The organism is Staphylococcus sp. HMSC072H03 (genome assembly GCF_001809305.1).
Taxonomy (GTDB): domain Bacteria; phylum Bacillota; class Bacilli; order Staphylococcales; family Staphylococcaceae; genus Staphylococcus; species Staphylococcus hominis.
The window spans coordinates 1-49,050 of record NZ_KV796875.1 but is presented as its reverse complement, the minus strand read 5'-3'; the positions used below and the strand labels follow the sequence as shown (position 1 = coordinate 49,050).

The 49,050-nt window shown below is 33.3% G+C and carries 47 protein-coding genes, 1 pseudogene and 1 other annotated feature; of the genes and pseudogenes, 6 read left to right on the top strand and 42 right to left on the bottom strand.

The genetic code is table 11. The features are described from left to right. The 5 genes from HMPREF2578_RS02195 to tadA all read right to left on the bottom strand — a co-directional run. The coding region (locus tag HMPREF2578_RS02195; RefSeq protein ID WP_070508229.1) for a YSIRK-type signal peptide-containing protein at positions 1 to 333 on the bottom strand (333 nt) is incomplete at its 3' end. Between the two features lie 454 nt (positions 334 to 787). Beyond that, positions 788 to 1,057, bottom strand: coding sequence for a hypothetical protein (locus HMPREF2578_RS02190; RefSeq protein WP_070508228.1), 270 nt, complete (start codon positions 1,055 to 1,057; stop codon positions 788 to 790). Positions 1,058 to 1,172: 115 nt separating this feature from the next. Further along, the gene (locus tag HMPREF2578_RS02185; protein ID WP_070508227.1) at positions 1,173 to 1,739 is read right to left on the bottom strand and encodes an NADPH-dependent FMN reductase; all 567 of its coding nucleotides are present in this window, start codon (positions 1,737 to 1,739) and stop codon (positions 1,173 to 1,175) included. A 27-nt stretch (positions 1,740 to 1,766) separates the two neighbouring features. Then, complete coding sequence (locus HMPREF2578_RS02180; RefSeq protein WP_017175353.1) at positions 1,767 to 2,633, bottom strand: HAD family hydrolase; 867 nt, start codon at positions 2,631 to 2,633, stop codon at positions 1,767 to 1,769. A 117-nt stretch (positions 2,634 to 2,750) separates the two neighbouring features. Continuing rightward, entirely contained in the window at positions 2,751 to 3,239 is a 489-nt protein-coding gene (gene tadA, locus HMPREF2578_RS02175; RefSeq protein ID WP_049382356.1) for a tRNA adenosine(34) deaminase TadA, read from the bottom strand. 63 nt (positions 3,240 to 3,302) lie between these two features. On the opposite strand from tadA, the gene HMPREF2578_RS02170 reads away from it, so the two are divergent. Together HMPREF2578_RS02170 and HMPREF2578_RS02165 are read left to right on the top strand one after the other, a co-directional pair. Beyond that, positions 3,303 to 3,920 (top strand): deoxynucleoside kinase, encoded by a 618-nt coding sequence (locus tag HMPREF2578_RS02170; RefSeq protein ID WP_049382355.1) that lies wholly within the window; start codon positions 3,303 to 3,305, stop codon positions 3,918 to 3,920. After that, positions 3,913 to 4,575 carry a deoxynucleoside kinase gene (locus HMPREF2578_RS02165; protein WP_002449060.1) on the top strand — a complete coding sequence of 221 codons (663 nt, stop codon included), beginning with the start codon at positions 3,913 to 3,915 and terminating at the stop codon, positions 4,573 to 4,575. Before HMPREF2578_RS02170 ends, HMPREF2578_RS02165 begins: the two co-directional genes overlap by 8 nt. A gap of 146 nt (positions 4,576 to 4,721) precedes the next feature. On the opposite strand, the gene HMPREF2578_RS02160 is transcribed toward HMPREF2578_RS02165, so the two are convergent. Continuing rightward, positions 4,722 to 5,423, bottom strand: coding sequence for an HAD family hydrolase (locus tag HMPREF2578_RS02160; RefSeq protein WP_049382354.1), 702 nt, complete (start codon positions 5,421 to 5,423; stop codon positions 4,722 to 4,724). A 987-nt stretch (positions 5,424 to 6,410) separates the two neighbouring features. Between HMPREF2578_RS02160 and HMPREF2578_RS02155 the strand changes: the two genes are divergently transcribed. Further along, positions 6,411 to 6,605: a hypothetical protein gene (locus HMPREF2578_RS02155; protein ID WP_002449037.1), complete on the top strand. Its 195-nt coding sequence runs from the start codon at positions 6,411 to 6,413 to the stop codon at positions 6,603 to 6,605. A gap of 736 nt (positions 6,606 to 7,341) precedes the next feature. Here the strand turns inward: HMPREF2578_RS02155 and HMPREF2578_RS02150 are convergent. From HMPREF2578_RS02150 to HMPREF2578_RS02125, 6 genes and pseudogenes are all read right to left on the bottom strand, one after another. Next, entirely contained in the window at positions 7,342 to 8,421 is a 1,080-nt protein-coding gene (locus HMPREF2578_RS02150) for a branched-chain amino acid aminotransferase (protein ID WP_070508226.1), read from the bottom strand. Between the two features lie 171 nt (positions 8,422 to 8,592). Then, positions 8,593 to 9,549: an NAD-dependent epimerase/dehydratase family protein gene (locus HMPREF2578_RS02145; RefSeq protein ID WP_070508225.1), complete on the bottom strand. Its 957-nt coding sequence runs from the start codon at positions 9,547 to 9,549 to the stop codon at positions 8,593 to 8,595. Positions 9,550 to 9,807: 258 nt separating this feature from the next. After that, positions 9,808 to 10,761 (bottom strand): ornithine cyclodeaminase family protein, encoded by a 954-nt coding sequence (locus HMPREF2578_RS02140; protein WP_070508224.1) that lies wholly within the window; start codon positions 10,759 to 10,761, stop codon positions 9,808 to 9,810. Positions 10,762 to 11,070: 309 nt separating this feature from the next. After that, positions 11,071 to 11,490: an NUDIX hydrolase gene (locus HMPREF2578_RS02135; RefSeq protein WP_002455746.1), complete on the bottom strand. Its 420-nt coding sequence runs from the start codon at positions 11,488 to 11,490 to the stop codon at positions 11,071 to 11,073. 4 nt (positions 11,491 to 11,494) lie between these two features. Further along, entirely contained in the window at positions 11,495 to 12,007 is a 513-nt protein-coding gene (locus HMPREF2578_RS02130; protein ID WP_070508223.1) for a GNAT family N-acetyltransferase, read from the bottom strand. Positions 12,008 to 12,164: 157 nt separating this feature from the next. Next, a pseudogene (locus HMPREF2578_RS02125) lies at positions 12,165 to 12,305 on the bottom strand (8-amino-7-oxononanoate synthase); the annotation flags it as partial. A gap of 163 nt (positions 12,306 to 12,468) precedes the next feature. On the opposite strand from HMPREF2578_RS02125, the gene HMPREF2578_RS02120 reads away from it, so the two are divergent. Beyond that, the gene (locus HMPREF2578_RS02120; RefSeq protein WP_070508222.1) at positions 12,469 to 13,635 is read left to right on the top strand and encodes a M20 family metallopeptidase; all 1,167 of its coding nucleotides are present in this window, start codon (positions 12,469 to 12,471) and stop codon (positions 13,633 to 13,635) included. A gap of 182 nt (positions 13,636 to 13,817) precedes the next feature. On the opposite strand, the gene tuf is transcribed toward HMPREF2578_RS02120, so the two are convergent. The 28 genes from tuf to HMPREF2578_RS01985 form a co-directional block, all read right to left on the bottom strand. Further along, complete coding sequence (tuf, locus tag HMPREF2578_RS02115; protein WP_017175321.1) at positions 13,818 to 15,002, bottom strand: elongation factor Tu; 1,185 nt, start codon at positions 15,000 to 15,002, stop codon at positions 13,818 to 13,820. Positions 15,003 to 15,212: 210 nt separating this feature from the next. Further along, complete coding sequence (gene fusA, locus HMPREF2578_RS02110) at positions 15,213 to 17,294, bottom strand: elongation factor G (RefSeq protein WP_017175320.1); 2,082 nt, start codon at positions 17,292 to 17,294, stop codon at positions 15,213 to 15,215. 121 nt (positions 17,295 to 17,415) lie between these two features. Beyond that, on the bottom strand, positions 17,416 to 17,886 hold the full coding sequence (gene rpsG, locus HMPREF2578_RS02105) for a 30S ribosomal protein S7 (RefSeq protein ID WP_001137495.1): 471 nt from the start codon (positions 17,884 to 17,886) through the stop codon (positions 17,416 to 17,418). A 69-nt stretch (positions 17,887 to 17,955) separates the two neighbouring features. Further along, positions 17,956 to 18,369, bottom strand: coding sequence for a 30S ribosomal protein S12 (gene rpsL, locus HMPREF2578_RS02100; protein WP_016931318.1), 414 nt, complete (start codon positions 18,367 to 18,369; stop codon positions 17,956 to 17,958). A gap of 88 nt (positions 18,370 to 18,457) precedes the next feature. Continuing rightward, positions 18,458 to 18,718, bottom strand: coding sequence for a ribosomal L7Ae/L30e/S12e/Gadd45 family protein (locus HMPREF2578_RS02095; protein WP_017175319.1), 261 nt, complete (start codon positions 18,716 to 18,718; stop codon positions 18,458 to 18,460). A gap of 147 nt (positions 18,719 to 18,865) precedes the next feature. After that, positions 18,866 to 22,459: a DNA-directed RNA polymerase subunit beta' gene (gene rpoC, locus HMPREF2578_RS02090; RefSeq protein WP_161795359.1), complete on the bottom strand. Its 3,594-nt coding sequence runs from the start codon at positions 22,457 to 22,459 to the stop codon at positions 18,866 to 18,868. Between the two features lie 189 nt (positions 22,460 to 22,648). Beyond that, positions 22,649 to 26,200 carry a DNA-directed RNA polymerase subunit beta gene (rpoB, locus tag HMPREF2578_RS02085; protein WP_002449020.1) on the bottom strand — a complete coding sequence of 1,184 codons (3,552 nt, stop codon included), beginning with the start codon at positions 26,198 to 26,200 and terminating at the stop codon, positions 22,649 to 22,651. A gap of 203 nt (positions 26,201 to 26,403) precedes the next feature. Further along, on the bottom strand, positions 26,404 to 27,012 hold the full coding sequence (locus HMPREF2578_RS02080) for a class I SAM-dependent methyltransferase (protein ID WP_017175316.1): 609 nt from the start codon (positions 27,010 to 27,012) through the stop codon (positions 26,404 to 26,406). A 171-nt stretch (positions 27,013 to 27,183) separates the two neighbouring features. Continuing rightward, complete coding sequence (rplL, locus tag HMPREF2578_RS02075) at positions 27,184 to 27,552, bottom strand: 50S ribosomal protein L7/L12 (RefSeq protein ID WP_002488409.1); 369 nt, start codon at positions 27,550 to 27,552, stop codon at positions 27,184 to 27,186. 39 nt (positions 27,553 to 27,591) lie between these two features. Continuing rightward, positions 27,592 to 28,092: a 50S ribosomal protein L10 gene (rplJ, locus tag HMPREF2578_RS02070; RefSeq protein ID WP_002449049.1), complete on the bottom strand. Its 501-nt coding sequence runs from the start codon at positions 28,090 to 28,092 to the stop codon at positions 27,592 to 27,594. A 30-nt stretch (positions 28,093 to 28,122) separates the two neighbouring features. After that, positions 28,123 to 28,276, bottom strand: a sequence feature (ribosomal protein L10 leader region). A 128-nt stretch (positions 28,277 to 28,404) separates the two neighbouring features. Next, entirely contained in the window at positions 28,405 to 29,100 is a 696-nt protein-coding gene (gene rplA, locus HMPREF2578_RS02065) for a 50S ribosomal protein L1 (RefSeq protein ID WP_017175315.1), read from the bottom strand. A 206-nt stretch (positions 29,101 to 29,306) separates the two neighbouring features. Continuing rightward, positions 29,307 to 29,729: a 50S ribosomal protein L11 gene (gene rplK, locus HMPREF2578_RS02060; protein ID WP_001832298.1), complete on the bottom strand. Its 423-nt coding sequence runs from the start codon at positions 29,727 to 29,729 to the stop codon at positions 29,307 to 29,309. A gap of 186 nt (positions 29,730 to 29,915) precedes the next feature. Then, positions 29,916 to 30,464 (bottom strand): transcription termination/antitermination protein NusG, encoded by a 549-nt coding sequence (nusG, locus tag HMPREF2578_RS02055; protein ID WP_017175314.1) that lies wholly within the window; start codon positions 30,462 to 30,464, stop codon positions 29,916 to 29,918. 17 nt (positions 30,465 to 30,481) lie between these two features. Continuing rightward, a complete protein-coding gene (gene secE / locus HMPREF2578_RS02050) occupies positions 30,482 to 30,682 on the bottom strand; it encodes a preprotein translocase subunit SecE (protein WP_017175313.1) in 201 nt (66 codons plus the stop codon). A 43-nt stretch (positions 30,683 to 30,725) separates the two neighbouring features. Further along, positions 30,726 to 30,869 carry a 50S ribosomal protein L33 gene (gene rpmG / locus HMPREF2578_RS10805; RefSeq protein WP_049336738.1) on the bottom strand — a complete coding sequence of 48 codons (144 nt, stop codon included), beginning with the start codon at positions 30,867 to 30,869 and terminating at the stop codon, positions 30,726 to 30,728. Positions 30,870 to 30,949: 80 nt separating this feature from the next. Next, a complete protein-coding gene (locus HMPREF2578_RS02045; RefSeq protein WP_017175312.1) occupies positions 30,950 to 31,540 on the bottom strand; it encodes a sigma-70 family RNA polymerase sigma factor in 591 nt (196 codons plus the stop codon). Between the two features lie 67 nt (positions 31,541 to 31,607). After that, entirely contained in the window at positions 31,608 to 32,138 is a 531-nt protein-coding gene (locus HMPREF2578_RS02040; protein ID WP_017175311.1) for an NYN domain-containing protein, read from the bottom strand. Then, positions 32,135 to 32,884: a 23S rRNA (guanosine(2251)-2'-O)-methyltransferase RlmB gene (gene rlmB / locus HMPREF2578_RS02035; protein WP_037541103.1), complete on the bottom strand. Its 750-nt coding sequence runs from the start codon at positions 32,882 to 32,884 to the stop codon at positions 32,135 to 32,137. The genes HMPREF2578_RS02040 and rlmB overlap by 4 nt, the downstream gene beginning before the upstream one ends. An 8-nt stretch (positions 32,885 to 32,892) precedes the next feature. Next, positions 32,893 to 33,279, bottom strand: coding sequence for a Mini-ribonuclease 3 (locus HMPREF2578_RS02030; protein WP_017175309.1), 387 nt, complete (start codon positions 33,277 to 33,279; stop codon positions 32,893 to 32,895). A gap of 1 nt (position 33,280) precedes the next feature. Further along, positions 33,281 to 34,681, bottom strand: a complete 1,401-nt coding sequence (gene cysS, locus HMPREF2578_RS02025; protein WP_017175308.1) for a cysteine--tRNA ligase — start codon at positions 34,679 to 34,681, stop codon at positions 33,281 to 33,283. Then, a complete protein-coding gene (gene cysE / locus HMPREF2578_RS02020; protein ID WP_170999993.1) occupies positions 34,665 to 35,294 on the bottom strand; it encodes a serine O-acetyltransferase in 630 nt (209 codons plus the stop codon). The genes cysS and cysE overlap by 17 nt, the downstream gene beginning before the upstream one ends. A 386-nt stretch (positions 35,295 to 35,680) precedes the next feature. Beyond that, positions 35,681 to 37,135, bottom strand: a complete 1,455-nt coding sequence (gltX, locus tag HMPREF2578_RS02015; RefSeq protein ID WP_017175306.1) for a glutamate--tRNA ligase — start codon at positions 37,133 to 37,135, stop codon at positions 35,681 to 35,683. Positions 37,136 to 37,412: 277 nt separating this feature from the next. After that, positions 37,413 to 38,486, bottom strand: coding sequence for a PIN/TRAM domain-containing protein (locus HMPREF2578_RS02010; RefSeq protein WP_017175305.1), 1,074 nt, complete (start codon positions 38,484 to 38,486; stop codon positions 37,413 to 37,415). Positions 38,487 to 38,508: 22 nt separating this feature from the next. Further along, positions 38,509 to 39,882: a DNA repair protein RadA gene (gene radA / locus HMPREF2578_RS02005; RefSeq protein WP_017175304.1), complete on the bottom strand. Its 1,374-nt coding sequence runs from the start codon at positions 39,880 to 39,882 to the stop codon at positions 38,509 to 38,511. 133 nt (positions 39,883 to 40,015) lie between these two features. Continuing rightward, positions 40,016 to 42,487 (bottom strand): ATP-dependent Clp protease ATP-binding subunit, encoded by a 2,472-nt coding sequence (locus HMPREF2578_RS02000; protein WP_017175303.1) that lies wholly within the window; start codon positions 42,485 to 42,487, stop codon positions 40,016 to 40,018. A 15-nt stretch (positions 42,488 to 42,502) separates the two neighbouring features. Then, on the bottom strand, positions 42,503 to 43,510 hold the full coding sequence (locus HMPREF2578_RS01995) for a protein arginine kinase (protein ID WP_017175302.1): 1,008 nt from the start codon (positions 43,508 to 43,510) through the stop codon (positions 42,503 to 42,505). Beyond that, the gene (locus tag HMPREF2578_RS01990) at positions 43,503 to 44,066 is read right to left on the bottom strand and encodes a UvrB/UvrC motif-containing protein (protein ID WP_017175301.1); all 564 of its coding nucleotides are present in this window, start codon (positions 44,064 to 44,066) and stop codon (positions 43,503 to 43,505) included. Before HMPREF2578_RS01990 ends, HMPREF2578_RS01995 begins: the two co-directional genes overlap by 8 nt. A 31-nt stretch (positions 44,067 to 44,097) precedes the next feature. Further along, a complete protein-coding gene (locus tag HMPREF2578_RS01985) occupies positions 44,098 to 44,559 on the bottom strand; it encodes a CtsR family transcriptional regulator (RefSeq protein ID WP_002449017.1) in 462 nt (153 codons plus the stop codon). Positions 44,560 to 44,713: 154 nt separating this feature from the next. On the opposite strand from HMPREF2578_RS01985, the gene HMPREF2578_RS01980 reads away from it, so the two are divergent. Next, positions 44,714 to 45,928 carry a NupC/NupG family nucleoside CNT transporter gene (locus HMPREF2578_RS01980; RefSeq protein ID WP_017175300.1) on the top strand — a complete coding sequence of 405 codons (1,215 nt, stop codon included), beginning with the start codon at positions 44,714 to 44,716 and terminating at the stop codon, positions 45,926 to 45,928. A 36-nt stretch (positions 45,929 to 45,964) separates the two neighbouring features. Here HMPREF2578_RS01980 and pdxT read toward each other — a convergent pair whose 3' ends face one another. Beyond that, positions 45,965 to 46,519 carry a pyridoxal 5'-phosphate synthase glutaminase subunit PdxT gene (gene pdxT / locus HMPREF2578_RS01975; protein WP_017175299.1) on the bottom strand — a complete coding sequence of 185 codons (555 nt, stop codon included), beginning with the start codon at positions 46,517 to 46,519 and terminating at the stop codon, positions 45,965 to 45,967. A 3-nt stretch (positions 46,520 to 46,522) separates the two neighbouring features. Then, positions 46,523 to 47,410: a pyridoxal 5'-phosphate synthase lyase subunit PdxS gene (pdxS, locus tag HMPREF2578_RS01970; RefSeq protein WP_017175298.1), complete on the bottom strand. Its 888-nt coding sequence runs from the start codon at positions 47,408 to 47,410 to the stop codon at positions 46,523 to 46,525. A 95-nt stretch (positions 47,411 to 47,505) separates the two neighbouring features. On the opposite strand from pdxS, the gene HMPREF2578_RS01965 reads away from it, so the two are divergent. Beyond that, positions 47,506 to 48,876 carry a MocR-like pyridoxine biosynthesis transcription factor PdxR gene (locus tag HMPREF2578_RS01965; RefSeq protein WP_049382347.1) on the top strand — a complete coding sequence of 457 codons (1,371 nt, stop codon included), beginning with the start codon at positions 47,506 to 47,508 and terminating at the stop codon, positions 48,874 to 48,876. Positions 48,877 to 49,050 lie beyond the last annotated feature (174 nt).

The window sequence follows — 49,050 nt, the reverse complement described above, 5'->3', positions numbered from 1 at the left end:
TGTGCTTTCTTCTGTCGTTGCTGCTTCTTTTGTTTGTGGTGTACTTTCTTCTGTTACTGCTTCTTTTGTTTGTGGCGTGCTTTCTTCTGTTGCTGGCTCTTTTGTTTGTGACGTGCTTTCTTCGGCTGTTGCACTTTCATTATTATTTGTTTCTACTGATTCAGACTGGTTATTTTCAGCTGCTTGTGCTTCATTATCTATTCCAAAAACTAGTGTTGCACCTACTAATATAGAAGCTGTTCCTACAGTGAATTTTCTAATAGAATATTTATTTAACTTATTTGATAAAAAATCCACTTTTTTATTAATTGGTCCTTGTCTTCTTTTATTCATACTTTACCTCCCAGTAAATTTCTTTTAAAAAGTTTTTATAATTAAAATAAAAACATACGTATTTGCAAGAAAACTACATATACTTTTATATGTAAATACATCTATAGAATAATCTTTTTTCTTATTTAACACAATACTTTTAAATTTTTTTACAATAAAAAAATAAATATTAAGCCTATCAAAAGACGAGATATTCTAATCTTTTTGAACCTAATAAATTGTTTTAATTATAATTTTCTACAATGTATTTTCTTAAACATTAACAATGTACATTGACATTAAACTATTTTCTTTCAATATAGTAAATAGTTTTTAATATTGTTTAAATTTACAAGTAGATTACATACATTTTTATAATTTTAACTAAAATATTGTAACACTTAACATACTTTTTTATCAAAAAATTTTAATTAATTTACTAAATATTTTATTTTTTAAAGGTTAGATATGGAAGCTAATTTAGACAATTTTCACTTGAATAATTTGGTACTGTTACCGCTTCTGTTACATCTTTTTTTGTTGTGAGTATACTCTGATCCTTTGTTATTTCATCAGTTGTTGGATAGTATGATTTCTCCTGAGTAATAGCTACGAATGAATCAGAGTTCATCTCTTTTTTCTCAGCAACTAAGAATACTGAATAAACATCGTCTATTTTTGCTGTACCTAGTACTATAAATAAACCTTTAGTTCTTCCATATTTAAATGAAAATATAATATTCAAACACTATTAATACTTTTTTTATTTAATTTAATAAAAAAATAAAAAAAGAGCGATACTTATCGCTCTTTAAACTCGTTTCTTCCTTTATAAATGTGTTTTTTAACATTATTATAATTTATTTTAAATGTTCGTACGGACTGTTATTGACAAATGATAAAATTTGATCGACAAATAGTTTTGCGCGTAATTGGAATTCTTCGTCATTTAAATACAGTGTGCCGTCTTCTAATTTTGCATAGTCCGAATCGTGTGTTGCAATTTGTGTAGGTACAGCAATACCTAATAAACTACGAACAATGACACGTAAATGTGAGAGTGGTTCTGAACTTACGATACCGCCACTGTTACCTATTAAGCCCACTGGTTTCATTTTGACATAATCCATATTAATGTGATCTAACGCATTTTTTAAAATGCCTGAATATGAACCATGATAATTTGGCGTACCAAAAATTAGGAAATCCGCTTCCATTGCTTTGTCCTGGAACTCTTTTGTATTCGCTTTAATTTCTTCTGTTGAATGTGTTGTTCCTGAAAAATCAAGTTGATTTAATGGTCTTTCAGCTAAATCAAAAATATCTACGTCGACATCATGATTATCGAATTGTCCTGTTAAATATTTAGCTAGTGCATTGGTATGTGAACCTACTTGTGCACTTCCTACTACGATAAGTCCTTTCATTTCGTTCTAACACCTCTTAAATATTATTTATTTCTCTTCAGTTAAAACTTTTATAATTGCTTTACCTACACCACTATGTTCATTGGTATCTGTAACCAATTTAGCTATAGCTTTCACTTCGGGCATCGCATTGTCCATCGCAACAGGATAGCCTACGCGTTCAAGCATGGATACATCGTTTAAATTATCACCTAACGCCATGACATCTTGTAAGTCAATATGAAGTTGATTAGCAATAGTTTCTAATGCAATTCCTTTTTGAGCATCTGAATGCGTAATTTCTAAATTACCACGTGATGATGATGAAACAGCAAGACTTGATATGGCCGATAATTCTTTTCCAATACGTTCAATTTTTTCAAGATCTGGATTAAACGCCAGTACTTTCATTATCAGTTCTCCCGGAATATCTTCAATATCCTTGTAATTATCGACAATTTTGAGTGTCCCGTTATCTATACGTTTTTGAATCCCTGCTTTAATCTTTTCAACATCACCTTGTTGGCCTGCATTTCTTGCAATATCTAAATAGATATCTAAATCACGTGTTGGATCTTCTGTATAAATCCCTCTATTCGTATACACTTGGTAGTACACGTCTTCTCGATCAAGAATCGCTTTAATTCGTTCTACTAATTCATGATTTAAATGAGAGGTATTCATAATATTGAATGATTCATCACGTACTTCTGCACCATTTAAACAAATATAAGGCACTTTTAAATCTGTTTCAGCCATAGGCGTGCTTGCTTCATAAAACGCACGACCCGTTGCAATGACTACTGTAATCCCTTTTGATTGAGCATATTTAATCGCATTAATATTTTCTTCTGAAATTTCATGTGCTGCATTTAACAGTGTCCCATCCATATCTGTTGCAATCAGTTTAATCATGCCGTTACCTCATTTCATTAGCTAAACTTACAGCTATTATATTTTAGAACATACATATTCAGTGAACACAATTACAAAATTTAAATTTGTTTTACCGTTCCTATTCTAACAAATTTATCATCTTTTGTACGGTGATGAGTTTCTTTTAACTTTTTTAGCTCTTAAATCACGGAAAAATTGTTTCAATAAATTGCTACACGCTTCTTCTAACACACCCTGTTCAACAATTGCACGATGATTAAATTGTGGTTGTTGTAGTAAATCCATTAAACTACCACTACATCCTCCTTTAGGATCCATCGCGCCATATACAACTCGTGGTATACGACTCATTACAACCGTTCCAGCACACATGACACAGGGTTCTAATGTGACATATAATGTACAATCTTCTAAACGCCAACTTCCTATGACTTTAGCTGCCCGTTCTATTGCTAAGTGTTCAGCATGAGCAGTAGGCTGTTGCAGGGTTTCTCTTAAATTATGGGCACGTGAAATAATGTCGTTATCTTTAACGATCACTGCTCCGATTGGAACTTCACCAAGCTGTCGAGCCTTTTTCGCTTCTTCAATTGCACATTTCATGTAAAATTCATCATTTGTCATATGTGTCATCCCTTACTTATGATAAAATACTCAATGTCTATTTTAACATTTGGAGATGTAATTATGAATAAACCATTTATTGCAATAGAAGGTCCGATTGGCGTTGGCAAATCGTCTCTTACTCATAAAATTAGCCAAACCTTTAATTATTATGAAGAAAATGAAATCATTAATGAAAACCCCTTTCTTTCTGATTTTTATGATGATATTTCAAAATGGAGTTTTCAAACTGAAATGTTCTTCCTTTGTAATCGTTATAAACAAGCACAAGATATTGCAAAAATTAATCAAGGTGTGGTAAGTGATTACCATATTTATAAAAATAGAATATTTGCCCGCAATACACTTAACGAATCAGAATTTGATAAATTCAATCGTATTTTCAATATTTTAACTGAAGATCTTGAATTACCTAATATGATCATCTTTTTAGATGCTGATTTAGATGTACTGAAACGTCGTATTGCTAAACGTAACCGTAGCTTTGAACATCAAATTGAAGATAGCTACTTACTTAATTTAAAAAAGGATTATTTATCATTTTATGAAACATTAAAAAATGAAGGTGCTAATGTGATTTTAATCGACACTTCTGATTTAGATTTTGTGCAAAATGAATCAGATTATCAATTGATTTTAAACCAAATTAAACCCATGATAGGAGATATAACATATGAATAATTACGGTATCCCTCAAAATGCAATTATTACAATTGCTGGAACGGTAGGCGTAGGAAAATCTACATTAACCCAAGCGCTTGCTGATAAACTCAATTTCAGAACTTCCTTTGAAAATGTAGACCATAACCCCTACTTAGATAAATTCTATAATGATTTTGAACGTTGGAGTTTCCATCTGCAAATTTATTTTTTAGCTGAACGTTTTAAAGAACAAAAACGCATGTTTGAATACGGAGGAGGCTTTATACAAGATCGTTCTATTTATGAAGATGTTGATATTTTCGCAAAAATGCATGAAGAACAAGGAACAATGAGTAAAGAAGATTTTAAAACTTACTCGGAGTTATTTGAAGCAATGGTTATGACACCCTATTTCCCTAAACCAGATGTTTTAATTTATTTAGATTGTGATTATGATGAAGTGATCGACCGTATTCATCAACGTGGCCGCGATATGGAAATGAATACTGATCCGGTATATTGGAAAAAGTTATTTAAACGCTATGAAAATTGGATTAACAATTTTAATGCTTGTCCCGTAGTAAGAGTGAACATTAATGAATATGATATTCATGAAAATCCCGACTCTTTAGATCCAATTATCGACAAAATTGCACATATTATTCAAACATATCGAAATGTCGATCATCGATAAAAAAAGAGAGACAGACTTTACTGTCTCATCTAGGCAAGAAGGACTAGAATTAAAAAATTGGTATAAACACATTTTTAATTCAGTCCTTGGCTGCCAATATGTTATAAATGTAGAAAATAACAATTGATACTTTAATCACTTTGTGTTTAATTACTTTGTGTATATTTTTTTAATACTTCTGGTACACTCACAGCTGTTTCAATCACGTAATCAGCATCCACAAGTTCCTCTTTTTTTGCGATACCACTTAATACACCAATGGCTAAACCTAACTTTGCATTCACTTTAGTCTTCATATCATTATTTGTGTCACCTACAATGGCTACATCTTCCGGTTTAACATCATAATGATCAAAAAGTGGCTTCAGTACTTCAGGATTGGGTTTTTCAGCCGCATGCGCTTCAGTAGAAATGACTAAATCAAACGCATCTTTAGAATGTGTTTCTTCTAAAAATTGTGTCACCCCTTTTTCAGAGTCACTAGTCACAATACCAATTTTATAGCCTTCATGTCGTAATGATTGAATCATATCATAAACGCCATCTATCCAGTTGTTTTCTGGTTCACGGCTATCTATTAATGTTTGACTTGTATCACGCGTCCATTTAGAAACATCTTTACCTGATTCGTCATTAAATGCATGAACAATTTCATCTAACGATCCTGAACCCATAACAGAATCCGGACTAATCGTATCTTTAACAACGCCTAATTTGCGAAGCGTTGCTTCTTTATTCGCTACAGGAAATGTCTCTAGGAAACTATTTACCAAGCGTACGCCAATTTTTTCCCAACTATGATCAAATTCGATTAATGTACCATCTTTATCAAATAATATCCATTCCATTTATATATACACTCCTTATTTTATATTTCATTGTAATATACATTGTTCTTTTAAGTATAATAAAAGAACTGCTTAGCATACGTTTATAAAAAAAGCCATACCTCTCTAGGCATGACTCAACTAAGAATAATATAAAACTAGTTTTGAATAACGTTGGCATTACTATGCCTCAACGGGAATGAGACTATGTGTAAGGGAATAGTCTCTAAGAATATCATACATCGCTTCATTTTTATTGTCTACAACAAGTTGATACGTGTCAACATTCCATTTCATTATATATTTATAACCTTACAGGTGCTATATTAAAAAATTCTACTTTTCCACAGTTTTTGCATTCTGTAATAAATGTTTTAATATTTGATGTTTCAGTATTATCATCACCTCTTATTTAATGTATCTCAATGTTAATTCGTTATAATTTAAATTATATATTAAGAAACACGCTTCTTATTTAGTAACTATATTTAAATAAAAAGCGTGCTTTAATAGTATTTAATGAAAATATATATTCAATTCGATTAGGGGGAAACAATTAATTTCTCGGTTCACCATTTACAAGAATACCACTTACTAAATCATATACTTTTTTAATGAAATTAAAGATATCTAACATGGTTTTCATCTCCTTAAATATGTTTACAACTAATAGTTTAGTATATATTTTAATTTATAGGAGATTTCTGCCTAAGTTGATATGATTCATGCTAAAGTGTCTTGATTTCCCTATTATTCCATATTAAATGTTGCGTAGAAGTCCAAATTATTCATCAAATTCCAAAAAAATAAAAAAGATGTATTGAAAAATAATAAAAAATTTGCCTTATTGCTTTTATATCTATAAGTGGTTTAATTAATAGATAATACGGTGATTATAATCTTCACTAAAAAAATATAAAATTCTATAAAATATCTTTGTAATATGCTATTGAGTAATTTTAACAATGATATTCATCATATCATTACTAAAAATGAAAGGATATATTCATGTTAATCGTTATTTTTATTTTATTCGGAATCGGAATTGGATTATTTATATTTAGTTTCTTCTTAGCACAAAATGAAGGACTCGCTTATAAAACAATTAGCCGAGGGTTTTCTGCACTATTTGTATCACTCGGTATATTAGCATTAATGGGGTATCTCATTAATTTTATTTCTTCACATTATTTAAATATCTAATTCCTTATATTTTCTATTCTCAAAAAAGTGGAAAGACAACTTTAAATGATGTCTTTCCACTTTTTCAATTTACTTTGTTGTATTATTGGTATCTTGATGATACTTGAATCAAATATATATCGTATTAATTACTCTAAGATGATCCAAATCACAGATAAAAATTGGAGCCAGGCAATCAAACAGAGCAACATCATAGTTAGCATTACTTTCATTGAAACTTAGTCTTACTAGTCGTCTACGAGTGAGGCTTTTTTCACATACAAAAAGGGGCTTTATGCCCCTAAAGATCTATATCATTTAAATGAATTTCAAATGTTGAGATTACCTAAGTAATAATGGTATTTGTAATAGAAGAAAAACACTAAGTCAAGGGTTGTCTTTTAGGTAATCTCATTACTTATTATTACATAATAAAATTTAATTATCTACATTACTTAAATAAAAAAATAATATTTTTTATATTTAAATATAATTAATTGTTAAAATGATTAAAATGTTTATCTTTATTTATAAAGGGTATAATTTAAATGGCAGAATATTTTGTTATAATATTTTGCTCCTTATTTATTTTACGTCACCACTCTTACTTAGTTCGACATAAGCTATGTTAAGAGTGGTTTTTTATGCAAAAAAGAAGCCAATTCACTTTTTGATATGCCCCCAAAAGTTGGTCTAAAATAAAAAACAACAAGCTAGAAACCGCGTGGTTATAACGTTTCTAGCTTGTTTTTATAAGTTATCTATATTTCGGAACAATGACTCTCCAGCCATGTTTATCTTCTAATTTACCACTTTGGATACCAGTGTATGTGTCATATAATTTTTTAGTGATTTCTCCAGGTTCATTATTATTAATCACAATTTCTCTATCTTCATATTTTAATGTACCTACTGGAGAGATAACTGCTGCCGTACCAGAACCAAATACTTCTGTTAATTCGCCTTTATCGTAAGCTTCGAATAATTCATCAATAGATACTTTACGTTCTTCTACTTCATAGCCTAATTCTTTTGCTAATTCGATAATTGATTTACGTGTAATACCAGGTAAAATACTACCATTTAACGCAGGTGTTACTAATTTGCCATTTTCAACAAAGAAAATGTTCATACTACCTACTTCTTCAACATATTTTTGTTCAACGCCGTCCAACCACAATACTTGATCATATCCTAAGTTATTCGCATTGGTTTGTGCTAATAAACTTGCTGCATAGTTACCTGCTACTTTAGCAAAACCTACACCTCCACGAACTGCACGTACATATTCATCTTCAACATAAATTTTTGTTGATTTTAATGTATCACCGCCGTAGTAAGCACCTGATGGAGATAAGATAATTAATAATTTGTATTTTTTAGAAGCACGAACACCTAAGATGCCTTCTGTAGCGAATACGAATGGACGAATATATAAAGATTGACCCTCGCCTTCTGGCACCCAATCACGTTCGATATCGACAAGTTGTTTCAAACCATCTAATAATAATTCTTCATCCACTTTAGGCATTTCTAAACGCGCTAATGAATCATTGATACGTTTAAAGTTTTGATCTGGACGGAATAATACGACGTCACCATTATGTTTATATGCTTTTAAACCTTCAAATACAGCTTGACCATAGTGTAAACTTTGTGCTGCTGGAGAAATTTCAAACGGTGCATAAGGAACAATTTTTAATTCTTGCCAACCGCCTTTTTCTTCATCATAATCTACACTTAACATATAGTCAGTAAAATATTGCCCAAATCCAAGATTTCCTTCTGGTTTTTCTTTAAGTGTGTCACGTTGTTCAAATTTAACTTTTTCTGACATGTTGAAGCCTCCTAATATATTTCATCAATAAGATTTAATATAAATTATAGCAATCTCAGATAGTCTATTCAATAAATTTTCTAAAAATTCAAACAAAATAAAAATGAAACCCTTTTCTTTTTTACTCTTTAAAAGAGAGTCAAATTCCAAAGCACCTTTTTAATTATGGACTTATGTCTTTTCTTCATTTTCTTTAATCGTTCGTATCATTGTTTCTGTCATTTTAGCCAAATGATATTTTGGATTAAAGCCCCATTCTTTTCGAGAATAACTGGTATCAATATTATCTGGCCACGTATCTGCAATCATTTGTCTTACTGGATCGACATCATAATCTAAGGTGAATTCTGGAATATGTTTCTGAATTTCTTTCTTAATCATCTCAGGTTCAAAACTCATTGCGCTTAAATTATAACCATTGCGTGTTACAAGTGTCTTACTATCCGCTTCCATAAGTTGAATAATCGCATCAACGGCATCGTCCATATACATCATATCCATATACGTATTTTTAGCAATATAGCTCGTGTAGTGACCATGTCTAACCGCTTCGAAATATATTTCTACTGCGTAATCTGTAGTACCTCCACCTGGCTCTTTGGTATGTGAAATGAGCCCTGGAAATCTTACACTACGTGTGTCGACACCAAACTTTTTAAAGTAATATTGGCATAATAATTCACCTGTAACTTTATTTATCCCGTACATTGTTGTCGGTTGTTGAATCGTATTTTGAGGTGTGTTTTTCTTAGGTGTAGACGCACCAAATGCCCCAATTGAACTTGGCATAAAGAAATGTAAGTCATACATTCTTGCAGTTTCTAAAGCATTCATTAACCCACCCATATTTAAATCCCAAGCCTGCAAAGGATTTTTTTCAGCTGTTGCAGAAAGTAACGCAGCCATATGCATAAGTGTATCTGCTCTAAAGTCTTCTACCACAGCCATCATTGCGTCACGATCTGTTACATCAAGTAATTCAAATGGACCATCATTAATCAATGAATGTGGTTCTAGCTCTTTAATATCAGTGGCTAATACATTATTTTTCCCATATAATTTTCTACATTTTAGTACCAATTCAGTTCCTATTTGGCCTAGTGCTCCTGTAATTACAATTCTCTTCATTGTCATTTCTTCTTTCGTCTTATATATCCTAATAGTGTCTTTTTAGAACTCCTCATATTCATAGATTCACTATATTATAACAATGCTTACACATATCATTAAATCGTACGTTTTGTTTGTTAATTATTTTTAAAAAGAGACTAACATGAAGAAATATTTTGTATCACTCTTATTGATTTTCTTTATACAATAAAAATACCGCATCAGCCATGTCTACGTTATCACTGATACGGTATCTATGTTTTATACAGTATAGGGTTAATTAGTTTGTTGAGCTTTTTTATAAAAGTATTGTGCCACTACTATATCTACAATAGCTAAACCTACTGATTTAAATACTGTCACTTCTTCTTCATCATTACGTCCAGATATTTTTCCACTTACGATATCTCCTAGTTCACCATGTAATGATCGCTCAGTAAGGATGCCTTCTTCTAATGGTACTTTTAAATCACCGGTTTCTTCCATTGCTGCTTCTGTAGATTCAACAACTATTTTATTAGCAATCAACATCGTTTCTGAAGGTAGTTCTTGCATTTCAGGTTTAAATGAACCTACTGCATTTAAATGAACACCGGGATGTAATGAATGAGAATACACCGGTTTATTTGAATTTGTAGCTGTCACAACAATATCTGCGTTTTCCATGGCTTGATCTGCTTCATCGAAGACTTTTGTTGACACGTGATACGTTTGTTTCACAAATTCAGCCAATGTTTCAGCTTTAGCTCTTGTACGACTCGAGATATGAAGCATTTCAATATCTCTCACTGCTAATATTGCTGCAATGAGCCCCTCAGCTTGATCTCCAGCGCCAATCACACACAATGTTTTTGCATTTTCACGCGCTAAATATTTTGTAGCTACACCAGAAATGGCGCCTGTACGAATCTTAGTTAAATAACTACCATCAAGTACAGCAAGGGTTTCTCCTGTATCATAATCGCTCAGCAAGACGGATCCAGTAATTGTTTTTTTATCTAGTTTAGGATTATTAGGTGCGAAAGTGACTGTTTTAATACCGACAATATTTAATTCATCTGATAAAGCTGGCATCACTAAATATCTATTTTCTTTATTAAAAGGTAACACATAACGTAATGGCGTTTCAGTTTTTCCTTCTGAAAACACCTGTAACGCATGACCGACTTCTTCAATCACTTCTTTCATATCTAATAAGTTTTGTTGATCCTGTTCATTTAAAACGAGCATTTCATAGACCTCCACTGTTTGGATATTGTTAAACAATAGATTAGAAGTAGCAATCATCCAATTTAATCATTATATATTCTAATCAATTGAATATTAATATTTTTTATAGATTTTATTAACTTATTATTGTGATGATATAAAATTGATGATATCTTTATATTATAAATAAAAGATACTATTTATATAGTATAGTGCCTTGCGATTTCATAACAATATGAAACTATTTATAAACTTTTGACACCATCACTTTTCTTATGAGAAAAGTGATTTTTTTATCTTTCTATAAATGATTGCTATAATACCTTTGTTTCAATCTATAACACCTTCATTATAATAGGTAGCTTTATTATTTAAAAATACTTTTAAACTGTGATTATAGTATGTAAGATTTTGATCTGCTTCTTCGATGGTCATCCATTTTGTTTCTGAAATTTCATCTTTCATTTGTATATCTATGACTTCATTTTTAATTGTAGCTTTAAACATAATAAATAATGTGTGTACATTCATTTGAGTTGATTTACCTTCATTAATACTTACGATATCTCCAATCTTAGCATTAAGACCTGTTTCTTCCATTACTTCACGTTTCAAAGCTTCAATTAGCGTTTCTTCCTTTTCTACCTTTCCTCCTGGTAATGACCACCCCCCGCCATCTGTATTATTAACAAGTAATACTTTTCTTTCTTGATTTTGTATGAGCGCATATACGACTTTTAAATCTTTCACAGTTTCACCTTCCATCATTTGGAATTTCAAATCGACTTACTGGCTGGCCGTTTTTTTTAATGTACGAATTAATTTCATATCCTCCATGTTTTTTTATTACTTTTTGTGAAGCATCATTATAAGGATTACATGTCATCAATACTTTATGTATCCCCATTTTATTTAGTCTATTTAGTGCTTCTTCTAACATGCTTGAAGCATAACCATTTCCTCTGTATGGTTTGGCGACGCCATAACCTACATGTCCTCCAATGTTTTTTAATTTATCATTAAGTTCATGACGAATATTTACTGCACCAACAATATCATCATTTTTAAAATAAAATAATGTTGTAGAAGGAACGGTATTCATATTTACGGGTGGATGATTCAATTGTTCGACCATTTGTTGAAAAGATTGATAATGTGCGACATCGACATTAGATGGAACAATTTTCTCATTGTTGTCATACCAATATTGTAAATATCGAATTAAACTTTCTTTATCTTTATACTCTAGTTTTCTTAATTCAAGCATGTATACACCTCTTTTTTTTACAATTAGTGTACCACTAAAAATGAAAAACAATCCATTTATACATTTAAACTAATAGATGACTCAAATTAATTAAATGTTTATTTAATACTATTTAACCTTTTCCAACTTTTTAATACTTTAAGTGCTTGATCTAACATTTTTTAGTGCGTGCGACATCATCACCTACGACATAGATAGCTTTAGATAATGTACCGCTTTGGAAATCAATTTTGTCTTGTAAGTCTAAATGTTTTACTATTCCTGCACCTTTATCTATCACAAAACCATGTGTCTCATCATTTCTCTTTTATTATTGATTCATCATCATTTTATATTATAAGATAATTCATTCATTTAATACCTGGTAGTGTATCTTTTATTAAAATTATAATGAGTGACTACTGAGTTTAAGTAGAATTTGTTATACTAAAGTTCATAATAATTAGGAAGAAGTGGTCAATGTGTTTGATTGGTTTCAATTAGCCAGTGAAAAAGAAAATAGAATGATTCAAATGCGTCGTTATATGCATCAATATCCAGAGCCTTCTTTTGAAGAAACGTGGACACATAACTACATTCTCAATCAGTTAAGTCATTTAGACTGTGAGATTGTGTCACCTGTAGGACGAAATGGTATCAAGGCAACTTTTAAAGGGAAAGAAAATGGTCCAACTATTGCATTTCGTGCAGACTTCGATGCATTACCAGTCCAAGAATTAAACGACGTTCCATATAAATCTAAAAACGATGGTTTTATGCATGCATGTGGTCACGATGGTCATACTGCTATTTTATTAGGTGTTGCTGAAATTGTTCATGAACATCGCCACTTATTAAAAGGAAATGTTGTATTTATTTTTCAATATGGTGAAGAGATTATGCCAGGTGGCTCTCAAGAAATGATTGATGATGGCTGTTTAAACGATGTTGATAAAATTTATGGTACTCATCTTTGGAGTGGTTATCCTACTGGTACAATTTATTCAAGACCAGGTGCAATCATGGCTTCTCCAGATGAATTCTCGATTACCATTAAAGGTAAAGGAGGTCATGGCGCTAAACCTCATGAAACAATTGATCCAATTGTAATTATGGCTGAGTTTATACTAAGTGCTCAAAAAATCATTTCTCGTACCATTGATCCTGTAAAAGAAGCAGTATTAACCTTTGGTATGGTACAAGCAGGTTCTTCTGATAGTGTTATTCCAGATTCAGCATTTTGTAAAGGGACCGTACGTACCTTTGATACAAAACTACAAGCTCATGTTCAAGAGAAAATGGATAAGTTATTACAAGGTCTTGCATTAGCGAATGATGTCACTTATGACATGGAGTATATTAGAGGGTATTTACCAGTTCATAATCATGAAGCAGCTTATGAAACAGTTAAACAAGCGGCAAATGAGTTACATTTACGTTTTAATAAATCAGAACTGATGATGATTGGTGAAGACTTTTCACACTATCTAAAAGTCCGACCTGGTGCATTTTTCTTAACTGGATGTGGCAATGCTGATAAAGGTATTACAGCCCCACATCACAATCCTCATTTTGATATTGATGAAACAGCATTTAAATATGCTGCAAGTGAATTTCTTAAAATCTTAGAACTTGAAAGCGTTTTTTAATTCATTGTTAAATATGTATCGTAAATCTTAGAAAATAAACGATTGAACCAGCTCATAGATAGTATTTATCTATGAGCTGGTTTATTAATATTTTTTACTAAATGAAAGCAAAGTGAACTTACGTCTTATTTTCAAATAAAAAAAGACCCCCACTAAGGGAGTCTTCTATATCAAATAATAAATTATTCGAAGATTTCAGTTACAACGCCTGATCCTACAGTACGTCCACCTTCACGGATTGAGAAACGAGTACCGTCTTCAATCGCGATAGGAGCGATTAATTCTACTGTCATTTCAACGTTGTCGCCAGGCATTACCATTTCAGTACCTTCTGGTAAGTTAACAACACCAGTTACGTCAGTAGTACGGAAATAGAATTGTGGACGATAGTTAGTGAAGAATGGAGTATGACGTCCACCTTCATCTTTTGATAAAACGTATACGTCTGCTTTGAATTTTGTGTGAGGTGTAATTGAACCTGGAGCAGCTAATACTTGACCACGTTGTACATCTTCACGAGCAACACCACGTAATAAAGCACCGATGTTGTCACCAGCTTCAGCGTAGTCTAATAATTTACGGAACATTTCTACACCAGTAACAGTTGTTTTAGAAGTTTCTTTGATACCAATAATTTCAACTTCTTCACCAACTTTGATTTGACCACGTTCAACACGGCCTGTAGCAACAGTACCACGACCAGTGATTGAGAATACGTCCTCAACTGGCATCATGAATGGTTTATCAGAGTCACGTTCTGGAGTTGGAATGTAATCATCAACTGCTTGCATTAATTCTAAGATTTTTTCTTCGTATTGAGCATCGCCTTCTAAAGCTTTTAAAGCTGAACCAGCGATTACAGGTACGTCGTCACCTGGGAAGTCGTATTCAGATAATAAGTCACGTACTTCCATTTCAACTAATTCTAATAATTCTTCATCGTCAACCATGTCAACTTTGTTTAAGAATACTACTAATGCTGGTACACCAACGTTACGTGATAAAAGAATGTGTTCACGAGTTTGTGGCATTGGACCGTCAGCAGCAGATACTACTAAGATACCACCGTCCATTTGAGCAGCACCAGTGATCATATTTTTAACATAGTCAGCGTGTCCTGGGCAGTCAACGTGAGCATAGTGACGTTTGTCAGTTTGATATTCGATGTGTGCAGTATTGATTGTAATACCACGTTCTTTTTCTTCTGGAGCGTTGTCAATCATGTCATATGATTGTGCTACAGTGTCACCATTTTTAGCTAATACAGTTGCGATAGCAGCTGTTAAAGTAGTTTTACCATGGTCAACGTGACCGATAGTACCAATATTGGCATGTTCTTTTGAGCGATCAAATTTTTCTTTTGCCATTATTAAATCTCTCCTATTCTAGTTAAAGTTATTTCAATATTATCTCTCATGATAGTTACTCACTATCATGAGACATAATGATTGTTCTAAAAAGAATTCATAGTTCTTTTATAATGCATTTTGGATAAAAAATCAATTCATAAAGATGAATGCTTAATTAATAAGCTCAAGCTGTATTTTACCTAGATTTACTAGTTAAAACAAGTTATATTATTCACCTTTATTTTTTTTGATGATTTCTTCAGCAATTGATTTTGGAACTTCTGCATAATGGTCAAAGTACATAGTGTAAGTACCGCGACCTTGAGTGTTAGAACGTAATGAAGTTGCATAACCAAACATTTCTGAAAGTGGTACATAAGCGTTAACAACTTGTGCATTACCACGTGGTTCCATACCATCAACACGTCCACGACGAGCTGTTACGTCACCCATGATATCACCCATGTATTCTTCAGGCATTTCGATTGTAACTTTCATCATTGGTTCTAAGATAACTGGATCACATTTTTTAGCAGCTTCTTTAAGTGCTAATGATGCAGCAATTTTGAAGGCCATTTCTGATGAATCGACATCATGGTATGAACCATCAAATAATTTAGCTTTAACATCAATTAATGGATAACCAGCTAATACACCGTTTTCCATAGCATCTTTAAGACCAGCTTCAACTGATGGAATGTATTCACGAGGAACTACACCACCAACGATAGCGTTTTCGAATTCGAAACCTGCGCCAGTTTCATTTGGAGTGAATTCAATATGAACATCACCATATTGTCCACGACCACCTGATTGACGAGAGAATTTACCTTGAACTTGAGCAGATTGTTTAAATGTTTCACGATATGAAACCATTGGTGCACCTACGTTACATTCAACGTTGAATTCTTTTTTCATACGGTCTACTAAGATATCTAAGTGTAACTCACCCATACCACCGATGATAACTTGTCCAGTTTCTTCGTCAGTATGTGCATGGAAAGTAGGGTCTTCTTCTTGTAATTTAACTAAAGCTTGAGTCATTTTATCTTGGTCAGCTTTAGACTTAGGTTCTACTGATAAGTGAATAACTGGTTCTGGGAATTCCATTGATTCCAAGATAATGTCATTTTTCTCACCACATAAAGTGTCACCAGTACCTGTTTCTTTAAGACCTACAGCTGCAGCGATATCTCCTGAGTAAACAGTGTCAATTTCTTGACGAGAGTTCGCATGCATTTGTAATAAACGACCTACACGTTCACGTTTATCTTTTGTTGAGTTTTTAACGTATGAACCAGATGTTAACGTACCTGAATATACACGGAAGAAAGTTAATTTACCAACATAAGGGTCAGTCATAACTTTGAAAGCTAACGCTGCGAATTCAGCATTATCGTCAGCTTTTGCAATGACTTCTTCATCAGGATTTTCAGCACGATGACCTACGATAGGTTTAACATCTAATGGTGATGGTAAGTAATCAATTACTGCATTAAGCATTAATTGAACACCTTTGTTTTTGAATGCTGTACCACAAAGTACTGGGTAGAATTCTACGTCAGTAGTTGCTTGACGGATAGCATTTTTTAATTCAGCTACTGAAATTTCTTCGTCACCAAGATATTTTTCCATTAATTCGTCGCTAGTTTCTGCAACTGCTTCGATTAAGTTAGAACGAGCTTCTTCTGCTCTTTCTTTGTGATCTTCAGGAATTTCAATTTCTTCAATTTCTGTACCTAAGTCATTTGTATATTTGAAACATTTCATTTCAACTAAGTCAATGATTGCTTCAAATTCATCTTCGGCACCAATTGGTAATTGGATAGGTGCTGCATTTGCTTGTAAGCGATCATGTAATGTACTTACTGAATACTCAAAGTTTGCACCAAGTTTATCCATTTTGTTAACGAATACAATACGAGGAACACCATAAGTAGTAGCTTGACGCCAAACTGTTTCAGTTTGAGGTTCTACACCTGATTGAGCATCAAGTACAGTAACCGCACCGTCAAGTACACGTAATGAACGTTCAACTTCTACAGTGAAGTCTACGTGTCCTGGTGTATCGATAATGTTAACACGGTGGTCTTTCCAAGAAGCTGTTGTTGCAGCTGATGTGATTGTAATACCACGATCTTGTTCTTGTTCCATCCAGTCCATTTGTGAAGCACCTTCATGTGTTTCACCAATTTTGTGGATACGACCTGTATAATAAAGAATACGTTCAGTCGTTGTAGTTTTACCAGCATCGATGTGAGCCATGATACCGATATTACGAGTGTTTTTCAAAGAAAATTCTCTAGCCATTGTTTTTCTCCTTCCAGTTATTACTGAATAAGTACTATAGAATATGGCGATGCCCTAAGCATGAACCATTTTACTTGGTAAACCAATATGACGGAACACACTCAGGGTTAAAGCTTCAATCTTACCAACGATAGTGAGCGAATGCTTTGTTCGCTTCAGCCATTTTGTGAGTGTCCTCACGTTTTTTGACTGCACCACCTGTATTGTTAGCAGCATCTAAGATTTCGTTAGCTAAACGATCTTCCATAGTTTTTTCACCACGAAGACGAGCGTAGTTTACTAACCAACGTAATCCTAAAGTTGTACGACGTTCTGGGCGCACCTCAACAGGTACTTGGTAGTTTGAACCACCTACACGACGCGCTTTTACTTCTAATACTGGCATAATGTTGTTAATAGCTTCTTCGAATACTTCTAAAGCATCACGACCACTGCGTTGTTCTACAAGGTCAAATGCAGAATAAAGAATTCTTTGTGCTGTTCCGCGTTTACCATCTAACATAATTTTGTTAATTAATTTTGTAACTAACTTAGAGTTATGAATTGGATCTGGTAATACGTCTCTTTTAGGTACTGATCCTTTACGAGGCATTATAAAGTCCTCCCTTCCTATTATAATATATTCTTAAAAATTGATAGTAAAATTTACACAATCTTAAACTTAATTTTTAGGTTTTTTAGTTCCGTATAATGAACGTCCTTGTCTACGTCCATCTACACCTGAAGTATCAAGTGCACCACGTACAATATGGTAACGCACACCAGGTAAGTCTTTTACACGTCCACCACGTACAAGTACAACACTGTGTTCTTGTAAGTTATGGCCGATACCAGGAATGTATGCGTTGATTTCAATGTTGTTTGATAAACGCACACGAGCGTATTTACGTAACGCTGAGTTAGGTTTTTTAGGTGTCATTGTACCTACACGAGTACAAACACCACGTTTTTGAGGTGAGTTTAAGTTAGTAAATTGTTTCTTTTTACTATTGAAACCTCTGTTTAACGCTGGTGAATCTGATTTTTTAGATTTACTTTGTCTAGGTTTACGTACTAATTGATTAATAGTTGGCATTGAATGTCCTCCTCTCTTCATTTTTAATTCCACACATCCAGGTGGTTCATTTTTAGGTTAAATAAAATTTAGTAAGTGTAAAAACTTACTAATTCTCATTCAATAACGCAACAATTGTCGCATTAACATTAATACCTACTGCTTTTCCTAAAGCCGATTTGCTTTCGAAATAAGTAATCGGTATGCTTTTATGATTGATTTGGCTAAATACTTGAGCTAATAAGTATATCTCAACATCTTTAGCAATAATCAATGATGCAACTTGATCTTTTTTCAACGCTTTTAACGTTTGTTTAAGACCAACTACAAAATGTTGTTTGTTAAAGCGTGCAACTTTTTCATTAGACATTAAATATCCTCCAAAGTTCTGCTTGCATCAACCTTTACAATAATAACACTTTATATAATAATTAGTCAACATTTTTTATCATTTTCTGTAAATATTAAAAGAAAAGAACTTGGAACAAATTAAAGTTCCAAGTTACTTTCACATTAATTACTCAGTCACTTCTGCTTCGTCAGCTTCAGCAACTGGAGTACCCACTTTATCGTATTTAACGTCACTATAACGTCTCATACCTGTACCAGCTGGGATAAGTTTACCGATAATAACATTCTCTTTAAGTCCAAGTAAGTCATCGCGTTTACCTTTAATAGCAGCATCAGTAAGTACACGAGTAGTTTCTTGGAATGAAGCCGCAGATAAGAAGCTTTCTGTTTCAAGAGATGCTTTAGTAATACCAAGTAATACTGGTTTTGCAGTAGCTGGGCGTTTACGTTCTTTAAACGCTTCTCTATTTGCATCAGTAAAGTTATGAATATCTACTAATGAACCTGGTAGAAGTTTAGTGTCACCAGCTTCAATAATTCTTACTTTACGTAACATTTGTCTAACCATTACTTCAACGTGTTTATCATCAATTTCTACACCTTGCATACGATAAACTTTTTGTACTTCTTTAAGTAAGTAGCTTTCAGTCGCGTTTAAACCAGCAACAGCTAAGAAGTTCTTAGGTTCAATAGAACCTTCAGTTAATACTTCTCCACGTTCTACTGATTGGCCAATTTCTACTTTAATTCTTGAAGTACCTGAAGCAAGATAAGATCGTGTTTCATTAGCGCCTTTAATTACAATTTCTTGTTGGCGATCTTTTGCTAATTTAATATCTTCAACGACACCTTCGATTTCAGTAATTACCGCTTGACCTTTAGGGTTACGTGCTTCAAAGATCTCTTGGATACGAGGAAGACCTTGAGTGATATCGCTTCCTGCTACCCCACCTGTATGGAAGGTACGCATTGTAAGTTGGGTACCAGGCTCACCAATTGATTGAGCGGCAATAGTACCAACTGCTTCACCTACTTCAACTTTTTCACCTGTAGCAAGGTTTTTACCGTAACATTTTTCACATACACCATGACGAGTATTACATGTAAATGCTGAACGGATATACATTTTTTCAATACCTGCATCTGTAATTTTCTTAGCAATTTCAGGTGTGATTAATTCATCAGGACGAATAATGATTTCATCCGTTTCAGGATGACGAATTGTTTCTTTAGAATAACGGCCTTCAATACGTTCGATAAATGGTTCAATCATTTCTGTACCTTCTTTAATATCAGAAACTAATAAACCACGGTCCGTACCACAATCTTCTTCACGAACGATAACATCTTGTGCAACATCAACAAGACGACGAGTAAGATAACCTGAATCGGCTGTTTTAAGTGCTGTATCGGCAAGACCTTTACGCGCACCATGAGTTGAGATGAAGTATTCTAATACTGTTAAACCTTCACGAAATGATGAAGTAATTGGTAACTCAATAATTTTACCTGATGGCGCAGCCATTAATCCACGCATACCAGCTAATTGTGTGAAGTTAGATGCGTTACCACGGGCACCTGAGTCACTCATCATAAAGATTGGGTTTGTTTTTTCAAGTGATTGCATTAATTCGCCTTGAATTTGATCTTTAGCATCTGTCCAAATTTCAACAACTGCATTGTAACGTTCATCTTCAGTGATTAAACCACGATTAAATTGTTTAGATACACGTTCTACTAATTTTTCGTGTTCATCTAAAATTTGTTGTTTATCTGGAAGTACTACGATATCAGATACACCAACTGTAATACCAGCTTTAGATGAGAACTTGAATCCTAAGTCTTTCATGCGGTCAAGCATCATTGATGTATCTGTGATGCTAAATCTATTAAATACTTCAGCAATAATATTACCTAAGAATTTTTTGTTGAAAGGTGCAGTAAGTTCTTGCTCTTCGAAGTAAGCTTTAAGACCACCTTCACCTAATTGTGTTGGATCAACAAAATATTTATCAGGTGTTTTATCTTCTAAGTTTTCTTGAGTAGGCTCATTAATATATGCAAATGAATCTGGAATGATTTCATTAAAGATCACTTTACCTACAGAAGTAGCTAAAATTTTATTATTTTGTTCTTCTGTAAATGTAGGGTTATTAAGTGAACGCGCATGTAAACCTATACGAGTGTGTAGATGAACATAACCATTTGCATATGCTTTAAGTACTTCATTTGTATCATTAAAGATTATACCAGTATTTACAGCATCTTTACGTTCTAAAGTTAAGTAATAGTTACCTAATACCATATCTTGTGATGGTGTAACAACTGGTTTACCATCTTTAGGGTTCAAGATATTTTGTGCCGCTAACATTAACATACGTGCTTCAGCTTGTGCTTCTTTAGATAATGGTACGTGTACCGCCATTTGGTCACCATCAAAGTCAGCGTTATAAGCTGTTGTTACAAGTGGATGTAAACGGATTGCACGCCCTTCTACTAAAGTAGGTTCGAAAGCTTGAATACCTAATCTGTGAAGCGTTGGCGCACGGTTAAGTAATACTGGGTGTTCTTTAATGACATCTTCTAATACATCCCATACTTCATCATCCATGCGTTCAATTTTACTTTTCGCATTTTTAATGTTTGTTGCGATTTCACGTTGAACTAATTCTTTCATGACGAAAGGTTTAAATAATTCAAGTGCCATTTCTTTTGGAAGACCACATTGATACATTTTTAAGTTTGGTCCTACCGCGATAACTGAACGACCTGAGTAGTCAACACGTTTACCAAGTAAGTTTTGACGGAAACGACCTTGTTTACCTTTTAACATATGTGATAAAGATTTCAATGGTCTATTACCTGGACCAGTTACTGGACGACCACGACGACCATTATCGATTAGTGCATCTACTGCTTCTTGTAACATACGTTTTTCGTTTTGAACGATGATACCAGGAGCACCAAGATCTAATAAACGTTTCAAACGATTATTACGGTTAATAACACGACGATATAAATCATTTAAATCACTTGTTGCAAAACGTCCACCATCTAATTGAACCATAGGACGAATTTCTGGTGGAATAATTGGTAGTACATCTAAAATCATCCATGAAGGATTATTTCCAGAATTTCTAAATGATTCCACAACTTCTAAACGTTTAATTGCACGTGTTAATCTTTGTCCAGTTGCTGATTCTAATTCATCACGTAATGCTTTTAATTCTTCATCTAAGTCAATTTCTTCTAATAGGTCTTTAATACCTTCTGCACCCATTTTTGCTACAAATTGACCTGGGTATTTATCATAATATTCTCTGAATTCAGCTTCAGATAATAATGATTTTTTCTCTAATCCAGTTGGACCTGGATCTACAACCACATAAGAAGCAAAATAAATAACTTCTTCTAATGATCTTGGAGACATATCTAATAAAAGACCCATACGACTTGGGATACCTTTAAAGTACCAAATGTGAGAAACAGGTGCTGCTAATTCAATATGACCCATTCTTTCACGACGAACTTTAGATTTTGTGACTTCTACACCACAACGGTCACAAACCATGCCTTTGTAGCGTACACGTTTGTACTTACCACAACTACACTCCCAGTCTTTTGTAGGTCCAAAAATTCTTTCACAGAAAAGACCATCTTTCTCAGGTTTCAAAGTACGATAGTTAATTGTTTCTGGTTTTTTCACTTCACCATATGACCAAGAACGGATTTTTTCAGGTGAGGCTAAACCGATTTTCATATAATGGAAATTATTTACATCAATCAAGGAGCCTACCTCCTTCAATTTAGATTAGCTGTGCTATTTGATTGATTTACATTTACTGAAACTGACATCACATACATAAGATGCACATCAGTGCGCAATCTAAATCTTGATGAGATTAAAATTACGCAACTCATGTTTATTCATCTTAAATTTATAATTTTATTATTCGTTAGTTTCTTTTTGAGTTTCTGGAACATCTTTTTGTTGTAAATCTACTTTGCGCTCAGTTGCATCTTCATCATCAACATCGGCCATTTCGATTTCATTATCATGTTCATCCATAACTTTTACATCTAAACCTAAACTTTGTAATTCTTTCATCAATACTCGGAATGATTCAGGAACACTTGGTCTTGAAATGTTTTCACCTTTAACGATAGATTCGTATGTTTTAACACGACCTACAGTATCGTCAGATTTATAAGTTAAGATTTCTTGTAATGTGTATGCTGCACCATAAGCTTCAAGTGCCCATACCTCCATCTCACCGAAACGTTGTCCACCGAATTGTGCTTTACCACCAAGTGGTTGTTGTGTAACAAGTGAGTAAGGTCCAGTTGAACGCGCATGCAATTTATCGTCAACCATGTGAGCAAGTTTAAGCATATACATTACTCCAACAGAAATACGATTATCGAATGGTTCACCAGTACGTCCATCATATAATACTGTTTTACCATCACGTGCCATACCAGCCTCTTCGATTGTAGACCATACATCATCGTCGTTTGCACCATCGAATACTGGAGAAGCAACATGAATACCTAAGTTTTTAGCAGCCATACCTAAATGTAACTCTAAAACTTGTCCAATGTTCATACGTGATGGTACACCTAGTGGGTTTAACATGATATCGATTGGACGTCCATCTGGTAAGTAAGGCATATCTTCTTCAGGAACAATCTTAGAGATAACCCCTTTGTTACCATGACGACCACACATTTTGTCCCCAACATGGATTTTACGTTTTTGAACGATATATACACGAACAAGTTGGTTCACACCTGGTGATAAAGTATCATCGCCTTCTTCACGATTAAATACTTTAACGTCTAGAACGATACCACCTGCACCATGTGGCACACGTAATGAAGTATCGCGAACTTCTCTTGCTTTTTCACCAAAGATGGCGTGTAATAATCGTTCTTCTGCAGTTAATTCTGTGACACCTTTTGGCGTTACTTTACCAACTAAGATATCTCCATCTTTAACTTCTGCACCGACGTATATAATACCACGATCGTCTAAGTTTTTAAGTGCATTTTCAGAAACGTTAGGAATATCACGTGTAATTTCTTCAGGTCCTAATTTAGTATCACGTGCTTCAGATTCGTATTCTTCAATATGAATTGAAGTATATACATCGTCTTTAACTAATCGTTCACTCATGATAACGGCATCCTCATAGTTATATCCGTCCCAAGTCATGAAACCTACAACGACGTTACGACCTAATGCCATTTCTCCTAATTCCATTGAAGGACCATCAGCTAAAATTTCATTGTATTCTACAACGTCACCTACAGAAACGATTGGACGTTGGTTATAACAAGTACCAGAGTTTGAACGTTTAAATTTAGCTAATGGGTAACGGTCTAATTCGCCTTCATGTTCAGTTCCATTTTCCTCAACTAAACGACGAACTAGGATTTCATTAGACTCAACATGTTCAACACGACCTCTATGTTTTGCAGTAATTGCTGCACCAGAGTCACGAGCTGCCACATGTTCCATACCTGTACCCACAAATGGAGCTTCAGGATTCATCAATGGTACTGCTTGACGTTGCATGTTCGCACCCATTAACGCACGGTTAGAGTCATCGTTTTCAAGGAATGGGATACAAGCTGTCGCTGCTGATACTACTTGTTTAGGTGATACATCCATGTAGTCCATTTTTTCTTTTGCCATAACAGTATTGTTACCACGGAAACGACATACCACTTCATCATCTAGGAAACGACCATTTTCATCTAAACGAGAATTGGCTTGTGCAACTACATAGCTATCTTCTTCATCAGCAGTTAAATAATCAATTTGATCAGTAATTGAATTTGTATCAATATCTACTTTACGATATGGTGTTTCGATAAAACCAAATTCATTTACACGTGCATAACTAGATAATGAGTTAATTAAACCAATGTTTGGTCCCTCTGGTGTCTCAATTGGACACATACGACCATAGTGAGAATAGTGTACGTCACGAACTTCCATTTGTGCACGTTCACGTGTTAAACCACCAGGTCCTAAAGCAGAAAGACGACGTTTATGTGTTAACTCTGCTAATGGGTTAGCTTGGTCCATGAATTGAGACAATTGAGAACTACCAAAGAATTCTTTAATTGAAGCAATTACAGGTCTAATATTAATTAATTGTTGTGGTGTAATTGAATCAGTATCTTGAATAGACATTCTTTCGCGAACGACACGTTCCATTCTAGATAAACCAATTCGGAATTGGTTTTGTAACAGTTCACCTACTGAACGTAAACGACGATTACCTAAATGGTCAATATCATCTGTATAACCAATACCATTCAATAAGTTAAAGAAATAACTCATTGAGGCAATAATATCTGCTGGTGTAATACATTTCACTTCTGAATCAGGTAATGCATTACCAATCACTGTTGTAGTGCGTTCTTCTTCATCATTTGGAACATACACTTTAATTGATTGAATTTCTACAGGTTCATCAATAACGCTACCTTCTAACTCGAACACTTCACTGTTTGCATTTGACTCTAAAACATTCATAATTTCGTCTAATTTACGACGATCTAAAACTGTTCCTTCTTCAGCAACAATTTCACCTGTTTCGCTGTCAACGATTGGTTCAGCTAATTTTTGGTTAAATAAACGATGTTTTAGGTGTAACTTTTTATTTGTTTTATAGCGACCAACACTTGCTAAATCATAGCGTTTAGGGTCGAAGAAACGTGAATATAATAAGCTTTTTGCGTTTTCAACTGTTGGTGGTTCACCAGGACGTAAACGTTCATAGATTTCTAATAAAGCTTGTTCAGTATTTTCAGTACTATCTTTTTCAAGCGTATTACGTAAGTATTCACTATCTCCTAATAAATCGATAATTTCTTGATCACTAGAGAATCCTAAAGCACGTAATAATACTGTTAAAGGTAATTTACGTGTTCTATCAATTCGAACGTAAACGATGTCTTTAGCATCTGTTTCATATTCTAACCACGCGCCACGGTTTGGAATAATCGTTGCGTCGTAATTTTCACGTCCATTTTTATCTATTTTTTCATTAAAATATACTGATGGTGAACGTACTAATTGTGAAACGATAACACGTTCTGCACCATTAATTACGAACGTACCAGTATCCGTCATCAATGGGAAGTCACCCATGAAAACTTCTTGTTCTTTAACTTCACCAGTTTCTTTGATAATGAGACGTACTTTAACACGAAGAGGTGCAGCATAAGTAGCGTCACGGTTTTTTGATTCTTCTAAATCATATTTTGGTTCACCTAATCTATAATCCACAAATTCTAAAGATAGGTTTCCAGTGAAATCTTCAATTGGTGAAATATCACGGAACATTTCTAATAAACCTTCTTTTAAGAACCAGTCATAAGATTTAGTTTGAATTTCTATTAAGTTAGGTAATTCTAATACTTCTGAAATTCTCGCATAATTTCTACGTTTACGATGTCTTCCATATTGGACAACTTGACCTGCCAAACAGATTCACCCCTCAAATATTGTGTTGAACTTATACACAAAATTTCACATAACAAGACAAAAAGAAAACGGCAACACAATTGATGACACCATTTTCGATTCTTCTCTTATTCTTGTTTATCGTGCTCAATTTGCGTAAAAGTACACACTTGTTGAACATAAATTTTTACATTTTATAACTATATCAGAATACCATTTTGAAATCAACCTTTTTGGCTCTTCAATATATAGTACCCTTTACTTTTGTTCACAGTTTCTACATTATTAAATATTTCTTCCATTTTCTTTTTAGCAGAAGGCATACCTTGCTTTTTCTGAATGACAACATAGAGTTCACCTTGATTTTTTAGCTTTTGATATGCTTCTTCAAAGATTCGATGAACAACATTTTTCCCAGCTCTAATTGGTGGATTTGTTAATACAAAGTCAAAGTATTCATTCTCAACTTGTGACAGACCATCACTTTCTGTAATGATGACATTATCAATTTGATTTTGCTTTTTGTTCTTTTCAGCTAAATGTAAAGCTCGATGATTCACATCCACCATAGTCATTTGATGGTGTGGTGACACTTTAGCAATCATTAAACCAATAGGACCATAACCACAGCCAACATCAATGATACGTTTACTTGGACCTGGTGGATGTTCATTTAAAAACGTTCGTACTAATAAATCAGACCCAAAATCTACTTTTCCTTTTGAAAAAACGCCCGCATCTGTCGTTAGTTTTAACTGAGATTTATGATAAAAGTATTGAATTGTTTTTTCATCACTTTGTACTTCAGGATTTTCATCATAGTAGTGACTCATGATTTCACCTCTTTATTTGTTCATCTATTTGATTAGAAAATGAATTAAAACCCCGTTATCAACAATAACGGGGTTTTAATTTCTCAAAGAATGCAAGTAATCATTAACGCTTTCACTCTAAAGTGACTAAGTTAAAATGATTTACTTATATATTAAGTTAAGATACTAGAATTATTTTAATTCTACAGTAGCTCCAACTTCTTCTAATTGTTCTTTAAGTTTTTCAGCATCTTCTTTAGCAACAGCTTCTTTGATTACTTTAGGAGCGTTGTCTACTAATTCTTTAGCGTCTTTTAAGCCTAAGCCAGTTGCTTCTTTAACTGCTTTAACAACTTTGATTTTTGAAGATCCAGCTGAAGTTAATTCAACGTCAAATTCAGTTTTTTCTGCGCCAGCGTCTCCGCCACCAGCTGCACCAGCTGCTGCTACAGGAGCTGCTGCTGTTACACCAAATTCTTCTTCAATTGCTTTTACTAAATCGTTTAATTCTAATACTGACATTTCTTTAATTGCTTCAATGATTTGTTCTTGATTAGCCATTTTATTATTCCTCCATTTATTTTAAAATTTTATGCGCAATTATTCAGCGCTTTCTTCTTTTTGTTCTCCAACAGCTTTAACCGCATAAGCGAAGTTGCGTACTGGAGCTTGTAATACTGATAAAAGCATAGATACAAGACCATCGTGTGAAGGTAATGAACCAACAGTTTTAACTTCTTCTGCTGAGATAACGTTACCTTCCATAACGCCTGTTTTAATTTCTAAAGCTTCATGTTCTTTAGCAAATCCTGAGATCACTTTCGCTGGAGCAACTACATCATCAGTAGTTGTAGCGATAGCTGTAGGACCAGTTAAGAATTCATCTAAGCCTTCGATACCTGCTTTTTCAGCTGCACGACGAACTAATGTGTTTTTGTATACTTTATACTCAACACCAGCTTCACGTAATTGAGCACGTAAATCAGTTACTTCCGCAACCGTTAAACCACGGTAGTCCACAATAACAGTTGAAACTGAATTTTTAAGTTGTTCAGCGATAACGTCAACTTGTTGTTTTTTAGCTTCAATAATAGCAGACATTCAGACACCTCCATTTTTATTTTTGGTGCTTTTTTAATAAAAAAAGCACTTTCTACCCACGGCAAAAAGTGCTTGAAAGATCATTATAATAATCATCACGTTCAAGTCAATTTTAGCCTCGGTAGGATATTGTTTTAAGTTAAAAATTAACTCCTACTGTCTTAGGTAAAATAATCACAATAAATAATATAACTTGTTTATTGTGATATGTCAATTGTTTTTTTTAAAAAAGACTGGAAGAAAATGTATCTTATCTTTTTCAAAATAAGCAATTATTATCTACCAGTCTATAATCTATTAATATATTTAAAATTAAAGTTTAAATGCTGAAGTATCTACTTTAACTCCAGGACCCATTGTTGTAGTTACAGCAACAGATTTGAAGTAAGTACCTTTAGCAGATGCTGGTTTAGCTTTAGCTAAAACATCTTGTAAAGCATTAAAGTTTTCAACTAATTTTTCTTCGTCGAAAGATACTTTACCAATCGTAGCATGTACGATACCTGCTTTTTCAGCACGATATTCAACTTTACCAGCTTTAATTTCTTCTACAGCTTTTTTAACGTCCATAGTTACTGTACCAGTTTTAGGGTTTGGCATTAAACCTTTAGGTCCTAATACACGACCTAATTTACCAACTTCACCCATCATGTCAGGTGTTGCTACTACTACGTCAAAGTCGAACCAACCTTGTTGGATTTTTTGAGCATATTCAGATTCACCTACGTAATCTGCGCCTGCTTCTTCTGCTTCTGTAATTTTATCACCTTTAGCGAAAACTAATACACGTTGTGATTTACCAGTACCGTTTGGTAGCACTACTGCACCACGGATTTGTTGGTCATTTTTACGTGTATCAATACCTAAACGGAATGCTACTTCAACTGATGCATCAAAGTTAGCGATACTAGTTTCTTTAGCTAATTTAATTGCTTCTTCAACACTATAGTATTTAGTACGGTCAACTTTATTAGCTGCTTCTTGATACTTTTTACCTTTTTTAGCCATTTATTGTTCCTCCTTTAGTGGTTTTAGCGGAATTTCCTCCCACGCTTACTTGTGTGATTTACACAAGTTAAGAGCAGATAACAGATGATGTCAATAATAAATATTAATTTACTAAAGACTAATCATAGACAATATATGTTGTCGTTTCTGTTACCTGCTATCGTCTATCAGTTTATTTCAAATTCAAACTAATTTTCATTTAATAATTATTGTACAGTGATACCCATACTACGTGCAGTACCTTCGATAATACGCATAGCTGCTTCTTCGTCTGCAGCGTTTAAGTCTTGCATTTTTGTTTGAGCAATTTCACGTACTTGATCTTTAGTTACTGTAGCAACTTTAGTTTTGTTTGGTTCACCAGAACCTTTTTCAACGCCAGCTGCTTTTTTAAGTAGTACTGGAGCCGGTGGAGTTTTAGTAATGAATGTAAATGAACGATCTTCATATACACTGATTTCTACCGGAATGATTAAACCTGCTTGTTCTTGTGTACGTGCATTGAATTCTTTACAGAATCCCATGATGTTCACACCTGCTTGACCTAATGCTGGACCAACTGGTGGTGCTGGGTTCGCTTTACCTGCAGGAATTTGTAATTTAACTACTTTTTCTACTTTTTTAGCCACGATGTGCACCTCCTTGATATCGTGATGTGGTCACAGGGCTCAGTTTTGCCCTCCCACTCATAAACATTTCGTGACGAAATGAGCGTTCTAAAAACGCGACCACATTATTTTAACATTAAACTTAATTGAAAATCAATAGTAAAATTTCATCTTTTTAAGCAAATCATACTTTATAATTTAAAATGATTATAATTTTTCTATTTGATCGAATTCTACTTCGACTGGTGTTTCTCTACCAAACATATCGACTAATACAGTTAATTTAAATTTATCTGCTTCGATTTCTTGAACTTCACCAACTTGATTTGCAAATGGTCCTGATTTGATGCGGACTTGTTCACCTACATCTAATTCTACATCAATTGTTTTTTCTTTAAGTCCCATTTGTTTTAAGATAAATCTCATTTCTTCAGGAAGTAATGGATTAGGTTTTGAACCTGCACCTGCTGAACCAACAAATCCTGTGACACCTGGTGTATTACGTACAACATACCATGATTCATCTGTCATAATAAGTTCTACTAAAACATACCCAGGAAATGTCTTTTTAACTTGTTTTTTTGCTTTCCCATCTTTAACTTGTGTTTCTTCCTCTTCAGGTATGACAACTCTAAAAATTTGCTCTGTCATATTCATTGATTCTACTCTTTTTTCTAAATTCTTTTTAACTTTATTTTCATATCCAGAATACGTATGCACTGCGTACCAACGCTTAGTCCCAACTTCTTCAGACATGTTGTCACTCCTTACTCTTATCTAAATAATTCAATTAAATTACCAATACCTACGTCTAATACCCAGAAAAAGACCATAAAGAAAATTACTGTAGCTACTACAATGACAGTATATTTAAAAAGTTCTTCTTTCGTAGGCCAACTTGTTTTTTCCATTTCGCTTTTAACGCCTTGGAAGAAACTTTCTTTATTCTTACTTGCGTCTTTATCTTTAGCCATAACCTTACCTCCATGCTCTTCAAAGTATATACTTATAAACTCATTACTTTGATTCTTTATGCATCGTGTGTTCATTACATCTGGAACAATATTTCTTCAGTTGTAATCTCTTAGCTGATGTTTCTTTTTTAGGTACATTATAATTTCTGCTACCACACATTTCACAAACTAAAGGTACTTTTCTCACATCAATTCACCTTTGCTCATATTAATACCAGTATACTATACATAAACTTATAATAAACTGTCAAACTCGTACTAAAATACTTAACATTTGTATTTTAATAAATATTGTTTCATTTTTATTTTACAACGTTGAATACTATTGTAAACTACTTTATCTTTTACATTTAGTCTTTTCGCTATTTCTGATGGGGAATAATCAAGTAGAAGTAAATTTGCAACTTCTCTTTCAAACATACTTAACTTCTTAAAACTATCTATCAAGTCTTCTTTACTTAATCTAGTTAAATATAGTTCTTCCGTCCTTTTTATCATTTGATTCAAACGATATTCTACTACACATTCATTGATTAACAATTGTTGACGTTGATTAAACGCATAACGTTTTCTCCAAAAATCTTTTTTTACAGAATAAACTAAACGATTTAAATAATGTTCGAATGGAACATTCGTATTAAAATTAAATGTGTGTAAAGCTAAATATATCTTTAACGAGGTATCTTGAATTAAATCTTCCAGTTCTTGATGATCTATACCTAGCATTCTAAACTTCATCATAAGTTTAGGACGTATCACATTCATTATATTTGCGAATAACTGTTCTTTCTCCAATGTATTTTGGCTATATTGAAAAGCTTTAAATATATCTTCTAGTTGTCGAAAATGATAAGTCATATACAAAACCTTTCTTTATAAGTTAGGCACATTGTATAAGACGCATCTTTTAAATATCAAGACTGTATTATTTATGTTTTTTACCATATCCTCGTCGTATTTTTTCAAATTCTGCAAGTACATCTTTTGATAACGAAATTCGAGTTCTTGGTTTACGTTCATTAAAATCATCTACTGATTTACTAACCGTCATTGCATTCTCTTTTAAATCTCGCCACATTTCTCTAGATGAAACACGATATGCACCTGCTCCAAAAATAGCATGTTGCTCGCTCATATCGCTAGTCACTACTGTAATATGTGTCGTATGTTTATTGTATAAATTATATACATAACGCTCAATATAGCTATCTGCAGTTTCTTTTTCTTTCGTAAAAACTGTTTTAACACCATGATACATGTATTCTCTTTCTATACCAGATTGTTCATATGCATCAAATACACATACAATCTCATCAGCGACAACTGCATTGTAATTGGCAATCACATCTAAGAGTTGTTCACGTGCTTCCTCTAAACTTTCTCTTGCTACTTTACTCAATTCCCTTGATTGACCAATCATATTGTAACCATCAATAATTAGATATCTATCTTTCATTGGGTGTCTCCAATTTGATGTCGTTTTCGATAGACTTCATACATCATTAAACTAGCAGCTACAGAAGCATTTAAGCTATTAACATGGCCTACCATAGGAATTTTAATATAGAAATCACATTTATCTTTAACCAATCTACTCATACCTTGCCCTTCACTACCAATTACGATAGCCAATGGCATATCAGCAGCCATATTGCGATAATCTGTAGCATTATCCGCTTCAGCTCCTGCTACCCAATATCCATTATCTTTCAGCTCATCAATTGTTTTTGATAAATTTGTAACACGCATCACTGGGACATGTTGAATCGCACCTGTTGACGCTTTTGCGACAGTTTGTGTGAGCGCAACAGAACGTCTCTTAGGGATAATAACTCCATCTACTCCACTTGCATCTGCCGTTCTAATGATCGAACCAAGATTATGTGGGTCTTCTAAACCATCTAAAATAATTATTGTAGAAAGGCCTTCTTTTTCTTTTTGAGATTGAATAAACTGATCAAAATCTGCATATTCGTATGGTGCAATCAGTGCAGCTACACCTTGATGAGGTGCATTTGCTAAATTATCTAATTTGGATTTTGGAACAGTTTGTATAATCAATTTCTGTGCTTTAGCATTTTTTAAAATATCATTAATTTGCTGCTTTCTTATTCCTTCTTGTATCCAAATTTTATTTATTGTATGACCAGACACAATTGCTTCTTTAACAGCGTGTCTACCGACAATAACGATATCTTCCACTATGTTCACTACCTTTCATCAACAATTTGTACAATCGTATCAAGTAACGCATCTAATCGTTCATTTTGATGATCTAAATAAAGAAATCCTATAACAGCTTCTAAACCTGAACTTTTACGATACGTTTGTACATCTGTATTTTTAGCTTTCGTATAACTTTTAGCGTTACGGCCTCTTCTAACAATATCTAGTTCTTCTTCAGTAAACCATTCTTTTGTTATTAATACCTCGAGCGTTTGTGCTTGGCTTTTTGCAGACACATATTGTTTCGATACTTGGTGTAAGCGATTCGGTTTACTCTGTAATTTAAGCACAATGTATTCACGTACATGCTGGTCTAATACAGCATCTCCCATATAAGCTAACGTTAATGGGTTTAATAGCTTTGCATCCATATTAACCCCTTCTAAATCTTACACCTTGAGGCGTATCTTCAAGAATAATATTTTGTTCTTTTAGCATATCTCTAATTTCGTCAGCTCGAGCAAAATCTTTATTTTTACGTGCTTCATTACGTTCTTCGATAAGTTTTTCTATGTCTTCATCAAGTAATACATCATTTTCTTTTCCTTCTAATGGCACACCTAATACGTCACTAAAAATGTGATATACTTCTTTAAAGCGCTGAATCACTTTAGTAGATGTTGTATTTTCTAATACATATTTATTAGCTAATTTCGATAAATCATACCATGCAGTTACAGCATTTGCTGTATTAAAATCATCATCCATTACAGCTTCAAATTGTTTTAAAATATCATTAATTTGATCAATATAGTCTGTTTGTGTTTCTAAATCAGTTGTGATTGCTTCTCTTTCTTTAATTAATTGATAACTATTACGTATACGCTCTAATCCACTTTTAGCAGCATTCACTAATTCAACGTTATAGTTGATTGGACTTCTATAATGAACACTGATCATGAAGAAACGTAATACATCTGGATCAATTTCTTTAATAATATCGTGTACTAAAATAAAGTTACCTAATGATTTACTCATTTTTTCATTATCTATATTAATGAAACCATTATGCATCCAATAATTAGCAAAAGGCGCGTGATTGTGTGCTTCAGATTGCGCTATTTCATTTTCATGATGTGGAAATTGTAAATCTGATCCTCCTGCATGGATATCAATTGTTTTTCCCAATTCATGATAAGCCATTACAGAGCATTCAATATGCCATCCTGGACGTCCTTGTCCAAATGGGCTCTCCCAACTAATTTCTCCAGGTTTTGCCTTTTTCCATAGCGTAAAGTCCAATGCATCCTCTTTTTGTTCACCTGCTTCTATACGAGCGCCAACTTTTAAATCATCAATAGACTGATGACTTAATTTACCATATCCATCAAATTTACGGGTTCTAAAATACACATCTCCATTACTTTCATATGCATAACCTTCATCTACAAGTTGTTTAATGAAGTCAATGATTTCATCCATATGATTCATTACTCGCGGATTAGATGTCGCTCTTTTAACATTAAGTGCCCCTACATCTTCATAGAATGCCTTGATATATCGATCAGCAATTTCTGGCACACTTTCATTTAATTCTTTAGACCGATTAATGAGTTTATCATCTACATCAGTAAAATTAGATACGTAATCAACCGTATAGCCTTTATATTCAAAATATCGACGTACCACGTCATAATTAATTGCTGGACGGGCATTACCAATATGAATGTAATTATACACTGTAGGTCCACATACATACATTTTTACCTTACCAGGCTCAATAGGCTTAAACACCTCTTTTTGACGTGTTAAAGTATTATATAATGTAATCATCTTTAATCTCTCCATTCTTAGCTTTTTCCAATTGTCGTTCTAGTTGCTTAATTTGTTCAAATAAAGGATCAGGCAAATTACGATGATCAAATGTTTTCCCAATTCGTTTTCCTTCTTGTTTAACAATATGACCTGGAATGCCTACAACTGTTGTATAACTTGGCACAGATTGTAAGACTACTGAATTCGCACCAATATTAACATTAGAATTAATTTGGATATTTCCTAAAACTTTTGATCCTGCTGCAATTAAAACATTATCTCCAATATCTGGATGACGCTTTCCTTTTTGTTTACCTGTACCACCAAGTGTCACGCCTTGATAAATAGTTACGTTATCTCCAATCGTACATGTTTCACCAATGACTACACCCATACCATGATCAATAAATAGACGTTTTCCGATTTTTGCTCCAGGATGAATTTCAATTCCTGTAAAAAAGCGAGATACTTGTGAAATCATTCTCGCCAAAACGTAGTGTTTTTTATTATATAATTTATGTGCAATTAAGTGACTCCATACCGCATGCAAGCCTGCATAAGTTGTGATTACTTCAAATGTTGTACGTGCTGCAGGGTCTTGTTCAAATACCATTTTTACATCATCTTTCATTCTTTTTATCAAGACGCTCGCCTCCCCATTTTCTATATATTATGAATATCTTACAGTCCATGTATAATAATTCAAATATTTAAAAAAAGCGCCCCTAACATTAACTGCTAGAGGCGCTATTGCACGGTTCCACTCTTCATTTTAGATAAAGTAAGTTGATGAACATACTAGTCTACCTTATCATACTCATTTCTATATTTAATTGAACATTCAAAGGTGCATTCGATATAGATAATGATATGCTCACAGCAACCGCATACTCTCTAACAACATTATCGTATATTTACTAATCCTTTAACTAACATATGTTTAATTTTATCATAAGAAGTTTTTTATAAAATTTCAAGTTTAAACATGTGTGTCTGACTTATTATATTAACATTGTTTTAAACATATTTTTTTAAACGAGATAGTACTTTTTCTTTTCCTAATACTTCAATTGTATTCGGTAATTCAGGACCATGCATTTGACCAGTCACTGCTACACGAATAGGCATAAATAATTGTTTACCTTTAATACCCGTTTCTTTTTGTACTTCTTTAATCGTTTTTTTAATTTCAGCAGCTTCAAATGGTTCAAGCGCTTCTAATTTACCATATAAATGAGACATTAATTCAGGAACTTGTTCGCCATTTAATACCTCTTGTTCTTCTTCACCTAATTCAGGCATATCATGGAAGAACATTTCTGATAACGGAACAATTTCTCCTGCATAACTCATTTCTTTTTGATAAAGACCAATTAATTTGCGTCCCCATTCTCTATCTTCTTCACTTGGATTTTCAGGAATTAAATTTGCTTTGATCAAGTGTGGTAAAGCAAGCTCAAATACTGTTTCTGTATCTTTTGTTTTCATATATTGGTTGTTAACCCAAGCTAATTTTTGTCTATCAAACATTGCTGGAGATTTAGAAAGACGTTGTTCATCAAAAATCTTAATGAATTCTTCTTTAGAAAAGATCTCATCTTCACCTTCAGGAGACCAACCTAGTAAAGCAATAAAATTGAATAACGCTTCAGGTAAATAACCTAAATCACGATATTGCTCGATAAATTGTAAAATTTGGCCATCTCGTTTACTTAATTTTTTACGTTGTTCATTTACAATTAATGACATATGCGCAAAACGTGGTGATTCCCAACCAAATGCTTCATAAATCATTAATTGCTTAGGTGTATTTGATACATGATCATCTCCACGAATAACATCAGAAATTTCCATATAGTGATCATCTACTGCTACCGCGAAATTATACGTAGGGACGCCATCTTTTTTCACGATAACCCAATCTCCAATATTATTAGAGTCAAAAGAAATTTCTCCTTTAACCATATCATCAAATGTATATGTTTTATCTTTTGGAACACGGAAACGAATAGCGGGTTTGCGTCCTTCAGCTTCAAATTGTTGACGTTGTTCTTCAGTTAGATGTGCATGTTTACCGCCATATCGTGGCATTTCTCCACGAGCAATTTGAGCTTCACGTTCTTCTTCTAATTCTTCTTCAGTCATGTAACATTTGTATGCTTTATCTTCATCTAATAATTGTTGAATAAGTGGATTATAGATGTCTGCACGTTCAGACTGACGATAAGGACCATGACCTTTGTCTTTATCGATAGATTCATCCCAATCTAAGCCTAACCATTTTAAGTTATCAAATTGTGAAGATTCTCCATCTTCAAGATTTCTTTTACTATCTGTATCTTCAATACGTACTACAAAATCTCCATCATAATGTTTAGCAAATAAATAATTAAATAATGCAGTTCTTGCATTTCCGATGTGTAAATATCCAGTTGGACTTGGCGCATATCTTACTCTTACGCGTTCACTCATTCGTTTCACTCCTAATTTTGTTATTCATTCTTTATAGCGAATGATTTCTTTCATTAGAAAAAAGTTATCCCAAACAATCTTTAAAGAATCGTTTTTGAATAACTTTAACTTCTAATCTATACTTAGATCAACTTCGCATTTCCTTATTATTGTAGCATTAATTGGCTGGTTTGATAAGTCTATTGCTGTTGTTGTTACGTTACTCATCAATATCTCATAGCGAAAAATGTTATACAATAATTTATAAATGAATACGTTTCACATGAAACCCTTTTCTCTATTCACTTAAGGACTCCTCTATAGTCTTAGCAAATATAATACGACCAGATGATGTTTGTAATAAACTAATGACTTCTAATTCAACCTGTTTACCTATAAGAGATTTGGCATGATCTACAACTACCATTGTTCCATCATCTAGATATCCTACCCCTTGGCCAGGTTCTTTACCCATTTTAGTTAATAAAATATTAAGTCGGTCACCTTGATGAACATTGGGTTTAATTGCTTCTGACAAATCATTAACATTTAATGCAGTAATCCCTTGAACATGACATACCTTATTCAAGTTGAAATCGGTTGTAATGACATGAGCATGATAAACTTGAGCTAATTCAACTAACAGTTTGTCAATATCACTATGAGATTTTTGAGGATGAATCACACGAGTTGGATAGTCTAAATCATAAAGTTGATTTAAAATATCTAATCCACGTTGTCCTTTTTCACGTTTGATACTATCATTAGCATCTGCAACTACTTGTAATTCATTTATAACTCCTTGAGGAATAAGAATTTCTCCATCTATAAATCCGCATTTAATAATATCTAAAATTCTTCCATCAATAATTGCACTTGTATCTAACAGTTTAGGTATGGCGCTGATATTATTTTTAGACATTGAACGTGCTATATTTTCTGGCAAAAACATAAGCATTTCATCACGCTTTTTCAAACCAAACTGGAATCCTAAATAACATAATAATAATGTAATAATAATAGGCACAAGGTGATTTAATATAGAATTTCCTATCATTTCTAAAATAAATGAAACCATTACTGAAATAAATAAACCAACGACTAATCCTAGTGTAGCAAACAAAATTTCAACTGCACTACGTTGCATAATCCAAATTTCAGCTTCTTTAAGTAATCGTGTTACTTTATTAATAAATAACCCAAATATTAGAAAGAATACAATCATCCCTATTAAACCATCAACATAATGATTAGTATAAATGGGATGGTTGTTCATACCTAAATCATTTAAAATTTCTGGAATTAACATGATTCCAAATGATGCACCAAGAATGATGTAGATTATAATAATAATTCCTTTTAATACCTTCATACGTTATCACCCCTTTAAATGCCTATGATGAGCGATTACTAAACGCATATGTTAAGGCATCATGTACCGTTGTCACACCAACGACCTGAACACCTTCTGGGAATGTCCATCCACCTATATTCGTTTGGGGAATAATCACTCTCTTAAATCCTAGTTTTGCCGCTTCTTGTACACGTTGCTCGATACGCGATACTCGTCTTACCTCACCAGTTAATCCCACTTCACCAATATAACAATCCAAACCATCTACGGCTTTATCTTTAAAACTTGAAGCAGTCGCTACAATAATACTTAAATCTACAGCCGGTTCAGTAAGTCTCACTCCACCCGCTACTTTAATGTAAGCATCTTGTTGTTGTAAAAGATAATTTTCTTTTTTCTCTAAAACAGCCATAAGTAAGCTAAGTCGATTGTGGTCGATGCCTGTGGCCATTCGTCTTGGATTATTAAATGTAGTAGGTGTTACTAGAGATTGCACCTCAATCAATAGTGGTCGTGTGCCTTCCATAGTAGCCACAATTGTTGATCCTGGAACATTTGTAGAGCGTTCTTCTAAAAACATTTCTGAAGGGTTTTGTACCCCTTTCAAACCACTTTGTTTCATTTCAAAAATACCCATTTCATTTGTTGAACCAAAACGATTTTTAACTGCTCTTAGAATTCGATAAGCATGGTGTTCATCACCTTCGAAGTATAAAACTGTATCTACCATATGTTCTAATAGTCTTGGACCAGCAATTTGCCCTTCTTTTGTTACGTGACCTACTATAAAAGTTGCGATATTCATTTGTTTTGCAATATTCATTAAACTTTGTGTACTTTCTCGAACTTGTGATACTGAGCCAGGTGCTGAACTAATCTCAGGATGATAAATCGTTTGAATTGAATCGACAACAAGTATGTCTGGGCGCTCTTGTTCCACGGTTTGATGAATAACTTCTAAATCTGTTTCAGCTAGTACATTTAAATTACTAGAGTCTTCCTCTAGACGATCTGCACGCAATTTCGTTTGATTTAGTGATTCTTCACCCGTGATATAAAGTACATTAAGTTTCTGTGATAACGATGCACAAATCTGTAATAATAATGTAGATTTCCCAATACCCGGGTCGCCGCCAATCAGTACGAGTGATCCACTAACAATTCCACCACCAAGTACACGATTAAATTCTTTAGAGTCCGTTTGAACTCTCGGTGTTGCCTCATGCTTAATACTATTTAATTTCTGTACTTTTGCTTGTGTCTCTTTTGCTTTTACGCCATGCTTTGGATTGGAAGTCTTTTCAATAATTTCCTCCATTTGATTCCAAGCACCACAATTCGGACATTTTCCCATCCATTTAGGAGACTGATATCCACAAGCCATACATTCGAAAATTACTTTTTTCTTGGCCAAAACTGCACCTCCGATTTTTTTGAACATATCTATTTTATATGTATCCAGTTATAATGACAAATTTAAATATATATATAAATGAAAAGAAGAGTCTAGGATTTAATGACTCCTAGACTCTGAATTTAAGCTCTTTTTATTCTTCTGTTGCTGGTTCTTTTGTATCTTCTATATTATTTTCTTGTTTATCATGGATATCATATTTGAATTCATTACCATCATGATCAATTGTGACTTCTTTTCCTTCAATTTGATTACCATCAAGTATCAATTCACTTAAATTATCTTCAACTGTTTTTTGAATTGCTCTAATTAATGGACGAGCACCGTATTCTGGATCATATCCTTCTTCGGCAATTTTTTCTTTAGCTTTATCAGTAACTACAATATTAATATCTTGTTCTGATAAACGTTTTGTTAATTTATTTACCATCATAGTCACAATTTCTTTAAGTTCATCTTTTGTTAATTTATGGAAAACAATAATATCATCTACACGGTTTAAGAACTCAGGACGGAATGAATTTTTAAGTTCTTTCATCATAGTTCTACGAATTGTTTCATAATCTTGTCCTTCAGATGCACCACCGAATCCAGCGAAACGTTGATCTTGTAGTTCTTGTGCTCCTACATTTGATGTCATAATAATAACAGTATTACGGAAATCAACTTGACGCCCTTTTGTATCAGTTAGATGTCCATCATCAAGTACTTGTAATAAGATATTAAACACATCTGGATGCGCTTTTTCAATTTCATCAAATAGGATAACAGAATATGGCTTACGTCTAACTTTTTCAGTTAATTGACCACCATCATCATGGCCTACATAACCTGGAGGCGCTCCAACTAAACGACTCACAGCATGTTTCTCCATAAATTCACTCATATCAACACGTATCATTGCGTCTTCTTCACCAAACATTGATTCAGCTAATGCACGTGCAAGTTCTGTTTTACCTACACCAGTTGGTCCTAAGAAAATGAAACTACCGATTGGACGTTTAGGATCTTTTAGGCCTGCACGTGCACGACGAACTGCTTTACTAATAGAAGTTACAGCATCGTTTTGTCCAATTACTCGATCATGTAATGTTTCTTCTAAATTAAGCAAACGATCTGACTCTGTTTCATTAATTCTAGTTAATGGAATCCCTGTCCATCCTGCAATAACTTCAGCAATATCTTCTTTAGATAATGATGTTGATTGTCCGCCTTGAGATGTCTTCCATTCATTTTTAGCATCTTCATATTGTTTTTCAAGTTTTGATTGTTTATCTCTTAAGTTAGCTGCATTTTCAAATTCTTGTGCATGGACGGCAGCATCTTTTTCATTTTTAACTTTTTCAATTTCTTGTTCAATCTCTTTTAAATTATTTGGAGTTGTGTGACTTTTTAGTCTCACTTTTGAACTTGCTTCGTCAATCAAATCAATTGCTTTATCTGGTAGGAAACGATCAGATACATAACGGTTACTTAATTTAGCAGCCGCTTCCAGTGCTTCATCAGAAATATTAATACGATGATGAGCTTCGTAGCGATCACGTAAACCTTTTAGAATAGCAACAGTATCTTCTACAGAAGGTTCATCAACTTGAATAGGTTGGAAACGACGTTCTAATGCAGCATCTTTTTCGATGTTTTTACGATATTCATCTAATGTTGTTGCACCTATGCATTGTAATTCACCACGCGCTAACGCTGGTTTTAAAATATTAGATGCATCAATTGCACCTTCTGCACCACCAGCACCAACTAGTGTATGCAATTCATCAATGAATAAAATGACATTACCTGCATGATGGATTTCATCCATGACTTTTTTCAAACGTTCTTCGAATTCACCACGATATTTAGTACCTGCCACGACTGTTCCCATATCTAGTGACATTACACGTTTATTTTTTAGCGTTTCTGGCACTTCATTATTTACAATAGCTTGTGCAAGACCTTCAGCAATGGCTGTTTTACCTACACCTGGTTCACCAATAAGTACAGGGTTATTTTTAGTTCTACGACTTAATACTTCAATAACACGTGTAATTTCTTTATCTCTACCCACAACTGGATCTAACGTACCGTCTTTAGCAATAACTGTTAAGTCTCGTGCTAGTCCATCCAATGTAGGAGTGTTGTTTGATTTATTTGCAGTTGCATTTTTAGTATTCATTTCAGGACTACCTAATGCTTTCACTACTTGTGCACGTGCTTTAGTAATATTCAAATCTAAGTTAGCAAATACACGTGCTGCTACTCCTTCATTTTCACGAATTAAACCTAATAAAATATGTTCTGTACCTACAAAATTATGATGCAATTTTCTTGCCTCATCCATTGATAGTTCAATGACTTTTTTAGCTCTTGGGGTATAGTGCAACGTACCTGAATGTTCTTGACCATGACCGATTAATTTTTCAACTTCTTCAATAACTTTATCTTCAGTAATATTAAAACTTTCAAGTACTTTAGCAGCAATACCTTCTGGTTCTTTCATTAATCCAAGTAGTAAGTGCTCAGTACCAATGTTCGAATGATTTAAACGAATTGCTTCTTCTTGTGCATGTGCTAATACACGTTGTGCGCGTTCAGTTAATCTACCAAATAACATATCGTTTACAACCTCCTAATTTGTATGTTTTCTTAATATATTTGCCCGTTTTTCATTTACAGATACGTTTTCATCTTCATCATTATATAAAAACGCAGATTGGATACTTACCATTAATTCATTAAACTTAAAGTTACTTAAATTTAAATATCCTAAATCTATGCCTAACTTAATTTCACTTAATCTATATGACGCTTCTTCCATTGATATCATACGGCTATTTTGTAATATTCCTAACGAACGATAAATACGGTCAAGCGTTTCTAATTCACTATATTGTGTTAAACGTTCACGAATTTGCATTTCTTCATTAATAATTTGTTGAACTACTTCTGTCAGCTGGTCAATAATATCTTCTTCTGTCTTACCTAATGTAAGTTGATTTGAAATTTGATAAATATGACCATAAACTTGTGAACCCTCTCCATATATACCTCGAATCGTAAATCCAAAACGATTAATTGTTTGTGCAATACGATTCATACGTTTCATTATAGATAATCCAGGTAAATGAAGCATCACACTTGCTCGCATTCCAGTCCCAATATTTGTAGGACAAGTAGTTAAATAACCTAAATCTTCATCGAAACTAATTTCTAATTGTTCATCAAGAATATCATCAATTTCTGAAGCCTTTTGATATAAATCTGTCAGAGATAAATCATTACCCATTGCTTGAATTCGTATATGATCTTCTTCATTAATCATAATACTTAAAGATTCATCGTCATTTAATAACACCGCTGAAGCTGGTTGTTTAATCAATTCTTTACTAATGAGATGTTTAGCCACTAACTTCATCTTACTTTGTTGGTCCATGGTATCTAAACGCATTAAAGATAAATTAGGTAGTGCATCTTGCACTTCATTGATTACTCTAAAACCTGCTTGTTCAGATGGAAACATTAAAGGATGAACATGATTTTCTAAATTACGTGCTAAACGAATACGCGAAGACATTACAATGGGAGATTCATCTGTTTCTTTCATCCATTCACTAATATGTGCATCCATATCATTCATCATGCTCCATCTCGCTTTCATGTTTCAAGGCTTTAATTTCATCTCTAATGACAGCTGCTTCTTCAAATTTTTGCTTTTCAATTAATATATTTAAGTAATTCGTTTTTTCTTCAATTTGTTTTTTTATTGCCAGTTTATGATGTGAAGAACGAGGCATCTTGCCTACATGTTCAAATTGTCCACCTTGTACTCGTCTTACAATATCAACAATATCCTCTTTAAATACTGCATAGCAATTTGCACATCCAAATTTACCTACATGAGCTATATCTTTCAATGTCATATTACATGTAGGACATCGTTTTTCTTCTTGAAATGCTACTTCATGAAAATTTAATCCGTGTTTAGTTGCTAAATGTTGTAAGATTTGTTTGACTACAAAGGCTTCTTCAATATCATCTTGAAACTCTGAATGTGACGCAGCATGTTCTTGTTGATTCCAAGGTTGCTCTCCTTGCGCACATTCTGAACACACCCACTTTTCAGAGGTACCATCTTTACTTTTTACTGTGAGTTTAACCTCTGCTTCATTTAAATGACAATTTTCGCAAAGCACACATAGACACCTCGCATTTCTTTATTATTTATTAATAGTAATTAATGATAGGTAATAATCGTTTGAGAATATTTGCTCTAATAATATCTCTAGAAACAACATCCATTGATAGTGTTTCACGATCAATAATCACTTGAATCATTCTTGCTTCTCTATCACTAATTAATCCTTTATCTAACAAACCATCAATTATATAATATGCTTGCTGTTGAGATATAGAAGGACCAATTAATTGCAATAGATGATTAATATAACCCGTTGCATCTTTATTTTCAATTTTCGTGATTCGGATATATCCTCCTCCACCACGTTTACTTTCTATTTCATAACCATGTTCATTTGTAAATCTCGTTTTAATAACATAGTTGAGTTGAGAAGGCACACAATCGAAACGTTGAGCAATATTAGCTCTTTGAATTTCTACCATATCTTCATTACTTTCTTCAAATAATTGTTTAATGTATTGTTCTATGATGTCAGACATGTTGTGCATGATTTACCACCCCTATTGACCTTCTTTGACTATATTATATGACCAACTTTGACCTTTTTCAACCAATTTGTTTTTTTTATTTAAAAATATTAATGTTACTTCTATTATTTTATTGTATTATATAAGATAAAGAGAATTTTAAAGGAGTAGAATCATGCATATTCTTATTGGGATCATTGGGATTATTGTCTTTTTAGCGCTGGCATTTTTATTTAGTTCAGATAAAAAGAATGTTCGTTGGCACTATGTTGGATTATTATTAATTATTCAACTTATATTCGCATTTATTCTTTTGAAAACGACTGCTGGTATTACAATTATCGGTGGTATTTCAAATGGATTTAACTATTTGTTACAAAAAGCTGCTGAAGGGGTTAATTTTGTTTTTGGAGGATTTAAATTTGTAGATCCAAAAAATCCACCATTCTTCTTTAGTGTCTTATTACCAATCGTATTTATTTCGGCATTAATTGGTATTTTACAATATACTAGAATTCTTCCATGGATTATTAATGTGTTAGGGTTCTTAATCTCTAAAATTAATGGTATGGGGCGTTTAGAATCATATAATGCAGTAGCAGCTGCGATTCTTGGCCAATCTGAAGTATTTATTTCATTAAAACAACAATTACCATATATACCTAAACAACGTTTATATACTTTAACTGCTTCTGCAATGTCTACTGTATCTGCATCTATTATCGGTGCATATTTTACATTGATTGAACCTAAATACGTTGTTACAGCGGTTGTATTAAACTTATTTGGTGGCTTCATTATTGCTTCTATTATTAACCCTTATACAGTTAATGAAGAAGATGATAAATTGCTAGTGGATGAATCAGAAACTAAAAAACAATCATTTTTTGAAATGTTAGGTGAATATATTTTAGATGGTTTCAAAGTAGCAGTTATCGTTGGTGCAATGTTAATTGGCTACATTGCAATCATTGCTTTATTAAATGGCCTTGTAAGTGGTATTTTTAGTTTAATTTCTGGCGGAGCAATCAAATGGGATTTCCAAACGTTAATTGGTTTTGTGTTTGCGCCATTTGCTTTCTTAGCAGGTGTTCCTTGGCAGGATGCAGTTAAATCAGGTTCTGTGATGGCAACAAAATTATTATCTAATGAATTTGTTGCTATGCAATCACTTGGAAGCTTGAAGGGTATTTCTGAACATGCAAAAGGTATTACGTCTGTATTTCTAGTTTCATTTGCTAACTTTAGTTCTATTGGTATCATTTCTGGTGCGATTAAATCACTTAACTCTGAAAAAGGTGATGTCGTAGCACGTTTTGGTATTAAGTTATTATTCGGTGCAACACTTGTATCATTTATTTCAGCTGCTATCGCTGGATTCTTCATTTAATAAGAAAAAGCTTGAGACTTTAATCTCAAGCTTTTTTTATTTAACTATATGTTCAATAAAATACTGAGTTATACGATAGTCATCTGTTAATTCTGGATGGAAAGACACCCCTAGGTATTTCCCTTGCTTAACAGCTACTATTTTATCACTAATAGAACTTAATATTTCTACATTATTTTCTACACTAACAATATGTGGTGCTCTTATAAAGACACCTTCTATATCTTTTGCAATACCTTTAACATCTAACTCAGCTTCAAAACTATCTACTTGTCTACCAAAGGAATTACGCGCAACAGTAATATCTAATTTTTTTAGATATCCTGTCTCACCTTCTACATCTTTTGCAAGCACAATAAGACCTGCGCAAGTTCCAAACATTGGTAAATCAGATTGTTGTAATTTTTCTTTAAAGCCATATAAATCCATAAGTCTTCTTAAAGTTGTAGATTCACCACCAGGGAGAATAAGACCATCAATTTCATCTAATTGTTCAACTTTCTTAACTGCTATACCTTCGTGACCACTTAATTCAATGTGACGAATATGTTCACGTACTGCACCTTGTAACGCTAATACACCAATCTTCATAAATTACCAACCACGCTCTTGCATACGTTCTTCTAATGAGATTTTATTTATATCTAAACCTTTCATTGCAGTTCCTAATTCAGCTGCTAATTTTCCAATTAATTCATAATCTTGATAATGAGTTGTAGCTTGAACAATAGCTTTTGCAAATTTTTCTGGAGCTTCAGATTTAAAAATACCTGAACCCACAAATACCCCATCAGCACCTAATTCCATCATTAAGGCAGCATCTTGAGGTGTTGCTACACCACCCGCTGCAAAGTTTACTACTGGTAAACGACCTTCTTCTTTAATTTGTTTTAATACATTATATGGTGCACCTAATTCTTTGGCATAAGTCATAATTTCATCGTCATTCATTACAGTTAGACGACTAACCTCAGAATTAACTTTTCTCATGTGACGTACAGCTTCTACAATATTACCTGTTCCAGGTTCTCCTTTAGTACGTAACATCGCTGCACCTTCGCCAATACGTCGTGCTGCTTCACCTAAATTACGGCAACCACAAACAAATGGTACAGTAAATTGATCTTTTCTTAAATGAAATTCTTCATCTGCAGGAGTAAGAACTTCAGATTCATCAATATAGTCTACACCCATAGCTTCTAATACACGTGCTTCTGTAATATGACCAATACGTGCTTTAGCCATTACTGGAATTGAAACAGCATTCATTACTTCTTCAACAATTTTAGGATTGGCACTACGTGCTACACCACCAGCTGCTCTAATATCAGATGGTACGCGTTCTAAGGCCATAACTGCTACTGCTCCAGCTTCCTCTGCGATTCTAGCTTGTTCAGCATTCACAACATCCATAATGACGCCGCCTTTTTGCATTTCAGCCATACCGCGTTTAACTCTTTCAGATCCTACAATTTTAGACATTTATAAAACCCCTTTTCAATTGATTAAATCCATTTTAAAATATAAACTGATGTTTAAAAAGGTACAATTTTAATAAAAAATTAGGGGTCAGATTTATGACGAAGAAAAAATCATTATATATTTCTTTATATGAAAAGCTAAAAAAACAAATTATTGAAGGTGTATATGAATCAAACGATAAATTTCCATCTAAAAGACAGTTGAGTCAACATTTATCACTTAGTCATACTACAATTGAGCATGCCTATCAGTTACTTTTAGATGAAGGATTTATATACTCAAAACCACGTTCAGGTTATTATGTTTCAGAAATTCAATCATTACCAGTAACAAATAGTTATCCTGAAATAAGTGATATATTAGAAACTGATAAGACTACACAGAAAAATACGTATCAGTATCAATTCAATTTAGCTGAAATTGATGCTGAACATTTTCCTAGCCATTTATTTAAAAGGTATGCTAAAGAAGTATTTGAAGAAGATCAACTTGCCCTTTTGAGTAAAGGAAGCGTTCAGGGAGAATTTAACTTAAGACAGCAAATTTCTCATTATTTATTTAATAGTAGAGGAGTATCTTGTCATCCAGATCAAATCATAATTGGCTCTTCAACTGAACAATTATTAAATATGGTCACTGATTTATTAAAAGATTCATCATTTATTATAGAACAACCTAGTTATCCACCAATTAAACATGTACTGGATAAGCATAGAATAAGTTATACACAAGCTAGAGTAGAAAAAGATGGAATTAATATCGATGAAGTCTTTCAAAAAAATAATGATATTTTATATATCACACCATCTCATCAATTTCCAACAGGATATGTGATGAGTTTAAAGAAGCGCACACAACTTATAAAATGGGCACAACAAAAGAAAGAACGATATATTATTGAAGATGATTATGATTCAGAATTTAGATATTTCGGAAAACCTATTCCAGCATTACAGAATTTAGATAAAAAACAAAAAGTAATATATATTAGTACATTTTCGAAATCGCTTTATCCAAGTTGTCGTATGGCATACATTGTCTTACCAAATAAACTGCTAAAATTATTCCGAGAGATGAAATATGTTGAAAGCAATACTGTGCCTGTACATCTACAACATATGGTAGCACAATTTATGGCAACTGGTAGCTTTGAACGTCATCTTAATAAAATGAGAAGAATATATAAAAATAAATTAACTTTTATTTTAGAAAAACTAACACCATATAAAGGACAATTGAAAATTGAAGGCGCACTAACAGGAATGCACTTCACACTTGTAGTTAAAAATAATTTAACATTAAATGAATGCATAAAAAGAACAAAAAAATGCAATCTTAAATTAACGCCTTATCCTTATAGCAACAAAAAAGCACAACCTCCTACCTTCTTAATTGGCTTTGGAGGTATCCCAGAAGAAAAATTAGAGAAGCATGTTAATGCGCTTATTAAAGCACTTACTGTTTAAATAGAAGAAATAAGTTCTGACTCATTTTGGATTGGTAGTCATTGAACGTGAACTTTTTTAAGAAAGTCACTATGCTAGCAATCCTTAGTGTATATTCATTTAGTCATCTTTTAATTAGTTATATATAGATATATATTTTAAAATAAAAAAAGAGACCTCACGGTCTCAATATCA

Bases quoted from the DNA above. Each gene is read 5' to 3' on its own strand.
- HMPREF2578_RS02185 (WP_070508227.1), bottom strand. From the start codon at position 1,739: ATGAAAGGACTTATCGTAGTAGGAAGTGCACAAGTAGGTTCACATACC.
- HMPREF2578_RS02180 (WP_017175353.1), bottom strand. From the start codon at position 2,633: ATGATTAAACTGATTGCAACAGATATGGATGGGACACTGTTAAATGCA.
- tadA (WP_049382356.1), bottom strand. From the start codon at position 3,239: ATGACAAATGATGAATTTTACATGAAATGTGCAATTGAAGAAGCGAAA.
- HMPREF2578_RS02170 (WP_049382355.1), top strand. From the start codon at position 3,303: ATGAATAAACCATTTATTGCAATAGAAGGTCCGATTGGCGTTGGCAAA.
- HMPREF2578_RS02165 (WP_002449060.1), top strand. From the start codon at position 3,913: ATGAATAATTACGGTATCCCTCAAAATGCAATTATTACAATTGCTGGA.
- HMPREF2578_RS02160 (WP_049382354.1), bottom strand. From the start codon at position 5,423: ATGGAATGGATATTATTTGATAAAGATGGTACATTAATCGAATTTGAT.
- HMPREF2578_RS02155 (WP_002449037.1), top strand. From the start codon at position 6,411: ATGTTAATCGTTATTTTTATTTTATTCGGAATCGGAATTGGATTATTT.
- HMPREF2578_RS02150 (WP_070508226.1), bottom strand. From the start codon at position 8,421: ATGTCAGAAAAAGTTAAATTTGAACAACGTGACACACTTAAAGAAAAA.
- HMPREF2578_RS02145 (WP_070508225.1), bottom strand. From the start codon at position 9,549: ATGAAGAGAATTGTAATTACAGGAGCACTAGGCCAAATAGGAACTGAA.
- HMPREF2578_RS02140 (WP_070508224.1), bottom strand. From the start codon at position 10,761: ATGCTCGTTTTAAATGAACAGGATCAACAAAACTTATTAGATATGAAA.
- HMPREF2578_RS02130 (WP_070508223.1), bottom strand. From the start codon at position 12,007: ATGCTTGAATTAAGAAAACTAGAGTATAAAGATAAAGAAAGTTTAATT.
- tuf (WP_017175321.1), bottom strand. From the start codon at position 15,002: ATGGCAAAAGAAAAATTTGATCGCTCAAAAGAACATGCCAATATTGGT.
- fusA (WP_017175320.1), bottom strand. From the start codon at position 17,294: ATGGCTAGAGAATTTTCTTTGAAAAACACTCGTAATATCGGTATCATG.
- rpsG (WP_001137495.1), bottom strand. From the start codon at position 17,886: ATGCCTCGTAAAGGATCAGTACCTAAAAGAGACGTATTACCAGATCCA.
- rpsL (WP_016931318.1), bottom strand. From the start codon at position 18,369: ATGCCAACTATTAATCAATTAGTACGTAAACCTAGACAAAGTAAATCT.
- HMPREF2578_RS02095 (WP_017175319.1), bottom strand. From the start codon at position 18,718: ATGTCTAATGAAAAAGTTGCACGCTTTAACAAACAACATTTTGTAGTT.
- rpoC (WP_161795359.1), bottom strand. From the start codon at position 22,459: ATGAAAATCGGTTTAGCCTCACCTGAAAAAATCCGTTCTTGGTCATAT.
- HMPREF2578_RS02080 (WP_017175316.1), bottom strand. From the start codon at position 27,012: ATGAGTCACTACTATGATGAAAATCCTGAAGTACAAAGTGATGAAAAA.
- rplL (WP_002488409.1), bottom strand. From the start codon at position 27,552: ATGGCTAATCAAGAACAAATCATTGAAGCAATTAAAGAAATGTCAGTA.
- rplJ (WP_002449049.1), bottom strand. From the start codon at position 28,092: ATGTCTGCTATTATTGAAGCTAAAAAACAACAAGTTGACGTTATCGCT.
- rplA (WP_017175315.1), bottom strand. From the start codon at position 29,100: ATGGCTAAAAAAGGTAAAAAGTATCAAGAAGCAGCTAATAAAGTTGAC.
- nusG (WP_017175314.1), bottom strand. From the start codon at position 30,464: ATGTCTGAAGAAGTTGGGACTAAGCGTTGGTACGCAGTGCATACGTAT.
- secE (WP_017175313.1), bottom strand. From the start codon at position 30,682: ATGGCTAAAGATAAAGACGCAAGTAAGAATAAAGAAAGTTTCTTCCAA.
- HMPREF2578_RS02045 (WP_017175312.1), bottom strand. From the start codon at position 31,540: ATGACTTATCATTTTCGACAACTAGAAGATATATTTAAAGCTTTTCAA.
- HMPREF2578_RS02040 (WP_017175311.1), bottom strand. From the start codon at position 32,138: ATGAAAGATAGATATCTAATTATTGATGGTTACAATATGATTGGTCAA.
- HMPREF2578_RS02030 (WP_017175309.1), bottom strand. From the start codon at position 33,279: ATGGATGCAAAGCTATTAAACCCATTAACGTTAGCTTATATGGGAGAT.
- cysS (WP_017175308.1), bottom strand. From the start codon at position 34,681: ATGATTACATTATATAATACTTTAACACGTCAAAAAGAGGTGTTTAAG.
- cysE (WP_170999993.1), bottom strand. From the start codon at position 35,294: ATGAAAGATGATGTAAAAATGGTATTTGAACAAGACCCTGCAGCACGT.
- gltX (WP_017175306.1), bottom strand. From the start codon at position 37,135: ATGAGTGAACGCGTAAGAGTAAGATATGCGCCAAGTCCAACTGGATAT.
- HMPREF2578_RS02010 (WP_017175305.1), bottom strand. From the start codon at position 38,486: ATGAAGGTATTAAAAGGAATTATTATTATAATCTACATCATTCTTGGT.
- HMPREF2578_RS02000 (WP_017175303.1), bottom strand. From the start codon at position 42,487: ATGTTATTTGGTAGATTAACTGAACGCGCACAACGTGTATTAGCACAT.
- HMPREF2578_RS01995 (WP_017175302.1), bottom strand. From the start codon at position 43,510: ATGAATGATATGGATGCACATATTAGTGAATGGATGAAAGAAACAGAT.
- HMPREF2578_RS01985 (WP_002449017.1), bottom strand. From the start codon at position 44,559: ATGCACAACATGTCTGACATCATAGAACAATACATTAAACAATTATTT.
- HMPREF2578_RS01980 (WP_017175300.1), top strand. From the start codon at position 44,714: ATGCATATTCTTATTGGGATCATTGGGATTATTGTCTTTTTAGCGCTG.
- pdxT (WP_017175299.1), bottom strand. From the start codon at position 46,519: ATGAAGATTGGTGTATTAGCGTTACAAGGTGCAGTACGTGAACATATT.
- pdxS (WP_017175298.1), bottom strand. From the start codon at position 47,410: ATGTCTAAAATTGTAGGATCTGAAAGAGTTAAACGCGGTATGGCTGAA.
- HMPREF2578_RS01965 (WP_049382347.1), top strand. From the start codon at position 47,506: ATGACGAAGAAAAAATCATTATATATTTCTTTATATGAAAAGCTAAAA.